This window comes from Mesorhizobium sp. M1365 (assembly GCF_040317865.1).
GTDB lineage: Bacteria > Pseudomonadota > Alphaproteobacteria > Rhizobiales > Rhizobiaceae > Mesorhizobium.
In genome coordinates this window covers 53643-108358 of sequence record NZ_JAMYLG010000014.1, presented here as the reverse complement: position 1 = coordinate 108358, position 54716 = coordinate 53643, and the positions used below count along the sequence as shown (strand labels likewise).

Annotated in this window: 58 protein-coding genes, 2 tRNA genes and 1 pseudogene (2 of these 61 cut by a window edge); 30 read left to right on the top strand and 31 right to left on the bottom strand. The window is 62.9% G+C overall.

The features are described 5' to 3' along the window. Together bluB and NKH04_RS17825 are read right to left on the bottom strand one after the other, a co-directional pair. Positions 1-228: the 5' portion of a 5,6-dimethylbenzimidazole synthase gene (gene bluB, locus NKH04_RS17830; RefSeq protein ID WP_353044683.1), read on the bottom strand. The gene continues 408 nt to the left of window position 1, outside the view; the window shows 228 of its 636 coding nt (coding positions 1-228); the start codon lies at positions 226-228; the stop codon falls past the left edge of the window. Between the two features lie 314 nt (positions 229-542). Further along, a pseudogene (locus tag NKH04_RS17825) lies at positions 543-1252 on the bottom strand (glutathione S-transferase family protein). A gap of 73 nt (positions 1253-1325) precedes the next feature. Here NKH04_RS17825 and NKH04_RS17820 point away from each other — a divergent pair. The 3 genes from NKH04_RS17820 (at position 1326) to NKH04_RS17810 (ending at position 3071) form a co-directional block, all read left to right on the top strand. Further along, on the top strand, positions 1326-1838 hold the full coding sequence (locus NKH04_RS17820) for a DinB family protein (RefSeq protein WP_352472607.1): 513 nt from the start codon (positions 1326-1328) through the stop codon (positions 1836-1838). A gap of 14 nt (positions 1839-1852) precedes the next feature. After that, complete coding sequence (locus NKH04_RS17815; RefSeq protein ID WP_352617699.1) at positions 1853-2152, top strand: hypothetical protein; 300 nt, start codon at positions 1853-1855, stop codon at positions 2150-2152. Positions 2153-2282: 130 nt separating this feature from the next. After that, positions 2283-3071, top strand: a complete 789-nt coding sequence (locus NKH04_RS17810) for a GGDEF domain-containing protein (RefSeq protein ID WP_353044682.1) — start codon at positions 2283-2285, stop codon at positions 3069-3071. 12 nt (positions 3072-3083) lie between these two features. On the opposite strand, the gene NKH04_RS17805 is transcribed toward NKH04_RS17810, so the two are convergent. The 3 genes from NKH04_RS17805 to NKH04_RS17795 all read right to left on the bottom strand — a co-directional run bounded on the left by NKH04_RS17805 (position 3084) and on the right by NKH04_RS17795 (position 5901). Then, positions 3084-3386, bottom strand: a complete 303-nt coding sequence (locus tag NKH04_RS17805) for a DUF982 domain-containing protein (protein ID WP_352452964.1) — start codon at positions 3384-3386, stop codon at positions 3084-3086. A gap of 165 nt (positions 3387-3551) precedes the next feature. Then, on the bottom strand, positions 3552-5633 hold the full coding sequence (locus NKH04_RS17800; RefSeq protein ID WP_353044681.1) for an ATP-dependent helicase: 2082 nt from the start codon (positions 5631-5633) through the stop codon (positions 3552-3554). A 94-nt stretch (positions 5634-5727) separates the two neighbouring features. After that, entirely contained in the window at positions 5728-5901 is a 174-nt protein-coding gene (locus NKH04_RS17795; RefSeq protein WP_023677660.1) for a hypothetical protein, read from the bottom strand. A gap of 122 nt (positions 5902-6023) precedes the next feature. Here NKH04_RS17795 and NKH04_RS17790 point away from each other — a divergent pair, with 122 nt between their 5' ends. The 8 genes from NKH04_RS17790 to NKH04_RS17755 all read left to right on the top strand — a co-directional run bounded on the left by NKH04_RS17790 (position 6024) and on the right by NKH04_RS17755 (position 15223). Continuing rightward, the gene (locus tag NKH04_RS17790; protein ID WP_023677659.1) at positions 6024-6203 is read left to right on the top strand and encodes a hypothetical protein; all 180 of its coding nucleotides are present in this window, start codon (positions 6024-6026) and stop codon (positions 6201-6203) included. Between the two features lie 466 nt (positions 6204-6669). Beyond that, positions 6670-8547 (top strand): ABC-F family ATP-binding cassette domain-containing protein, encoded by a 1878-nt coding sequence (locus tag NKH04_RS17785; protein ID WP_353044680.1) that lies wholly within the window; start codon positions 6670-6672, stop codon positions 8545-8547. Positions 8548-8551: 4 nt separating this feature from the next. Beyond that, positions 8552-8749 carry a hypothetical protein gene (locus tag NKH04_RS17780; protein WP_352541645.1) on the top strand — a complete coding sequence of 66 codons (198 nt, stop codon included), beginning with the start codon at positions 8552-8554 and terminating at the stop codon, positions 8747-8749. A 42-nt stretch (positions 8750-8791) separates the two neighbouring features. Then, on the top strand, positions 8792-10900 hold the full coding sequence (locus tag NKH04_RS17775; protein WP_352541644.1) for a molybdopterin-containing oxidoreductase family protein: 2109 nt from the start codon (positions 8792-8794) through the stop codon (positions 10898-10900). Between the two features lie 56 nt (positions 10901-10956). Then, the gene (locus tag NKH04_RS17770; RefSeq protein WP_352472615.1) at positions 10957-11655 is read left to right on the top strand and encodes a DUF2270 domain-containing protein; all 699 of its coding nucleotides are present in this window, start codon (positions 10957-10959) and stop codon (positions 11653-11655) included. A 190-nt stretch (positions 11656-11845) separates the two neighbouring features. Beyond that, positions 11846-14068 carry a cation:proton antiporter domain-containing protein gene (locus NKH04_RS17765; RefSeq protein WP_502913410.1) on the top strand — a complete coding sequence of 741 codons (2223 nt, stop codon included), beginning with the start codon at positions 11846-11848 and terminating at the stop codon, positions 14066-14068. 373 nt (positions 14069-14441) lie between these two features. Next, a complete protein-coding gene (locus NKH04_RS17760) occupies positions 14442-14675 on the top strand; it encodes a DUF680 domain-containing protein (RefSeq protein WP_353044678.1) in 234 nt (77 codons plus the stop codon). A 275-nt stretch (positions 14676-14950) separates the two neighbouring features. Further along, complete coding sequence (locus tag NKH04_RS17755) at positions 14951-15223, top strand: DUF680 domain-containing protein (protein ID WP_353044677.1); 273 nt, start codon at positions 14951-14953, stop codon at positions 15221-15223. 110 nt (positions 15224-15333) lie between these two features. Here the strand turns inward: NKH04_RS17755 and NKH04_RS17750 are convergent, their stop codons facing one another. The 9 genes from NKH04_RS17750 to NKH04_RS17710 form a co-directional block, all read right to left on the bottom strand. After that, a complete protein-coding gene (locus NKH04_RS17750; protein ID WP_352820239.1) occupies positions 15334-15849 on the bottom strand; it encodes a SixA phosphatase family protein in 516 nt (171 codons plus the stop codon). Between the two features lie 9 nt (positions 15850-15858). Then, on the bottom strand, positions 15859-16191 hold the full coding sequence (locus NKH04_RS17745; RefSeq protein WP_352771139.1) for a hypothetical protein: 333 nt from the start codon (positions 16189-16191) through the stop codon (positions 15859-15861). An 18-nt stretch (positions 16192-16209) separates the two neighbouring features. Continuing rightward, entirely contained in the window at positions 16210-16503 is a 294-nt protein-coding gene (locus NKH04_RS17740; protein ID WP_353044676.1) for a type II toxin-antitoxin system RelE/ParE family toxin, read from the bottom strand. Continuing rightward, positions 16496-16783 (bottom strand): type II toxin-antitoxin system ParD family antitoxin, encoded by a 288-nt coding sequence (locus NKH04_RS17735; protein WP_352457662.1) that lies wholly within the window; start codon positions 16781-16783, stop codon positions 16496-16498. The genes NKH04_RS17740 and NKH04_RS17735 overlap by 8 nt, the downstream gene beginning before the upstream one ends. Before the next feature lie 59 nt (positions 16784-16842). Further along, positions 16843-17547 carry a phosphoribosylglycinamide formyltransferase gene (gene purN / locus NKH04_RS17730; RefSeq protein WP_353044675.1) on the bottom strand — a complete coding sequence of 235 codons (705 nt, stop codon included), beginning with the start codon at positions 17545-17547 and terminating at the stop codon, positions 16843-16845. After that, on the bottom strand, positions 17544-18608 hold the full coding sequence (gene purM / locus NKH04_RS17725) for a phosphoribosylformylglycinamidine cyclo-ligase (RefSeq protein WP_352472623.1): 1065 nt from the start codon (positions 18606-18608) through the stop codon (positions 17544-17546). The genes purN and purM overlap by 4 nt, the downstream gene beginning before the upstream one ends. Positions 18609-18718: 110 nt before the next feature. Further along, positions 18719-19132, bottom strand: coding sequence for a hypothetical protein (locus tag NKH04_RS17720; RefSeq protein ID WP_352771148.1), 414 nt, complete (start codon positions 19130-19132; stop codon positions 18719-18721). Between the two features lie 87 nt (positions 19133-19219). Then, positions 19220-19768, bottom strand: coding sequence for a hypothetical protein (locus NKH04_RS17715; RefSeq protein WP_353044674.1), 549 nt, complete (start codon positions 19766-19768; stop codon positions 19220-19222). Between the two features lie 227 nt (positions 19769-19995). After that, the gene (locus NKH04_RS17710) at positions 19996-20640 is read right to left on the bottom strand and encodes a glutathione S-transferase family protein (protein WP_352786016.1); all 645 of its coding nucleotides are present in this window, start codon (positions 20638-20640) and stop codon (positions 19996-19998) included. A gap of 201 nt (positions 20641-20841) precedes the next feature. Here NKH04_RS17710 and NKH04_RS17705 point away from each other — a divergent pair, with 201 nt between their 5' ends. From NKH04_RS17705 to hdaA, 3 genes are read left to right on the top strand one after another with little or no spacing between them, the layout of a single operon-like run. Next, positions 20842-21399 carry a CDP-alcohol phosphatidyltransferase family protein gene (locus NKH04_RS17705; protein WP_352469229.1) on the top strand — a complete coding sequence of 186 codons (558 nt, stop codon included), beginning with the start codon at positions 20842-20844 and terminating at the stop codon, positions 21397-21399. Continuing rightward, positions 21371-22567 (top strand): AI-2E family transporter, encoded by a 1197-nt coding sequence (locus NKH04_RS17700; protein ID WP_352501884.1) that lies wholly within the window; start codon positions 21371-21373, stop codon positions 22565-22567. The genes NKH04_RS17705 and NKH04_RS17700 overlap by 29 nt, the downstream gene beginning before the upstream one ends. Positions 22568-22572: 5 nt before the next feature. After that, positions 22573-23274: a DnaA regulatory inactivator HdaA gene (gene hdaA, locus NKH04_RS17695; RefSeq protein WP_352472673.1), complete on the top strand. Its 702-nt coding sequence runs from the start codon at positions 22573-22575 to the stop codon at positions 23272-23274. Between the two features lie 200 nt (positions 23275-23474). Here hdaA and NKH04_RS17690 read toward each other — a convergent pair whose 3' ends face one another. Continuing rightward, entirely contained in the window at positions 23475-24476 is a 1002-nt protein-coding gene (locus NKH04_RS17690) for a GlxA family transcriptional regulator (protein WP_352492622.1), read from the bottom strand. 130 nt (positions 24477-24606) lie between these two features. Here NKH04_RS17690 and NKH04_RS17685 point away from each other — a divergent pair, with 130 nt between their 5' ends. Continuing rightward, on the top strand, positions 24607-25434 hold the full coding sequence (locus tag NKH04_RS17685) for an alpha/beta fold hydrolase (protein WP_353044673.1): 828 nt from the start codon (positions 24607-24609) through the stop codon (positions 25432-25434). 124 nt (positions 25435-25558) lie between these two features. Here the strand turns inward: NKH04_RS17685 and NKH04_RS17680 are convergent. After that, positions 25559-25635 (bottom strand) — tRNA-Pro (locus NKH04_RS17680). 160 nt (positions 25636-25795) lie between these two features. Between NKH04_RS17680 and NKH04_RS17675 the strand changes: the two genes are divergently transcribed. The 3 genes from NKH04_RS17675 to NKH04_RS17665 all read left to right on the top strand — a co-directional run bounded on the left by NKH04_RS17675 (position 25796) and on the right by NKH04_RS17665 (position 27514). Further along, complete coding sequence (locus NKH04_RS17675; protein ID WP_023677641.1) at positions 25796-26101, top strand: ETC complex I subunit; 306 nt, start codon at positions 25796-25798, stop codon at positions 26099-26101. A gap of 56 nt (positions 26102-26157) precedes the next feature. After that, positions 26158-26234: transfer RNA gene (locus NKH04_RS17670), tRNA-Arg, on the top strand. Between the two features lie 59 nt (positions 26235-26293). Continuing rightward, complete coding sequence (locus tag NKH04_RS17665) at positions 26294-27514, top strand: anion transporter (protein ID WP_352771778.1); 1221 nt, start codon at positions 26294-26296, stop codon at positions 27512-27514. Between the two features lie 108 nt (positions 27515-27622). Here the strand turns inward: NKH04_RS17665 and NKH04_RS17660 are convergent, their stop codons facing one another. From NKH04_RS17660 to NKH04_RS17645, 4 genes are all read right to left on the bottom strand, one after another. Beyond that, entirely contained in the window at positions 27623-27937 is a 315-nt protein-coding gene (locus NKH04_RS17660; protein ID WP_353044672.1) for a cupredoxin domain-containing protein, read from the bottom strand. A gap of 11 nt (positions 27938-27948) precedes the next feature. Further along, on the bottom strand, positions 27949-28473 hold the full coding sequence (locus NKH04_RS17655) for a DUF4142 domain-containing protein (RefSeq protein ID WP_353044671.1): 525 nt from the start codon (positions 28471-28473) through the stop codon (positions 27949-27951). A gap of 104 nt (positions 28474-28577) precedes the next feature. After that, complete coding sequence (locus tag NKH04_RS17650; protein ID WP_352684963.1) at positions 28578-29249, bottom strand: RNA polymerase sigma factor; 672 nt, start codon at positions 29247-29249, stop codon at positions 28578-28580. Between the two features lie 253 nt (positions 29250-29502). Next, positions 29503-30672, bottom strand: coding sequence for a cystathionine beta-lyase (locus NKH04_RS17645; RefSeq protein WP_352684961.1), 1170 nt, complete (start codon positions 30670-30672; stop codon positions 29503-29505). A gap of 427 nt (positions 30673-31099) precedes the next feature. Here NKH04_RS17645 and NKH04_RS17640 point away from each other — a divergent pair, with 427 nt between their 5' ends. The 5 genes from NKH04_RS17640 to NKH04_RS17620 all read left to right on the top strand — a co-directional run bounded on the left by NKH04_RS17640 (position 31100) and on the right by NKH04_RS17620 (position 37533). Further along, positions 31100-32128 (top strand): amino acid ABC transporter substrate-binding protein, encoded by a 1029-nt coding sequence (locus NKH04_RS17640; RefSeq protein ID WP_254820740.1) that lies wholly within the window; start codon positions 31100-31102, stop codon positions 32126-32128. 63 nt (positions 32129-32191) lie between these two features. Further along, on the top strand, positions 32192-33379 hold the full coding sequence (locus NKH04_RS17635; protein WP_352472636.1) for an amino acid ABC transporter permease: 1188 nt from the start codon (positions 32192-32194) through the stop codon (positions 33377-33379). A 4-nt stretch (positions 33380-33383) separates the two neighbouring features. Beyond that, entirely contained in the window at positions 33384-34541 is a 1158-nt protein-coding gene (locus NKH04_RS17630; protein WP_352541629.1) for an amino acid ABC transporter permease, read from the top strand. A 69-nt stretch (positions 34542-34610) separates the two neighbouring features. Further along, positions 34611-35360, top strand: a complete 750-nt coding sequence (locus NKH04_RS17625) for an amino acid ABC transporter ATP-binding protein (protein WP_031212005.1) — start codon at positions 34611-34613, stop codon at positions 35358-35360. 256 nt (positions 35361-35616) lie between these two features. Continuing rightward, the gene (locus NKH04_RS17620) at positions 35617-37533 is read left to right on the top strand and encodes a multicopper oxidase domain-containing protein (RefSeq protein ID WP_352920980.1); all 1917 of its coding nucleotides are present in this window, start codon (positions 35617-35619) and stop codon (positions 37531-37533) included. Positions 37534-37607: 74 nt separating this feature from the next. Here the strand turns inward: NKH04_RS17620 and NKH04_RS17615 are convergent, their stop codons facing one another. From NKH04_RS17615 to NKH04_RS17605, 3 genes are read right to left on the bottom strand one after another with little or no spacing between them, the layout of a single operon-like run. Next, positions 37608-38321 (bottom strand): nickel/cobalt transporter, encoded by a 714-nt coding sequence (locus NKH04_RS17615; protein ID WP_353044670.1) that lies wholly within the window; start codon positions 38319-38321, stop codon positions 37608-37610. Between the two features lie 30 nt (positions 38322-38351). Further along, positions 38352-39374 carry a cation diffusion facilitator family transporter gene (locus NKH04_RS17610; protein WP_502913408.1) on the bottom strand — a complete coding sequence of 341 codons (1023 nt, stop codon included), beginning with the start codon at positions 39372-39374 and terminating at the stop codon, positions 38352-38354. Next, on the bottom strand, positions 39371-39634 hold the full coding sequence (locus tag NKH04_RS17605) for a metal-sensing transcriptional repressor (RefSeq protein ID WP_023719742.1): 264 nt from the start codon (positions 39632-39634) through the stop codon (positions 39371-39373). The genes NKH04_RS17610 and NKH04_RS17605 overlap by 4 nt, the downstream gene beginning before the upstream one ends. Before the next feature lie 104 nt (positions 39635-39738). Between NKH04_RS17605 and NKH04_RS17600 the strand changes: the two genes are divergently transcribed. After that, positions 39739-40410 carry a TIGR02117 family protein gene (locus NKH04_RS17600; protein ID WP_352771166.1) on the top strand — a complete coding sequence of 224 codons (672 nt, stop codon included), beginning with the start codon at positions 39739-39741 and terminating at the stop codon, positions 40408-40410. Between the two features lie 27 nt (positions 40411-40437). Here NKH04_RS17600 and NKH04_RS17595 read toward each other — a convergent pair whose 3' ends face one another. Further along, positions 40438-41655, bottom strand: coding sequence for an FAD-dependent monooxygenase (locus NKH04_RS17595; RefSeq protein ID WP_353044669.1), 1218 nt, complete (start codon positions 41653-41655; stop codon positions 40438-40440). Between the two features lie 19 nt (positions 41656-41674). Beyond that, complete coding sequence (locus tag NKH04_RS17590; protein ID WP_254820632.1) at positions 41675-41920, bottom strand: zinc-finger domain-containing protein; 246 nt, start codon at positions 41918-41920, stop codon at positions 41675-41677. 149 nt (positions 41921-42069) lie between these two features. Here NKH04_RS17590 and NKH04_RS17585 point away from each other — a divergent pair, with 149 nt between their 5' ends. From NKH04_RS17585 to NKH04_RS17575, 3 genes are all read left to right on the top strand, one after another. After that, entirely contained in the window at positions 42070-44271 is a 2202-nt protein-coding gene (locus NKH04_RS17585) for an RNA degradosome polyphosphate kinase (RefSeq protein ID WP_352980660.1), read from the top strand. Beyond that, a complete protein-coding gene (gene ppx / locus NKH04_RS17580) occupies positions 44271-45803 on the top strand; it encodes an exopolyphosphatase (protein ID WP_353044668.1) in 1533 nt (510 codons plus the stop codon). Before NKH04_RS17585 ends, ppx begins: the two co-directional genes overlap by 1 nt. 63 nt (positions 45804-45866) lie before the next feature. Further along, positions 45867-46493: a hypothetical protein gene (locus NKH04_RS17575; RefSeq protein ID WP_352594426.1), complete on the top strand. Its 627-nt coding sequence runs from the start codon at positions 45867-45869 to the stop codon at positions 46491-46493. 18 nt (positions 46494-46511) lie between these two features. On the opposite strand, the gene NKH04_RS17570 is transcribed toward NKH04_RS17575, so the two are convergent. From NKH04_RS17570 to betI, 5 genes are all read right to left on the bottom strand, one after another. Next, the gene (locus NKH04_RS17570) at positions 46512-46925 is read right to left on the bottom strand and encodes a DoxX family protein (RefSeq protein WP_353044667.1); all 414 of its coding nucleotides are present in this window, start codon (positions 46923-46925) and stop codon (positions 46512-46514) included. Between the two features lie 139 nt (positions 46926-47064). After that, positions 47065-47499 (bottom strand): DoxX family protein, encoded by a 435-nt coding sequence (locus NKH04_RS17565; protein WP_352472646.1) that lies wholly within the window; start codon positions 47497-47499, stop codon positions 47065-47067. A 159-nt stretch (positions 47500-47658) separates the two neighbouring features. After that, entirely contained in the window at positions 47659-49056 is a 1398-nt protein-coding gene (fumC, locus tag NKH04_RS17560; protein WP_353044666.1) for a class II fumarate hydratase, read from the bottom strand. A gap of 263 nt (positions 49057-49319) precedes the next feature. Then, positions 49320-50078 (bottom strand): SDR family NAD(P)-dependent oxidoreductase, encoded by a 759-nt coding sequence (locus NKH04_RS17555; RefSeq protein ID WP_352472648.1) that lies wholly within the window; start codon positions 50076-50078, stop codon positions 49320-49322. Positions 50079-50180: 102 nt separating this feature from the next. Continuing rightward, positions 50181-50783: a choline-binding transcriptional repressor BetI gene (gene betI, locus NKH04_RS17550; protein WP_352472649.1), complete on the bottom strand. Its 603-nt coding sequence runs from the start codon at positions 50781-50783 to the stop codon at positions 50181-50183. 122 nt (positions 50784-50905) lie between these two features. Here betI and choX point away from each other — a divergent pair, with 122 nt between their 5' ends. Genes choX through NKH04_RS17535 form a run of 3 tightly spaced genes read left to right on the top strand, consistent with a single transcriptional unit; the run spans position 50906 to position 54155 of the window. Next, the gene (choX, locus tag NKH04_RS17545) at positions 50906-51841 is read left to right on the top strand and encodes a choline ABC transporter substrate-binding protein (protein ID WP_353044665.1); all 936 of its coding nucleotides are present in this window, start codon (positions 50906-50908) and stop codon (positions 51839-51841) included. Further along, on the top strand, positions 51838-52698 hold the full coding sequence (locus NKH04_RS17540; protein ID WP_352503397.1) for an alpha/beta fold hydrolase: 861 nt from the start codon (positions 51838-51840) through the stop codon (positions 52696-52698). The genes choX and NKH04_RS17540 overlap by 4 nt, the downstream gene beginning before the upstream one ends. An 8-nt stretch (positions 52699-52706) precedes the next feature. Further along, complete coding sequence (locus NKH04_RS17535; protein WP_352980664.1) at positions 52707-54155, top strand: amidase; 1449 nt, start codon at positions 52707-52709, stop codon at positions 54153-54155. A gap of 49 nt (positions 54156-54204) precedes the next feature. Here the strand turns inward: NKH04_RS17535 and NKH04_RS17530 are convergent, their stop codons facing one another. Next, on the bottom strand, positions 54205-54716 hold the 3' portion of the coding sequence (locus tag NKH04_RS17530) for an NIPSNAP family protein (RefSeq protein ID WP_353044664.1). It continues 280 nt past the right edge of the window; the window shows 512 of its 792 coding nt (coding positions 281-792); its start codon lies beyond the right edge, outside the window; the stop codon is at positions 54205-54207.

The window sequence follows — 54716 nt, the reverse complement described above, 5'->3', positions numbered from 1 at the left end:
CTCGAAGCAGGCCCTGACGGCGGCGCGGCATGCTGCGCTCTCGGCGACGACGAAGCGCCAGGGCTGGCTCAGCCCGACGGACGGTGCGGCGCTGGCAAGCTCGAGCAGCCGCTCCAGCGCTCCATCGGGGAGCGGCGTCGGCTTGAACCGCCTGACGTCGCGCCGCCACAGGAAGAGGTTGGCGAGCGCAGCGCGAAAATCGGCCGGGAACTCTGGGTTTGCGGTCATGGCGCGCTGCCTTTGTTGTGATTGCCCGGTTCGCCGGATGTTCGTCTTGTTTGCTTCGATCCAGGCGCTGATGAGGCGCTTCGAGCGACACTTCGTCTACCCGCATTGTCGCATTTCGCCGGCTGGCAACTTTCAGCTAAAGGCCGGACGGCATCGCCGCGATCTACGCCGTTGGACCTCGATCGGCAAAACAAAACCCGCCTCGGCAAGCCGGGCGGGCGTCGGTGCGAATCATCACCATACCCAAATTAGTAGCATAGCTGCCGGCACAAAGCAAGAACAAAATGTGGCGCCGCCGATGAAAACTGCCGATTTCAACTCTCGAGCGGGGAGATCGCTGCGGCCGCAACCGTGCGGCCGAGGCCGCCATGCAGATCGAGGCATCGTTCGAACCATTGCGCCACGACATCGCTGTCGTCGAGCAGCCGGTAGGGCGTGGCGATGCGCGCCCATTGCAGCGCGCCGAAAACGATGTAGTCGGCAAACAGCGGCGACGGGCCGCCGATGAAGGGCTGATAGCCAAGCATCGAGCGGAGCGGCTCCAGCGAGGCGCGGAAGCCGGCGAGCCCAGCGTCGCGGGTGGCGTAAACCGCCTCCAGGCGCTTGCCGAAGCGCTGCTCGCGGTTCTGCCGGAAATAGGCGGCGTTCGCCTCGTCCTGCATAGCGTGCAGGTCCAGTATCGCAGCGGTGGTGACGTAGGGATGGATGGTCAGCTGCGACCAGCGTTCGATGAGCGCGCCGTCGCCTTGCCGCCGTCGCCGGAAAACAACGTCGGCCGCTCGGGATAGGTCTCCTCGAGATAGAGCGCGATGGCGAAGGAATCGGCGACCACCGTCTCGCCGTCGCGGATCACCGGAACGAGCTTCGAGACGCCGCCTTCCACCTTCGGCACTTCGACGAAACGGGTCGGCACGCTGGTGATGTCGAGCCCTTTGTGGGCCAGCGCCATCGCCGCCTTCCAGCAATGTGGGCTGAATGGGCGGGCGGCATCGCGTCCGACAAGGTCATAGAGCAGAATGGTCATTGGCGGCAGCGTCCTTGCAGTCTAACTATGCCCGAAACGGACCCGCGCAGGGGGTCTCGCAGGTCGGGAGAAAATGAAACAGCATTTCAGGATGTTTGCGGCCTACAATCAATGGGCCAACGGCCGCATCTACGATGCCGCCGCCGATCTCGACGAGGAAGAGTTCGACCGCAATGTCGGCGTCTTCTTCGGTTCGATGATGGGAACGCTCAACCACCTCCTGGCAGCCGACCGTATCTGGATGAAACGCTTCACCGGCGAGGGCGACGCGCCGGCAAGGCTCGACACGGTCCTGCACCGCGCCTTGCCAGGCTTGCGGCTGGCGCGCGAGGCCGAGGACAAACGGATCATCGACTGGGTCGACGGCCTGAGCGACAAGGCGCTGTCGGGCCGCTTCTCCTACATGACCGTCTCGGATATGCGCACCGTCTCTCAGCGGCTGGCGCCGGCGCTCGACCACTTCTTCAACCACCAGACCCACCACCGCGGCCAGGCGCATGCGATCCTGACCATTCTGGGCAAGCCAAGCCTCGGACTGGACCTGACGATGTTCCAGCGCAGCGAGGAGGGCAGGGCTTTCGCCTGAATCTGGGGCGGCTGGTGACGCGGACGGTGGATAGAGGACAATCTGCCGAGATTGCAAAACGCGCCGAAACATTTTATGGAGCGGATGGTCGTGAGGGCGGCCGCTTCAGCAGCATTCAGCAGCAACAGCGAGAATTGGCACGCATGCCCAATGAACCCTTGCGCCTCGTGGCGTTCTTCGCCGTGGTCCTGGCGCTTCTCAACTCCGGTTATTATTTCCACCAGGGCGACATTGTCGCGACCATCTATTTCATGATCGGCGCCATTCTTGTGACCGCGGTAACGCGGATGAGCATCAGACGGCAGCTGATTTAGGACCGATCTTCTTATCTGGCCGCCATCTCGACGGCTGGTTCGCTTCGACTGCGATCGAATTGAAAGCAAAGTCTTAGGACTTCGTTTGCGCTGTTGCTTCAAGGTAGCCTGCTGAAGCAGGAGCAAAAGCATGCAGATCGATTTGTCCTCGACGAGCTGGGGCAGGGTCGTGGCCGTTACCGTCGCGGGCACGGCGGTCTGCATTGCAGCCGCATTCCTCGTCGATTCCTTCAATTTCCCATATTTGTCGCCGGAAGCGCTGTGGCGGGCGCAGCTCACAGACCTGCTGCTGCCGCTTGTCCTGGCCAGCTCGTTCTTCTTCTTCCTCATGTGGAAAATGCGCCAGCTGGCGATCGCGCAGAAGGTACTGGCCGTCGTCGCGGCGACCGACAGCCTGACGGCGGTATTCAACCGGGGTGCATTTTCCATGCTCGTCGAGGCCTATCTCGAACAGGCCCGCAGCCATTCCGTCGTAAATGCCGGAGCCTTGCTGATCGTCGATGCCGACCATTTCAAATCCGTCAACGACCGCCTCGGCCACGACTGCGGAGACCAGGCGCTCAAGCTGATCGCCAGGACAATCCAGGGCCAGCTGCGCGGCGCCGACATCGTCGGCCGGATCGGCGGCGAGGAATTTGCGGTTTTCCTTCCCGGCGCAGATCCTTCGCAGTCCTGGCTGGTGGCGGAGACAATTCGCCGGCGCGTCCGTGAGGCGGAGTTCTCGCCTGGCGGCCGGCCCTGTCCTCTCTCGGTCAGCATCGGCGGCGTCGCCTTCAGCGGGCCGACCACCTACGCCGAGATGTTCGTGGTGGCGGACAAGCACCTTTACAAGGCCAAATCGAACGGCCGCGATCAGGTCAGTTTCGAAACCGCGGCAGCGGGCGACCCGCGGGGCGGCGGCCCGATGACGGTCCATTGATGGTCGTTTCTGTCAGGCGGCGTAGCCGCCGAGGCCCCGGGCGACCGGCTTGACCGAGACCGCCGGCTGGGCGGCCGGCCAGAGGATGCCTGCCGTTACGGCAAAGGTGATCAGGGCGTCGCGTGCCGCTTCGGCCGAGATCTCGCCGGCACGTGCCGCCTCGCAGGCCTTCACCGCGGCGCCATAGCTCAGCCGGCGGCGCGAAGGCGGGAACTCGGTCAGGAATTCGTGCATCTCGGAGAACGAAGCGATCGTACGCTTGTAGCCGGCGCCAACAGTTAGGGCGACCGGGGTGGAAAACGTCCTGTCGTGCATTCTGGCCTCTCGAATGGGCGGAGGTCACGGCGGACGCCGTTCTCCGGTCTGGGGGTCGGGCAGAAACGCGGATCACGGCGCGAGGTTCCATGTTGCCGGGATTGTTTTTTTCGCCGGCTCCGGGAGCGGTCGCCGGGCGAGCAGCGCCGACGTCGAGGCAGGTGCCTATTTCCACATGCCGCGCATGCGGGCGCCGAGGTCGACACGTACCTGCGGCTGGCGGCGCGGATCGTCCGGGGCCTGGACGCTGGCCCATGCCACCTGCTCGAAGGCGCCGAGGATCGAGCGCGGGATGAAGCGCGTGCGCGAGGCATAGACATGGCGGTCGCCGCGCGCCGCCTGCCCGTGGACGAAAAAGCGATGCGGCATGACCATGTGCAGGCTGTCCTTGGCCCGCGTCATCGCCACGTAGAGCAGCCGCCGCTCCTCGTCGACGTCCTCCTTGCTGCCGACGCCGAGATCGATCGGGATGCAGCCGTCGACGGTGTTGAGCACGAAGACGTTCTTCCACTCCTGGCCCTTGGCCGAATGGATCGTCGACAGGATCAGATAATCCTCGTCGCGGTGCGGCGGGCCAGCCTCGTCGCTGGTCGCGTCCGGCGGATCGAGTGTCAGCTCGGTGAGGAAGCGCTCGCGCGACGCATAGCCGGAAGCGATCTGCTCGAGCTGCAGGAGATCGGCCCGGCGCGTCGTTGCATCCTCGTGGATACGTTCCAGATGCGGCTCGTACCAGAGCCTGACCTGTTCGATGTCGGCCGGCCATTTTTGCGCGCCGGCGCGCAGGCCGCTATAGAGCGCGACAAAACCCGGCCAGTCGTCGGCGGCACGCTGCGGCGGCCGATAGCGGGCAAGCCCCATCGTCTCGTCGAGCGAATTTGCCATGGTCTCGACGATCGCATTGGCGGCCGAAGGGCCGATGCCCGGCAGAAGTTGCAGCACGCGAAAGCCGGCGACGCGGTCGCGCGGGTTTTCGGCAAAGCGCAGTACGGCCAGCAAGTCCTTGACGTGTGCTGCATCGAGAAATTTCAGCCCGCCGAACTTGACGAAGGGGATGTTGCGGCGCGTCAGCTCGATCTCCAGCGGGCCGCTATGGTGCGAGGCGCGAAACAGCACCGCCTGTGATTTGAGAACAGTGCCGGCCTCGCGTTCGGTGAGTATCGCCTGGCAGACATAGCTCGCCTGCTCGGTCTCGTCGCGCACGCTGACCAGCTTCGGCTTTTCCGCAGATTTGCGCTCGGTCCAGAGATTTTTGGTGAAACGTTCCGACGCTTCGCCGATTACCGCATTGGCGGCCGCCAGGATGGTCTCGGTCGAGCGGTAATTGCGCTCCAACATGACGACTTCCGCCGGCTGCGCGAACTGCTTGGGAAAATCCAGGATATTGCGCACTTCCGCGGCGCGGAACGAATAGATCGACTGCGCGTCGTCGCCGACCACCGTCAGCCCAGATCCGTCGGGCTTGAGCGCCGTCAGGATCGATGCCTGCAGCCGGTTGGTGTCCTGGTATTCATCGACCAGCACATGGTCGAAACGCGCACCCAGATGCGCGGCGATTTCCGGCTCGCCGGCCATCTGCGCCCAGTAGAGCAGCAGGTCGTCGTAATCGAGCACATTCTGCGCCTGCTTGGCCTCGACATATCGTGCGAATAATTGCTTCAGCTGTTCGGCCCAGCCGGCGCACCACGGGAACACCGAACCCAGCACCTCGCCGAGCGCCGCCTGTGCGTTGACGGCGCGCGAATAGATCGCAAGGCAGGTGCCCTTGGTCGGGAAGCGGGCTTCGGTCTTCGAAAACCCAAGCTCGTGGCGGGCGAGGTTCATCAGGTCGGCGGAATCCTCGCGATCGTGGATGGTGAAGGCCGGATCGAGACCGATCTCCAGCGCATAATCGCGCAGCAGCCTGGCGCCGATGCCGTGGAACGTGCCGGCCCAGCTCAGCGCATCGGTAATCACCGAGGCATCGCGCCCCAGCACCTCGCCGGCGATGCGCTCGACCCGCTTGGCCATTTCCGCTGCGGCATGGCGCGAAAATGTCATCAAAAGGATGCGGCGCGGGTCGGCACCCCTGACGATCAGATGCGCGACCCGGTGCGCCAGCGTGTTGGTCTTGCCGGAGCCGGCGCCGGCAATCACCAGCAACGGCCCGGCGATCTTGCCGTCGCCATGTTCGACGGCAAGCCTCTGCTCGGCGTTGAGCTTCGCCAGATAGGCCGGCTGGAAGGACGAATCACGGGCGGCGAGGTTCATCGCCCATCAAGCATCGTTTCTGCTTTGTTCGCAACGGTTTGCGGAGCCGGAATAGGCCCCGTGAGCGAAGAAGCCTTGCGGGCAGGCTTGTCGACTAACGCTCGGGCTCGACGCCCATCCTTGCCGATTGCCGCCGTAGCGCCTCGCGATCGTCCTGTGGCGGTGGCAACAGCAGCGGATCGAAATCGTCGGGCACCTCATCGATCACTTTCTTGGCGACGCGATAGGCAACATAGACGATTGCCCCGGCGATGAGCAGACGGATCATGCCATCCTCCATTGATTGTGGAGCAACCGGAGACGCGGCATTTTGTTCCCAGGCCCCTTGGCGACTGCAGGAACGCGCAACCAAATCGCCGACGCCTCGTTGTCGGGCGAGAGGAGACTGCGATGAAAAAGCGCTCAATCCTGCTGCTTATGGCAGCTCTGACTGTTGCGGGTTGCGACAACAATATCCAGCCGACCAAGGCCCCTGGCGACACGGTCGATCAGAACCCGCAGGTCGACAAGAATCCGGTGCCGAAATCGACGACCGGCGGCGATCAGCCCGGCACGCCGCCGAAACAATGACCGCCTCAAATGGCGTCGATCGGGCAAGCGGCGCCGGTCAAGGAAGGTGGCCGGCGCCGCTTGGGAGGAAGCTGATGGCGCCGGCCAGGCGGAGATCAGGCCCGCCGCACATCCAAGGATAGCCGAGTCTTTCCGCAGCGTCATGGTCGATAGCGTACAGACGGCACACCCCTGTGGACAAACCTGCCGGCCACAGCAGCGTTTGTTCATCACATAGTTCGTTCTTCCCATGGAACAAACCAGGCTGCTGCGTGTTTGGATGTCGATCGGACGCTCCCAAGGCCGCCGTTCACGAAAGAGCCCGCTCTCCTTGTCCCCCCTCAGGATAGCGGGTTCTTTTTGCGTTTTGCGGGAAGTCGCGGCGCGCGGGGTCGACATCACCAGCTTTGTCGGTTTTCGCGGCTTATGCGGCGAACCGGGGCTCAAGCCCTTGCGAAGCATGGTTGTCCCGTGCAAAAGCCCGGCCATGCTGATCATCAACGACCTTTCGCTCCGCATGGCCGGACGCCTGCTTCTCGACCATGCCTCACTGACCTTGCCGGCCGGTAGCAAGGCTGGCCTTGTCGGCCGCAACGGCACCGGCAAGACGACCCTGTTCAAGGCGATCACCGGCGACCTCGCCTCCGAGACCGGCTCGATCAGCCTGCCCAAGAACACGCGCATCGGCCAGGTGGCGCAGGAAGCGCCGGGCACCGAGGAGCCGCTGATCGAGATCGTGCTCAAGGCCGACCTCGAACGGAGTGCGCTGCTCGAAGAGGAAAAGACGGCGGCCGATCCGCACCGCATCGCCGACATCCACATGCGGCTGGCCGATATCGATGCGCACTCGGCCGAGTCACGCGCGGCCACCATTCTCGCCGGCCTCGGCTTCGACGATGCCGCGCAGCGGCGCCCGGCCTCGTCCTTCTCCGGTGGCTGGCGCATGCGCGTCGCGCTGGCCGCCGTGTTGTTTGCCGAGCCCGATCTGCTGCTGCTCGACGAGCCGACCAATTATCTCGACCTCGAAGGCACGCTGTGGCTGGAAAACTACGTGTCGAAATATCCGCATACCGTGCTGCTGATTTCGCACGATCGCGACCTGCTCAACCGCGCCGTTAATTCGATCGTCCATCTCGACCAGAAGAAGCTGACCTTCTGGCGCGGCGGCTACGATCAGTTCGAGCGCCAATACACCGAGCAGCGTGAATTGCAGGAGAAGGGCCGCGTCAAGCAGGAAGCCGCGCGCAAGCACATGGAATCCTTCGTCGAGCGCTTCCGCGCCAAGGCATCGAAGGCGAGGCAGGCGCAGTCCCGCATCAAGGCGCTGGAGAAGATGAAGCCGATCGCCGCGATCGTGAACGACACGGTGCGGCCGTTCTCCTTTCCGGAGCCGATGAAGACGGTGGCCTCGCCGATCATTGCGCTGAACAACGTCAATGTCGGCTATGTCGAGGGTGCGCCGATCCTGAAGAAGATGACGCTGCGCATCGATGCCGACGACCGCATCGCGCTGCTCGGCGCCAACGGCAACGGCAAGTCGACCTTCGCCAAGCTTTTGGCCAGCCGGCTGCAGCCGGAGACCGGCTCCATGACCGTGGCGCCCGGGCTGAAGGTGGCAATCTTCGCCCAGCACCAGCTCGACGACCTCAGGCCCGATGAAAACGCCTATGAACACGTCCGCCGGCTGATGCCGGACGCGCCGGAATCCAAGGTGCGCGGCCGCGTCGCCCAGTTCGGCCTGACCACCGAAAAGATGAATACCGCGGCCAAGGATCTGTCCGGCGGCGAGAAGGCGCGGCTCCTGATGGGCCTGTCGGCCTTCGAGGGGCCGAACCTTTTCATCCTCGACGAGCCGACCAACCATCTTGATATCGACAGCCGTGAATCGCTGATCCATGCGCTGAACGATTTTCCCGGCGCGGTCATCCTGATCTCGCACGACCGCCATCTGCTCGAAGCGACCGCCGACCGGCTGTGGCTGGTCAAGGACGGCGCGGTTAATCCGTATGACGGCGATCTCGAGGATTATAAGACGCTGGTCACCGGCGTCTCCGGCGACCGCCGCGGCAAGCGCGAGGCGGACAAAGCCTCGAAGGCCGACCGCCGCCGCGACGCAGCCGCGCGCCGCGCAGCCTTCGAGCCGCTGGCCAAGGAAATCCGCGCCACCGAAGCGCTGATGGACCGCCTCCGCAAGCGCATCGACCTGATCGAGGACGAACTCGCCAACCCGGCCGTCTACGAAAAGGACCCGTCGACCGCGACAAGGCTGGCCAAGGAGCGCTCACAACTTGCGCAACAGCTGGCCGGCCATGAGGAAAAATGGCTGTCGATGTCGGCGGAGTACGAGGAAGGCACGGCGGAGTAGGACGATGTCGACAAAACTTTGGATCGAAGCTGCCAAGGTTTTGGTTGTCAATTCCGAAGCTGTCGTAAAATGCCCTGAGTGTGGAGACGGCAATCTGCTGGTCATCGACGCCGGAGCCGGATCATCGCATGTCGAGCGCCACATACATTGCCCGAAATGCGGCGCCTACAACGCCTTGCTCAAGCGCATTGATGGCGGGTAACTGGCCCTACACGCCGCCGCCATAAACGGCTAGTTTGCACCCATGAATCAGTATGCCAAGCTCAAAATCGGCCATTCGGCCTGCCCGCATGATTGCCCGTCGACCTGCGCGCTCGAGGTCGAGCTGCTCGACGCCAGGCGCATCGGCCGCGTCCATGGCGCCAAGGCCAACAGCTATACGGCCGGCGTCATCTGCGCCAAGGTCGCCCGTTACGCCGATCGCGTCCATCATCCCGACCGCCTGCTGAAGCCGCTGGTGCGGGCCGGCGCCAAGGGCGACGGCGCCTGGAAGGAAGCGAGCTGGGAGGTGGCGCTCGATCTGGTCGCTGAAAAATTCATCGCGGCGGAGGCAAAATACGGCTCGGAGACGGTCTGGCCCTATTACTATGCCGGCACGATGGGGCTGGTGCAGCGCGACGGCATAGAGCGGCTCAGGCACGCCAAAAAATATTCCGGCTTCTTCGGTTCGATCTGCACCAATCTGGCCTGGACCGGCTGGATGATGGGCGCCGGCGCGCTGCGCGGCCCCGACCCGCGCGAAATGGCAAAGTCCGACTGCGTGGTGATCTGGGGCACCAACGCCGTGGTCACGCAGGTCAACGTCATGACCCACGCCATCAAGGCGCGCAAGGAACGCGGCGCCAAGATCGTCGTCATCGACGTCTACGAAAATGCAACGATGAAGCAGGCCGATCTCGGCCTGGTGCTGAAGCCCGGCACCGACGGCGCGCTGGCCTGCGCGGTGATGCACGTGCTGTTCCGTGACGGCATGGCCGACCGCGCCTATCTGGAAAAATACACCGACGATCCGCACGGTCTGGAAGCGCATCTTAATACGCGGACGCCGCAATGGGCCGCAGACATCACCGGGCTTTCCGTCGACGAAATCGAGGCCTTCGCCCGTCTCGTCGGCACGACGAAGAAGACCTACTTTCGCCTCGGCTACGGTTTTTCGCGGCAGCGCAACGGTTCGGTCAACATGCACGCCGCGGCCGCGATCGCCGCGGTTACCGGCTGCTGGCAATATGAGGGCGGCGGCGCCTTCCATTCCAATTCGGGCATCTTCAAGCTCAACCAGGAACTGCTCGAAGGCACACGGATGCGCGACCCCGCGATCCGTCATCTCGATCATTCGCGCATCGGCCCGGTGCTGACCGGGGCTGAGGATGCGCTCTATGGCGGCCCGCCGGTGACGGCGCTGCTGATCCAGAACACCAATCCGGTGAATGTCGCGCCGGAGCAGCGGCTGGTGAAGCAAGGTTTTCTGCGCGATGATCTGTTTTCCTGCGTGCACGAGCAGTTCATGACCGACACCGCCAAGCTCGCTGATGTGGTGCTGCCGGCGACGATGTTTCTCGAGCATGACGACGTCTACAAGGGTGGCGGCAACCAGCACATCACACTCGGGCCGAAGCTGATCGACCCGCCGGAAGGTCCGCGCACCAACCATTTCGTCATCGAGGAGCTCGGCAAAAGGCTCGGTGTCGCCGATCGTCCTGGCTTCGGCATGACCGAGCAGCAGCATATCGACATCATTCTGGGCAAGCGCGGGCTGGGCAGCTTTTCGAGCCTGAAAGAGCAGAAATGGGTCGATTTGCAGCCGGATTTCGCGGCCGCGCATTTCCTCGACGGCTTCGGCCATGCCGACAAGAAGTTCCATTTTCGCGCCGACTGGACGGGCCAGGCCGCGCCCAACCGGCCACCGAAAAGCATGGGCCTGTTCGGGCCGGTGGCGAGCCTGCCGGAATTCCCCGACCATGTCGACCTGATCGAAGTGGCGGACGAGGCGCACCCGTTCCGGCTGACCACCTCGCCGGCGCGCAATTTCCTCAATTCGACCTTTGCCGAAACGCCGGTATCGCAGGCAAAAGAGCGCCGGCCGGAGCTGCTCTTGCATCCCGATGATGCGGCGGCACTCGGCGTCGCCGACGGCGGCCGTGTCGAAGTCGGCAACCAGCGTGGCGAGGTGGTGCTGCACGCAAAGCTGTTCGACGGCATCAAGCGCGGCGTCGTCGTCGCCGAAGGCATCTGGCCGAACAGCGCCCATGAGCGCGGCGAGGGCATCAACGTGCTGACCGGCGCCGATGCGCCGGCGCCCTATGGCGGCGCCGCCTTCCACGACAACAAGGTCTGGCTGCGCCCGGCGGATTGAGCGTCGGAACGATATCTCCATCCGGCCGTTTTCGCGTGGCGGGTGGAGGCATTGTCATGGCAGAAGTGTTGCCGGCGCCGGATCCCATCGGAAGGACACTGTCGTCCGGCGAACTCGTAACCACGATGTCCCACTTTCATCGCGCCGAGATTGCGCGCATGGCTGGGTGGCGTGACCGCCTGGACCGGACGAGCAACTGGGCGATAACCGTTGTCGCAGCAATGCTGTCCGTTTCGCTTTCGACAGCCAGCGCTCACCATGGCGTGCTGCTGTTTGCCATGCTGCTTGTTCTGCTGCTGCTGTGGATAGAGGCCCGCCGATATCGCTTCTTCGACTTCTACCGGGCTCGCGTGCGCCAGTTCGAACGGCACTATTTCGCGCAGATATTCTCGCCGCAGCCGGACTTCGCGTCCGATTGGCTGTTGATCGTCGGCGAGAGCCTGCGCGCGCCGAAATTCCTGATTTCGCAACGCATGGCTTTGGCGCGCCGCCTGCGTCGCAATTACATCTACATGCTGCTGATCCTGCTGCTGGCCTGGATCCTCAAACTGTCGACCCCCAGTCTTCTGACCGAAGGTGTCCGCATCGGCTTCGTCGGGTCGATGCGTGAGGCGGTCGCCAGTGCTGCCTTGGGTCCAATTCCGGGCGCCGTCATCGTCGTGCTGGTCGCCGTCCTCTATGCGGGCCTGCTGGTGACAGCATTTCTGACAGAGAGCGACGACGGCGAACTCTCCTTCGGTGACGTCCACGTCTAGCAACGCAACACCCTGTCTAGCAACGCAACGCCCTGTCGCGCGTTGTTGGACACGTGCATTGGGCGATGGGGGTCTCATGGCTTGGCAGGCTCCGACACGTTCCAGCCTGGCGCTGCTGGTTTGCGCTTTCGTCCCCGCGGGGGCGGCCTGGGCAGCGCAGACGCTCGTTGCCGGTACCCGGGCCTCCGGCATGGGTGGTTCGGGCGAAGGCGCTTTCGTCGCCGAGATCGTGCTTCTGCTGCTTGTCGGGCGCGGCCTGGGCGAAGTGCTGCAGCGTTATGGCCAGCCGGCAATCATGGGCCAACTGATCGGCGGCATCCTGCTCGGTCCTTCGCTGTTCGGCTGGCTGTGGCCGTCGGCCCAGCACCTGATCTTTCCCAGTGATCCTGCGCAAAAGGGCATGATCGACGCCGTCTCGCAGCTCGGCATCCTGATGCTGCTTTTGCTGACCGGCATGGAGACGGACCTGCGGCTGGTGCGCCGGGTTGGCGCGGCCTGTTTTTCCATTTCGGCTACCGGCGTCGTGGTGCCCTTCATCTTCGGTTTTGCGCTGGCGCAGTTCCTGCCGGACGCATTGCTGGCTGACCCCACGCAGCGCACCGTCGCCGGGCTGTTCCTGGGCACGGCGCTGTCGATCTCGTCGGTCAAGGTCGTCGCCATGGTGGTGCGCGAGATGAACTTCATGCGCCGCAACCTCGGACAGGTGATTATTTCCTCGGCGATCATCGAGGACACGATCGGCTGGCTGGTCATCGCCGTAACCTTCGGCATCGCCACCAATGGCAAGCTACAGTTCGCGCCGCTGGTGACCACCATCGCCGCGGTGGCACTGTTCATGGTGTTCTCCTTCACCATTGGCCGCCGTCTTGTCTTCACCTTGATCCGCTGGACCAACGATCAATTCCGCAGCGAGTTTGCGGTGATCACCATGATCCTCATCATCATGGGAGCGATGGCGCTGATCACAAATCTGATAGGCGTCCATACCGTGCTGGGGGCGTTCGTCGCCGGCATCCTGGTCGGGGAATCGCCCATCCTCTCCAGCCATATCGAAGGTCAGCTGCGCGGCGTCATCACCGCGCTGTTCATGCCGATCTTCTTCGGCATGGCGGGGCTTTCCGCCGATCTCACAGTGCTCGCCGATCCAACCCTTGCCATGCTGACGGGCGCTCTCGTGATCATCGCCAGCATCGGCAAGTTTGGCGGCGCGTTCATCGGCGCCAAGCTCGCCGCCATGTCGCTCAAGGAAGCAATCGCCGTCGGCAGTGCCATGAACGCACGCGGCTCGACCGAGGTGATCGTCGCCAGCATCGGCCTGTCGATGAACATCCTGTCGCACAATCTCTTCACCATGATCGTCACCATGGCCGTGATCACCACCTTGGCCATGCCGCCGATGCTGCGCTGGGCGCTCGGCCGGCTGCCGGTTGGGCACGACGAGCAGCAGCGTGTCGAGCGCGAGGCGTTGGACGAATACGGCTTCATTTCCAGGCTGGAGAGGCTGCTGGTGCTGGTCGACGACAGCAGGATCGGCAAGTTCACCGCATATCTCGCCGGACTGGTCGGCGGAGGCAGCGGCATGCCCACCACCTTGCTTCGCCTGCCCACCACCTTGCTTCAGCCGAAAGACGGCCGAGTTGACAGGCCGACCGACAGCAAGGGACAGGAGCGCGCCCTCCAGGAAATCAAAAAGGGTGCAAAAAAGAGCGCTCAGGCGGTGAAACGGATCGAAGATACGCTTGTCGACAAAGTCCATCTGACAGCCCGCACCGAATTGGATGCCACGGGTGAGACGATTGCCGAAGAGGCCCGCAAGGGATACGGCCTGTTGCTGGTCGGCCTGGACAATGTGCTGACCGCCGATGGCGCCTTCGCGCCGGCCCTCAACGACATTGCCGCAGGATTTGACGGCCCGCTTTGCCTGGTCCTGAACGGCGGCAATGCTGGCGAAAAGATGCCGACGCTGAAAGCCGGCACCAGCATTCTCGTCCCCGTCAACGGTACCCAGGTGGCGCGTCGCGCCGCCGACCTGGCGCTGGCGCTGGCGCGTCCAAACCGGGCGCGGATCAAGGTTCTCTACGTCTCGCAAAAGGCAGCCAAGGGCCGCAGGTCGACATCGGTGTCACATAGCCGCGAAGAGGCCGTGCTGAAAGACATCGCCGATCTGGCGGGCCGCTACGGCCTGCATATCGACACAGCGTTCCATACCCGCGTCACACCCGACAAGGCGATCACCCGGGAGGCGGCCAAAGGAGCGGCGATCGTCGTGATGGGCGTCACCCAACGTCCGGGTGAGGACCTGTTCTTCGGTGAAACCGCCGGCGCTGTTTTAGCCGCCTGCAACTGCCCGGTCGTGCTTCTGGCCAGCGCGCGGCCCAAGCACGACACCGCCGGCGCTGAGCTGGCAGCGTGATTTTCATGGCGCCCGTCGGCAGGAATGTCGATCGAGCCTCTGAAAGCGCTGATCAGCCAAACGTAAAAGAACTCGAACGGAACGGTTCGGTTCTGGTGCCAGAGCATACAGGAAAGGGTGAACGCCGGCTCAAAGAATGTTCGCGCGGCAAATTACCACTGACCGCGTAACTAATTGAAAATAAAACAGAAGATTGTGGCAGAAGGGGACCTTATGCCGGATTTCAAGCGGCCAATTTGGCGCACCGGCACAAAATTTTTGTGATTGGAAACGACAGACTTGCCGACCCATCTCGGGGTGGTCCGAGCGACGCGAATTCCTCCCGAGGCACGCCACTTGACGGACAGACCAGAGAACTACCGGAGTACCCGAAATGACCAAGCTCGCTCTTACCGCCGCCGCCATCCTCGTTGCCACCGGCACTGCTTTTGCCGGCAGCGACCATTATGGCTCGGACAACGTCAACCAGCCGGCCGCTGCTGCTGCCAACGTCGACAACACCTTCACCGGTTCGATCCGCAAGCCAGTTACTTCCGAGCATACCGGTGCCAAGATAACCCCCGAGTCGGTGGCGCCTGAATCCGGCCAAGGCATCTGGGGCCGCTGATTATAACGGCCTGCAACACAAAGAGCGGCGGGCTTGGCCCGCTACTCTTGCTTTCGCGTATCAACGGGCGTGTGCGCCGAATAGCATCCTGCGCCAATCGAATACTTTGATTTGCAGGTTTCATCTGTAGCCACAATCTCGGTTGCTGAAATCGTCCAGCAACGTGCACATCGGAAAAAGCCGGGTGCGTATTCGTCCCGCGGACAGCGCTCTCATCTCGAATGCGTCGAAAGCAACGACAACTCACGAATGACCAGTACACTGGAGTACCTGAAATGACCAAGATTGCTCTTACCGTCGCCACCATCGTCCTCGTCGCCACGGGCAGCGCCTTTGCAGGCAGTGATCACTATGGCTCGGACAGCGTCAACCAGCCGGCCGCGCCTGTTGGCAACGCGCCTGTCGGCAGCATCGACAACGGGTTTACTGGTTCCATCCGCAAGCCGCTGACGGCCGAGCACAACGCCGTCGACACCGAGGCGACGACCCGGTTCGGCGCGGATCAACCCGTAGTGCCCCAATCTGGCCGGGGCAACTGGGGCCGATAGATCCTCAAACCCAGGAGCACGAAGAGGGGCGGGCTTGGCCCGCCGCTTTTGTTTGCGCGAAGCCGGGTTTGGTCGAAAGGTCGGCGATCCCCCGGCCTGTCAGGCAGTCGCTAGCGAAGATCCTTCGGCCAAATGCAGTGCGTCAGTCGGGCGCTGCCGAAGGTGAGACCGGTCCAATCGCCGTCGACGTCGAACCGAGCCAGGCCCGCGGTGGGGTATTTTTCCGCCAGCTTCTTCAGCGCCGCTTGGTCCGATCCAGCCCCGGCAACCCCGCGCGCGAACTCCTCCAGCCCGGGATTGTGACCAAGCACCAGCAGCGTTCCAGTCCCCGCCTTTACTTGCCGCACCTTGGCGAGGATGTCCGCCGCCGCTGCCTCGTAGAGCGCCTGGGAAAATTTGGCCTGCACCTTAGCCGGCAATTCCGCCGAGACCAGCCGCCACGTGTCGCGGGTGCGCAGCGCCGGCGACACCAGCGCCAGCTCCGGCAGCCAGCCGCGCCGGGCCAGTTCGCGCCCGACCAGTGGTGCTGCCTTCAGCCCGCGCGCGGACAGCGGCCGGTCGAAGTCGATGAGGTTGGGATCGTCCCAACTCGACTTGGCGTGACGCAGGAGCAGCAGTTGCTTCATGGATTCAACTCAAGTCCAAGGGATGTCGGGCTGAAAGTCTTTCCCATAGCCGCCGCCATGTTTTGTGCCCATGGCGGTATCAAAACTCGCCCAAAGCGCACCAAAGATGAACAGGCCTACATGCCGTTCATCTTTATCCCATCTGACCAAAATGTCTGCTTCAGTGATGGCCCAATCGCCCGATCGAACGTGAATTGCACCGACGACGGGACCTACTCCTCCGTCCTCGATCCGACAGAGATAAAAATATGCCGTGGCACTTTTCGGATCGTCCGCCGCGTCGTACTCGAAGACGCCGGCCAGATCACGCTTTGTCCGGATCGCGCTGTCGAAAACGTCCATTTGCTTGTCCGCAATCTATCAAAACAGTGCCGAAGCGTCGCGGGCGCCGTGTACGGCGCGGACGATCTCGACGCGCTGTTCGGCCAGGCGATAAAGCACGAGATAGTTGCCGATCGTCAACGCCCGCACCTCGGCAGCGATGTCGGGCCTCTTGGGACCGGATCCCGGGAATGTGCCCAATTGCACGATGCGCACGGCAATAGCATCCAAAAAGCGGTCCGCGGCAAGCGGGTTGTCCCTTGCAATGCCAAACCAAATATCGATCAGGTCGTCTTCTGCCGCCGGGCTGCGGACAATGCGGATGTCAGCCATTCCGCCGGTTTTTGCTGGTGTTGCCCAACCGGCTGCGGGCTTTCTGTTTTATGTCCTCGATGTCGAACGGCGCAAACGGACCGCTCTCCAGCCCTTCCGTCCAGGCTTTCCGCAACCGCTCCGCTTCGGCCTCGCGCAAGGGCTGGCGAAGCCGCCATTCGCGCAGTGCCTCGCGGATCACTTCACTTGCCGAACCGTACTGCCCGCTGGCCACCGCGCCTTTGACCATGTCCAGCAGTTCCGGGGAAAGCGCTACGCTGACTTTTTCGACTGTCGCCATCAAGCCGTCTCCTCACGAAAACGGTAGCAAAATTTGCTACCAAATTCAAGAACTGACCCTCACGGCGTGATCCGCGCCAGGTGCTCGAGATCGGTCTCTTCGCGCAGCGGGTCGGGCGCGATCACCACCGACGTGGCGTTGTCGGCATCGTCGGCGAAGCGCGAAAACACCGTGCGGCCGCCTTCCATCCGCGCCTTGCCTTCGGCGACAAGGCCCAACGCCAGCGGATAAAGTTGGTGCTCGGCCTTGAGCACGCGCGCGGCCAGCGTGTCCTCATTGTCGCCGACCATCACCGGCACGGCGGCCTGGGCGATGATCGGCCCGTCATCCATGTCGAGCGTGACGAAATGCACCGTGCAGCCATGGATGCGCATGCCTGCGCGGAGGGCCCGCGCATGCGTATCCAGCCCCTTGAAGGCAGGCAGCAGGGCAGGGTGGATATTGATCATGCGGCCCTGCCACTTCTCCACGAAGCGCGCGCCGAGGATGCGCATGTAGCCGGCCAGCGCGACGATCTCGGCGCCGAACGACAAGAGGGCCGCATCGATCGCCTCGTCATGCGCTTGCTTGCTGGCATGGTCGGAGCGCGAAATCACTCTGGTGGCGATGCCGCGCGCCGCGACGATGCCAAGGCCGGCGGCATTGGCGCGGTCGGAGATGACGCCGACGATCTCGGCCGGATAGGCCGGGTTGCTCGCCGCCGCAACCAGCGCCGTCATGTTGGAGCCGCGCCCCGAGATCAGTACGACCGTCCGTTTCCTCATAGGCCAATCGAGCCCCGATAGATGACGCCGGCATCGCGGCGCGGCACGATCTGGCCGATCGGCGTCACCGTCTCGCCGGCCTCCTGCAGAACGGCAGCGACCTGCGCCGCCTGGCCGGAGGCGACGACCAGGATCATGCCGATGCCGCAATTGAAGGTCCGCATCATCTCTTCCGGCGCGACGCCGCCGGTCTTGGCCAGCCATGAGAACACCGGCGGCACCTCGATGGCGCCGAGATCGAGCTCGGCCGAAAAATCCTTGGGCAGAACGCGCGGGATGTTTTCGGGAAAGCCGCCGCCGGTGATATGGGCCAGCGCCTTGATGCCGTGGGTGTTGCGGATCGCCTTGAGGATCGACTTGACGTAGATGCGGGTAGGTTCGAGCAGCGCCTCGGCCAGCGTCGCCTCGTCATTGAACGGCGCCGGATCGCCCCAGCCAAGGCCGCTTACGGCGACGATGCGACGGACCAGCGAAAAGCCGTTCGAATGCAGGCCCGACGAGGCAAGGCCGAGCAGCACGTCGCCCTCGACGATGTCGTCGGTCGGCAGCAACTGGCCGCGTTCGGCGGCACCGACGGCAAAGCCGGCAAGGTCATAATCCTTGTCGTGATACATGCCGGGCATCTCCGCCGTCTCGCCGCCGATCAGCGCGCAACCGGCCTGCCGGCAGCCGGCGGCAATGCCGCCGACAATCGAGGCACCCTGGTCGGGATCGAGCTTGCCGGTGGCGAAATAGTCGAGGAAGAACAGCGGCTCGGCGCCTTGCACGACGATGTCGTTGACGCACATGGCGACGAGGTCGATGCCGATCGTATCGTGCTTGCCGGCATCGATGGCGATCTTCAGCTTGGTGCCGACGCCGTCGTTGGCGGCCACCAGCACGGGATCGGTGAAGCCGGCGGCCTTGAGGTCGAACAAACCGCCGAAGCCGCCGATCTCGCCATCGGCGCCCGGCCGGCGGGTGGCGCGCACCAGCGGCTTGATCTTCTCGACCATGAGATTGCCGGCGTCGATGTCGACGCCCGCTTCGGCATAGGTGAGCCCGTTCTTGCGCTTGCTCATTTCCGGCGCCTGCTCATCTGTTGCGCTTGCCTGTCGCTGGTTTCATTCGCGTGCGGGCTCTTCGCATGAACGGTTTTGCCCCGCAAGGCAAGCGCGCGATGAGGGTGTTTTCAGTTGGATGCCGGGGGAACCGGGCGCGATACACTCCAACAATAAAAAGAAATCCCTGCCAGAATTGCGGCGAGGCCTCCGACGGTGGCAAGAGACCTGATCTCACCGTCGAAGGGCAGGGTCCCATACGAGAAGCCGGCGGCGATCAACGCCGCCGCGGCAGCCCACAGACCTGGATTTGCAACGACTGATCTTGAGAAAACGAACGCGACGACAGCGGCGGTCAGCCAGAGGGGCCAAGAGACGACCACGCCCACGGCCAGCTCAAGAGCGAAGGCCCACAGGAGATCTTGCGTCGCCACCTTGCGGTGCGGGGCTCCCAAAAATGCGAAGACCAAAAGACTTTCTGTCAGTCCGGCCAGATAACAAAGCGTTACTCGCCAAGCGATTGTGATTCTCTGCGCCATCGTCATTCAGCAGTGGGGAAATAGGCTGTCGCTTCACGGGCTCTTCGCATGGGCAACAGCGTCTTGCAAGGACGGCAGCGGAATACCGGGCACTTACGTCTCTTCCAGGAAAGGCACCGCCGTTTCGTCCGTCCAGAGGCGACCGCCCTTGGGGAGGGTCTGCTGCTGTCCCATAAATCGTTCATCGTGCCCGCGTCCTCCCGGTGACTGGAAGAAGGCATATTGAACATGTCTTGGGTTCCAACGCGCCCCGGCTGGATGTCCCTCATGAACGTGCCGCCAGATCGAACCCCAACTGGGTTCCCAGATATCAATGAACTTGAGAAATAGGCCGAGCAAAACCTTTGTATTCACCGGTTCGGCTCCAGCTATGTAGCTAAACTCCAGCGAAGCATTGTTCTGGCTGTCTTCCGACAGATATTTGGACCAGGAACTGCAATGGACTGATGTGGACGCCTCTGTATTTGCCTGGCGCTGGTTCCACAGCGACACATTGTATCCCAGTTCAGGAACGGGCTGTCTCCGAGGCATGTCCGTCTTGTTCCGGCCCTTTAACAGCCAGCGATGGAGAACCTCGCACGACGAGGTGTTGACCGGCTTGGAGGCGATTGCTTTTTTGAGCGATCTGCCGCGCGGGCCCACCTCGCGAACCTGTCGTCGGCTTCGTCCAAGGCCCGGAAATGCGCCTGCAGCTGCGGGACCAGCTCTTCGGCGTCCTTTCTCCTCGCCCCCAGTAGACATAGATGTTGATCGACATGGCGTCCCCTCGAATACGGGAGACGTACCAGCTTTCTTGACTGGCGTCGCCAAAGGAGAGCGCGCGCGCTTCGGGCTCGCTTCCATTTGGTTAGTTCAATGCTGGCTAATCTTCACGCCCCCTCTGCGTTGATCGCAAATTGCGCGGCGAAAGCCCGGATATAAGCCGGCCGTGCTTCCCCGCGCGCTACATAGGCAGCCAAGTTTTGATATTCGTCCAAAATGCCTGACATTCTCAGTCGCAGCAGCACTGACACCATCAATAAATCGCCTGCGCTGAACGTATCATCGAGCCAGTCGGCGACGCCCAAGTGGGCCGAGAGTTTGTCCAGCCGAGCGCGAACACGGTCCTTTACCAACGGCAAGCGCTCCTCGCTCCAAGGCTTGTCACGTTCGAATATTCTTGCCGTCGTTAATTCGAGGATCGGTGGTTCGACGGTGTTAAGTGCGGCAAACATCCACGTGATCGCACGCGCGCGGGCATTGCGATCCTTCGGCAGCAATCCCGCATGCTGCTCAGCAAGATGAAAGACGATCGAGCCGGTCTCGAACAGCGAGAGAGAACCTTCCTCATAGGTGGGGATCTGGCCGAAGGGATGGATCGCCAGATGTTCAGGCGCCTTCATCTCTGCGAAGGAAACAAGACGAACCTCATACGGCTGCCCCACTTCTTCGAGCGCCCAGCGAACGCGCGTATCACGCGCCAGTCCCTTGCCGCCATCGGGCGATCGTTCAAATGCTGTGATAGTGATTGTCATCGCGTCCGTTTCCTTGCCTGGGCAAATTTCCTTGGCTTCCTATCGTGAGACGAATGAGCCTCCCCGAAATCGACATCTGTCTTGACCTATTTCATTGCTGGCGCCCTCGTGGGGAGATTGGCAGCTTCTGTGTCGCTTCTCACTTGCCGTAACCCTCCATCTCCATCATGTATCGGCAAACAAGAGCGACGGGATATGCGTTTGACCATCCCCAACATGATCACGATCATGCGCTTCGTGCTGGTGCCGGCGGTGGTGCTGGCCATGCTGCAGGACCGCTGGGACTGGGCCTTTGCGGGCTTCCTCATTGCCGGCATTTCCGACGGCGTCGACGGCTTCATCGCCCGCCATTTCAATCAGTTTTCCAGGCTCGGCGCCTATCTCGATCCGATGGCCGACAAGCTGCTGCTGGTCTCGGTTTTCGTGGTCCTGGGCTTCAGCGGCGAACTGCCGCTGTGGCTGGTCGTTACCATGGTGTCGCGCGACGCACTGATCGTCTGCGCCGTGCTTTTATCCACCGTCATGGCGCATCCGGTCGAGATGAAGCCGCTCCTGGTGTCGAAGGCCAACACCGCGATCCAGATCGTGCTGGCGGCAGTGGTGTTGGGCGAACTCGCCTTCGACATCCGTCTCGATCCGCTGAGGCCGGCCCTCATATTGCTGTCCGGGGTCTTGACCGTGGCTTCGGCCGCGGCCTATCTCGTGGCTTGGCTGAGGCATATGAGCGGCTATGGCGAAGGCTCCACACCCGGCACCTGACGAACGGTCCATCGACGCTGAAGCTGAGGCTGCGGCAGCGGAAGCTGCGGCATCGGCGTCGTTTCGCCGCCAGATCCGCTTCTGGCTGGTCAGCGCCATCATCCTCGCCGTCTTCCTCTATGTCTTCAGCGGCATCCTTCTGCCGTTCGTCGCCGGCATGGTGCTCGCCTATTTCCTCGACCCTGTCGCCGACCGGCTGGAGCGGCTTGGCCTGTCCAGGCTGATGGCGACGGTGGTCATCCTCATCGCCTTTATCGTCGTCCTGGTACTGGCCTTCGTCATCCTGGTTCCGGTGCTCGCCTCGCAGATGGCTGATTTCGCCAGCAAGCTGCCGGACTATCTGACCCGGCTGCAGGGCCTGATCACCAGCTTCGACCCGAAATGGCTGGAAGAGAAATTCGGCGTCGACGCCAACGGCCTGCGCGAAGGCCTGAACTCGCTGCTGACCTCCGGCTTCGGCCTCCTGACCACCGTGTTCACCTCGATCTGGAGCTCCGGCGTGGCGCTGGTCTCGGTGGTCAGCCTGTTCGTCGTGACGCCGGTCGTCGCCTTCTACATGCTGCTCGACTGGGATCGCATGGTGACAATCGTCGACAGCTGGGTGCCGCGCGACTATGTCAAGACCGTCAGGACGATCGCCAGGGACATCAACACGGCGACCGCCGGCTTCGTGCGCGGCCAGGGCACGCTGTGCCTGGTGCTGGGCGCCATGTATGCCACCGGCCTGACACTGACGGGCCTGAATTTCGGCATCCTCATCGGTCTGTTCGCCGGACTGATCTCCTTCATCCCCTATGTCGGCTCGCTGACCGGCCTGGTGCTGGCCGTCGGCGTCGCCTTCGTCCAGTTCTGGCCGGACTGGACCATGATCGCAGCGGTGGCCGGTGTGTTCTTCGTCGGCCAGTTCATCGAGGGCAACATCCTGCAGCCAAGGCTGGTCGGCAAAAGCGTTGGCCTGCATCCGGTATGGCTGATGTTTGCGCTGTTTGCCTTCGGCGCGCTGTTCGGCTTCGTCGGCCTGCTGATCGCCGTTCCGGCTTCCGCCGCCGTTGCCGTTCTGGTGCGCTTCGCCATCGCCCGCTATCTCGAATCGCCGCTCTACAAGGGCCACGCCGACGAGCCGGTGCCGCCGCTGCAGGTGCGCCGCCGCGGGGGCGCGCGCGGTTGAGCCAGATGCCGGACAAGATCGATCCGCCGCGTCAATTGCCGCTCGATCTAGGCCACGGCACCGGCTATTCGCGCGACGAGCTCGTCGTCTCCAGCACCAACAGCCAGGCGGCGGCGCTTGTCGACCGCTGGCCGGACTGGCCGTCGCCGGTCGTTGTGCTGGCCGGGCCGGCCGGCTCGGGGAAAACCCATCTGGCCTCGATCTGGCGGACCCGCGCCGACGCGGTGAAAGTGGAGGCCGGCCGCATCGGCGACTGCATCGAAAATCTCGGCGCGCATCCGGCCCTGATCGACGATGTCGATGCCGGCCCGATCGATGAGCACGGCCTCTTCCACCTGATCAACGCGGTGCGCGGCGCCGGCTCGAGCTTGCTGTTGACGGCGCGGCGCTTCCCGTCCGCCTGGGGCGTCAGGCTGCCCGACCTGGCGTCGCGGCTGAAGGCGGCGGCGACCGTCGAGATCCACGAACCCGACGATCTTCTGCTGGCCGGCGTCATCACAAAGCTGTTCGCCGACCGCCAGGTCGAGGTCGAGCCGCATGTCGTGCAATATCTAGTGCGCCGCATCGAGCGCTCGCTGGCCACTGCCATGCGGGTGGTCGAACGGCTCGACCGCACCGCGCTCGAGCGCAAGACGCCGATCACCCGCGCGCTCGCCGCCGAGACCGTCAGCGCCATGGATGAAGGGCAGGGCGAGTTCGAGATTTGACGATTCCAGTTCCGCCACTGTCCCATTTCGGGAACAAAAGCTGGCATCTGTCTTGCAGCAACGAGCTTGCCGGCTAATCCCGGTCCTGATTGCGTATCAAATCAGGTAGTAGGCTCGCCGGGAGATGGGTGGTTGGGGTTCTCGCCCGGCGAGCTTGCCTTTGGCAGCATCGAATCGATAGCGCCATTGCGCGGCTGGCCTCAGCTCTCTCCGCCTGCAATTACCGCTCGTTCCGTGCCAAAGCGCTTGCGATAGTCGCCGGGCACCAGGCCGGTTATCCTGGCGAATACCTTGCGGAACGAGCCGGGATCGTCATAGCCGACCTCCCAGGCGATCTGGTCGATCGACCGCATCGTGGTTTCCAGCATCTCGCGCGCCTTGCCGACGCGCAGGTGCTGGCAATATTCGGTCGGCTTGAGGCCGGTGGCGCTGCGGAACCTGCGCAGGAAAGTCCGCTCCTCCAGTCCGGCATGCCCGGCCATGGCCCCGAGCGTCACGTCGCGGGCGCCGTTCGCCTGCAGCCAATGCTGCACCTTGAGGATCGCTTCGTCGCCGTGGGTCAGCCGCGGCGCGAACGGGCTGTAAAAGCGTTGCTCGCGGCCCGGCGGGTCGACCAGCATGAAACGCGCCGTGTCCATCATGACGGTCGGCCCGAGCACCCTGTCCACCAGCTTGAGGCCGAGATCGGTCCAGGCCATGTAGCCGCCCGCGGTGATGATGTCGCCATCGTCGATGACCAGCCTGTCGGCATCGAGCAGAATGTCTGGAAAGCGTAGCGCCAGCGCGTCGCGATAAGCCCAATGCGTGGTCGCAGCACGACCCGACAGCAGGCCGGTCTCGGCAAGCACGAAGGCGCCGGCGCAGACCGAGCCGAGGGTCGCGCCTGCCGCATGACGGCCCCTGAGCCAGCCGGCATAGGGCGCGGCTGCTTCCCGAGCGATCGGATCTCCCAAGGTTGGCGGGATGATAGCCATGGCTGGTTCATTGTCGGCGCCGGGGTCGCTGTCGAAAGTGCAGACTACGGTCTGGCCCGCGTCCTCCAATTGCCAATGGCTGACGCGAAGCCTCAAAGCGTCCGGCGACCGATCGGCCGCCAGCCGGTTGGCCAGCAGAAAGAGATCGGTCAGGCCGAGCACGGCCGCTTCCTGCACGCCGGGATACAAGACAAGGCCGATTTCGATCAGATCAAGCGCAGCCGCCATTTGTCAGTTTTGCCACGTTGAATGTCCGTTTTGCCAATGCTCACCCTGGCCGCACTGTTATAATTTGTCCAGCAGAAGGGGGCTAAAAGCTTCCCTGTTACCCCCAACTTTTCCATTAAGGAGTAGGACGATGAGCACATTCACCACCCATGACGGCACCGAGATTTTCTACAAGGATTGGGGCAAGGGCCAGCCGATCGTGTTCCATCACGGCTGGCCGCTGAGCTCAGACGACTGGGACAACCAGATGCTGTTCTTCCTCGAAAAGGGCTACCGCGTCATCGCCCATGACCGCCGCGGCCACGGCCGCTCGTCGCAGACCGCGACCGGCAACGACATGGACACCTACGCTGCCGACGTCGCGGCGCTGGCGGCGCATCTCGATCTCAGGGATGCGATCCACATCGGCCACTCGACCGGCGGCGGCGAGGTGGCGCGTTACGTCGCGCTTTATGGCAGCGGAGGCCGTGTTGCCAAGGCGGTGCTGATCGGCGCGGTGCCGCCGATCATGGTCAAGACCGATAGCAATCCGGGCGGCCTGCCGATCGAGGTCTTCGACGGCTTTCGCGCCGCTCTGGCCGCTAACCGCGCCCAGTTCTACAGGGATGTGCCGGCCGGCCCGTTTTACGGTTTCAACCGCGAGGGCGCCAAGGTTTCGCCAGGGGCTATCGACAATTGGTGGCGCCAAGGCATGATGGGTGGGGCCAAGGCCCATTACGACTGCATCAAGGCCTTTTCCGAGACCGACTTCACCGACGACCTCAAGCAGATCGACGTGCCCGTCCTGATCATGCACGGCGACGACGACCAGATCGTGCCTATCGCCGACTCCGCGCTGCTTGCGGCCAAGCTGGTGAAGCGCGGCACGCTCAAGGTCTACAAGGGCCTGCCGCACGGCATGTGCACCACCCATCCGGAGATCATCAATCCGGATCTGCTGGCCTTCATCCAGGGCTGACGGCTTGCATATCGGACGGGCAGCGCGGGCTCGTGCTGTCCGTCCGTCGCTTAAGCATGACCGGCGACGGCAGACACGCTCGAGCGTGATCCGCTTGCGCTGCCGACGAGATTTGCTTGATGAATGGTCGGAGTGGAGAGATTCGAACTCCCGACCCTCTGGTCCCAAACCAGATGCGCTACCAGGCTGCGCTACACTCCGAACGGTCTGTTGCCTAGTGATTTCAGCCCGCCAAAGCAAGCGTAAAAAGCCCTCGGCCTTGCTGCCGGCGGCATTGCGCAGTAATGACGGGCTAGTGCATGGCCAGAGAACAGTAATGTGGTCTCGGGGTCGTGTGCTTGCAACCAGCAATGAGGTGGTCATGTCAGCCCGCATTTTCAGCCCAGCCAAAACCGCGATGCAGTCCGGCAAGGCCAAGACCGGCTATTGGGTGCTGGAATTCGATCCGGAGCAGCGCAAGAAGATCGATCCGCTGATGGGCTACACCACGTCCGGCGACATGCGAAGCCAGATCAGGCTGACTTTCGACACAAGAGAAGAGGCGGTCGCCTATGCCGAGAAGGAAGGGCTGGCTTTTCGCGTCGAGGAGCCGAAGGAAATCAAGCGCCGCCAGATTTCCTATGCGGAGAATTTCCGCTATGACCGCAGGACGCCCTGGACGCATTGATCCCATGCCGGCCCTGCCGGCGCCCAACAAATCAGCCGGTCATGCGGCCGGCCAGCGGTCCCGTAGCTCAGCTGGATAGAGCACCGGCCTTCTAAGCCGATGGTCACAGGTTCGAATCCTGTCGGGATCGCCAATATCTTCAGGTCCATTCCGGACAGGTTCACTCGTCAGTCGCACAGGATTTTCCAACACATGACAGCGATGGGCGCGGCGGCATTGCTGATCCTGGTCCTGACCTATGCCGGCGTCGCAATCGGCAGGATACCCGGACTGCGCCTCGACCGGGCAGGCATCGCGCTGCTCGGCGGTGCGGCGATGATCGCCATCGGCGCGCTCGACATGGAAGACGCCTACCGCGCCATCAGCTTCGACACCATCACGCTTCTGCTCGGCATGATGATCGTCGTGGCGCATCTGAAAGTGTCGGGCGCCTTTCGCGCGCTCGGTGGGTTCGCCATCGAGCACGCCCATGCGCCATTCATGCTGCTGGTGATGGTGACGCTGTTGACCGGCGTCCTCTCGGCGTTCCTGGTCAACGACGCCATCTGCCTGGTCATGGCGCCGATCGTCGTCCATGTCACCCGCGTCATCAACCGCAATCCGGTTCCCTATTTGATCGCCACCGCCACGGCGTCCAATTGCGGCAGCGTCGCCACCATCACCGGCAATCCGCAGAACATGGTCATCGGCGCGCTGTCGGGGATTTCCTACCCGGCCTTCTCGGCGGCGCTGGCGCCGGTCGCGGCGTTCGGCCTCGTCGCCGTCATCGTCATCATCCGCATCGTCTACCGCGCCGAATTTTCGCGCAAGGCCGAGCTCAGCCCCGAAGTCTATCGCGGCCGCATGCTGCCGGGGCAGGTGGTGAAGGCGGTGGTCGTCTGTGTCGGTTTGGCGATCGCCTTCTTCGCCGGCGTTCCAGTCGCCAAGGCAGCGCTGATCGGCGGCGCCATTCTTCTTTTGACCCGCGCCATCAAACCTGAGCGCATCTATCGCGAGATCGATGGGCCGCTGCTGTTCATGTTCGCCGGGCTGTTCATCGTCGTCGCCGGGGCGGAGAAGACGCTGCTGACGCCCGACATCGTCGCCTCGGCAAAGGACCTCGGGCTGAATGATGTGTGGCGGCTGTCCGGCTTCACCGCGGTGCTGTCCAACATCATGAGCAATGTCCCGGCCGTGCTGGCGCTGAAGCCGTTCGTGCCCGGACTGGAAAACCCCGAGCGGGCCTGGCTGGTCGTCGCCATGAGCTCGACGCTGGCCGGCAATTTCACGCTGCTCGGCTCGGTCGCCAATCTGATCGTTGCCGAGCACGCGCGAATCTCCGGCAAACCGCTGGGCTTCATCGCCTTCTTCAAGGTCGGCCTGCCGTTGACGCTGGTCACGCTGCTTGTAGGGACGGCATGGCTGGCAGCCTAAAAGCGCGTCGCATTCGACCGGCCTCGTGCGGCGCGCTTCAGGCTCTTTTTTTATGCATGTCGTTATCGCAAAACCGCTGCACGCTTTTGCGCGACATGCATCAGCCAGTCAGGGCGATGTCACCGTCAGATGGCCTCTCATGTTGGGATGGAAGCGGCAGAAATAATCGACCGATTCCGCCTTCTTCACCGTCAGGCTCGCCGCCTTCTTCGGCGGGATCATCACTTCCCAGGCGCCGTTGACGGTTGCCGTGTGGGCGAACACGTCCTTGTTCACCCACCTGATCGTGTCGCCGACCTTCGCCTCGATCTTTGCCGGCGAAAACACAAGCTTCTCGATCGTCACCTCGATGGTTTCGGCCTTGGCCGGCGCGGCACCCACGGCCAATGCCAGCGCAACCCACAGATGCCGCCTCGACGCCATTGGCTCGATCCTCACTTCAGCATGCCGGCGACGTGTTCGGCGTGCTGTTCGTGGCCCTGGAATATTTTCAGGCCGGTTTCCAGCAGGCTCTTCAGCTCGGCATTGCTGGCGGACGGGATCAGCAGAGTTTCGAGCGCGCCATTGACCTGCTTGTGGTAGGCCACCTCGTTGGCGACATAGGCCTTGTCGAACGCCGCGCCCTTGAGCTTGGCAAGCTTGGCACGTTCCTCGGCCGCCGCCTTGGTCAGCGCCTTGCTGGTCGGATTGTCCTCAGGCGTGACCTTGAGCTTCTTGACCAGGTCGAGAGCCTGTTTGTTGACCGCCTCGTGATCTCGCACCATGTCCTTGGCGAAATCCACGACCTCCTTGTTCTTCGATTTCTTCAGCGCCTGCTTGGCCGCCTCGACGTCAAGCACGCCTGCTGTGTAGGCGATATGTGCGATCTGCGGATCGGTCGGTTTGTCGGCAGCTTGCGACAAGGGCGCTGCGCTAAGCAGGAACAATGCGGCCAGTGCCGTGGTCGATCGAATAAACATGATGCTCTCCTTCGCCCCGACGCGGAACTGCATCGGGCTTCGTTTTCAGTGATGCTCATTGGATGCAGGTCGCCGCCAAACGTTCCCGCGAAAATCGGCGCGGCCTATCCGGAAAGACCGAGCCGCCGCATCACGGCATTGGTCAGCCGTTCGCAGCGCCGGCCCGCGAAGGGAAAGGCGTCGAGCAGCACCGGGCCGATCTGGTCGTCCAGCGCCTTGCGCACCAGCGCGCGGGCGCGGTGCAGCCGGGTCTTGATGGTTTCTGGTCGCACGCCAAGCAGTTCGGCGGTTTCTTCGATGCTCAATCCCTCGATGACGCGCGCCACGAACACCATCCGGTAGACATCGGGAAGACTGTCGGTTGCCCGTTCGACAAGCTCAAGGATCTGCCGTTGCGCCATCGTCCGCTCCGGATCGTCGCTCGGGTTGAGGGGAAACCGGATGATTTCGGCTTGCGGGTTTTCAGGCATCGCTACCATTCGCCGCCTTTTGCGCAAACGGCCGAGCGCTTCGTTGATGACGATACGCGATAGCCACGTGGCGAGCGAGGCATCGCCGCGAAAGGACTCGAGATGGGCAAAGGCACTGACATAGGCCTCCTGGACGATGTCCTCGGCCTCGCTGTCGTTACGCACGACGCCTCGGGCGATGCGGTAGAGCCTTTGGTTGTGCGTCTTGATGATGGTGCGGAATGCATCGCTATCACGTGCCAGCGCGCGGCCGACAAGCTGCATGTCGCCGGAAGCGGCGGGCGTTGCCGTCAACGCAGCAGGCATGGCCGATCTCCTGATAGGCTTCTCATCGGACATTGGATGAATCGGCCGACAAAAGGTTCCCGACCGATCCGCCGGCCGGCCTCGATCCGTTTCAAGCGCCGGCAGAGGCTATTCTAACGCCTCCACCACACCGGCGTCTCTATTTTGTAGACGCCGTGTCATCGGCTGATCGGTCGCCATGACATCACTCAGGATCGCAATTTTTCCAAGCTGTTACGCCGATTTCCTGACTCAGCCTGGAAAGGTGCTTGGCTCAGGCCTGTGCGGCCGCCGCGAGCCCGCGCGCCAGGTCGGCCTTCAAATCCTCGACATCCTCGAGCCCGATCTGCAAGCGCACCAGCGGCCCGTCATACGGGCCCTTGGCGATTGTGCGGTCGCCAAGGAATACCGGCACGGCAAGGCTCTCATAGCCGCCCCAGGAATAGCCGAGGCCGAAAAACTTCAACGCGTCGAGGAAGGCGTGCTGCTGCTTCTGTCCGCCGCCCGCGAGAACGATCGAGAAGATGCCGCTCGATCCGCAAAAATCGCGCTTCCACATGGCGTGGTCGGGATGACTGGGCAGCCCGGGATGCAGCACCTGCGCTACGCCCGGCTGACCCTCGAGCCAGCCGGCGAGGGCAAGCGCGCTCTTTTGATGATGCTCCAGCCGCACACCCATCGTGCGCAGGCCGCGCAGCACCTGGTAGACGTCGTCAGGCCCGGCGCAGCAGCCCATCGTGTTGAACGTCTCGAAAAGCTGCTTCCAGCAGTCCGCATTGGCCGACACGGTGCCGAGCAGCACGTCGGAATGGCCGGCCGGGTATTTCGTCGCCGCGTGGATCGAGATGTCGACGCCATGGTCGAGCGGGCGAAAGTAGAGCGGCGTCGCCCAGGTGTTGTCCATCATGACGATGGCGCCGGCGGCATGCGCTGCCTTGGCGATGGCCGGTATGTCCTGCACCTCGAAGGTGTTGGAGGCCGGCGATTCGGTGAACACCACCTTGGTGTTGGGCTTGATCAGCGCCGCGATGCCGGCGCCGATGCGCGGTTCGTAATACTCGACCTCGATGCCCAGCCGCTTCAGCATCGTGTCGGCGAAATTGCGGGTCGGATGATAGACGGAATCGACGATCAGCAGATGATCGCCGGCCGACAGGAAGGCGAGCAGCGGCAGCACCACGGCCGCCAGGCCGGACGGCACCGCGACCGTGCCGGCGGAGCCTTCCAGCGCATCGATGGCGCTGGTCAGCGCATCGGTGGTCGGGGTGCCGCGCGTGCCGTAGGTGTATTTCTGGCTGCGCGCCGCCATTGTCGCCGCATTGGGATAGAGCACGGTCGAGGCATGCACCACCGGCGGATTGACGAAGCCGAAATAGTCATGCGGGTTGTTGCCGGAATGGGCGAGCCGTGTGTTGACGCCCATCTCGCTGTCGTCTTTTGCCATTGCTTTTCGTCCCATGGGTTGGTCGTTAGCCATAGTGCGGCGGCATTGGCCGTGCAACCGCACCGCACTCGCCAGGCCAAGGTCTTGAATATGCCAATTCAGCAACGAGCCGTGGACCTGCGGGAAGGCTGCCAAGTGCGCTTGGCAACTCACGGTCGGACTTTGCCGGCTTTATTGGCGCGCTGGCCGATTTGCGAGCGCGTTTGTCTGCAATTTCAGGCATTTCAGGCAGTTGGTTTTCAAAGTCTTTCGGATTTGGTCATTTCCCTTGACCTCACAGGAATAATCGCCTTCGATGTTGTTCGTGAATGGGAGGCAGCGCGTCGGTTACGATGCGGGATTCCGGTAATGGGCCGGGATACATAGCTGCGTTCACACGGGAAAAAGTCAGGTTCGCCTGGAAAAAACAGAAAAGGGTCTGTGGGTCATGAAACACATTGCAATCGGCGTTTTGGGCGCCGCCGCGTTTGGATTCGCGGCTTCGGCGGCTTCGGCGGCCACGCTCGACGATGTCAAAGCGAAGGGCTTCATCCAATGCGGCGTCTCGACCGGTCTGGCCGGCTTCTCGGCGCCGGACGACAAGGGTGAGTGGCAAGGCATCGACGCGGACTTCTGTCGCGCTGTGGCAGCCGCCGTGTTCGGCGATGGCACCAAGGTGAAGTTTACGCCGCTCAGCGCCAAGGAGCGGTTTACCGCTCTGCAGTCGGGCGAGATCGACATCCTGTCGCGCAATACCACCTGGACCATCAATCGCGACACCGCACTCGGCCTGAACTTCATCGGCACGACTTATTACGACGGCCAGGGCTTCATGATCAACGCCAAGAAGCTACCGGGCGTGAACTCGGCGCTGCAGCTTTCGGGCGCGGCGGTCTGCGTGCAGAGCGGCACCACGACCGAGCTCAACCTTGCCGACTATTTCAAGTCGAACAAGATGGAGTACAATCCTGTCGTCTTCGAAAAGCTGGAAGAGGTTAACGCCGCCTATGACGCCGGCCGCTGCGACGTATACACCACCGACCAGTCGGGCCTCTATGGCATCCGCCTGACGCTCGGTGCGCCGGCCGACCACGTCGTGTTGCCCGAGATCATCTCCAAGGAACCGCTTGGGCCGGCCGTACGCCAGGGCGACGACCAATGGTACCACATCGTCAAGTGGACCTATTTCGCGTTGCTCGACGCCGAGGAACTCGGCATCACCAAGGCCAATGTCGACGAGATGAAGAACTCGGACAGTCCAGAGATCAAGCGCGTGCTCGGCCAGGAAGCCGACACCAAGATCGGCACCGATCTCGGCGTCTCTAACGACTGGGTCGTCAACATCGTCAAGGCCGTCGGCAATTACGGCGAGATGTTCGAGCGTAATGTCGGCTCGGGCAGCCCGCTGAAGATCGCGCGCGGCATCAACGCGCTGTGGACCAAGGGTGGCCTGCAGTACGCTCCGCCGATCCGCTGATCGAAAATGGATCCGGAAGGCAGATCGTCTGCCTTCCGGTCTCTCTTTCCAGGGGACTGTCGAATGGCATCGCAGGAAGTTCTTCGCGAGGAGCCAAGCCGCGGTTCCTTCATCAATGATCCTCGTGTCCGCGGAATATTCTTTCAAGCGCTGGTCCTCGTCCTGCTGGTAGCGGGGGTCTGGTGGGTTACCCACAACGTCATCGTCAATCTGACGCGCTTGCACATCGCTTCCGGCTTTGGCTTCCTCAGGGGCCGCGCCGGCTTCGACATCAGCGAAAGCGCGATCGCATATTCGTCGGATTCGACCTATTTCCGAGCCATCCTGGTTGGCTTCATCAACACCGTGATCGTTGCCGTCGTCGGCATCATCACCGCCACCATTATCGGTTTCATCGTCGGCATCGGCCGGCTTTCGCGCAACTGGCTGATCAGGAAGATCTGCACGGTCTATGTCGAGGTCTTCCGCAACATCCCGCCGCTGCTGGTCATCTTCTTCTGGTATTCCGGCGTGCTCGCCGTGCTGCCGCCGCCGCGCGAGAGCATCAATTTGCCGTTCGGCTCCTTTCTCAACCAGCGCGGCTTCTATTTTCCGCGCGCTGTCTGGGGCGAGGGCTCCTGGCTGATCCTGGTCGCCCTGCTCCTCGCCCTTGCCATGGCCTGGTTCGTCGCCCGCAAGGCGCGGCAGCGGCAGATGGCGACGGGCCAGCCGTTCCCGGTGCTGTGGACATCCATAGCGTTGATCGTCGGCCTGCCGCTGCTGGCCTACGCGCTGAGCGGCTTTCCTCTGACCTTCGAATTCCCGAAACAATCGACTTTCAACCTGGTCGGTGGCTTTCAGGTAAGACCGGAGTTCCTGTCACTCTATCTGGCGTTGTCCTGCTATACGGCCGCCTTCATCGCCGAGATCGTGCGCGCCGGCATCAGGGGCGTCAGCACGGGCCAGACCGAGGCGGCCGCGGCACTCGGGCTGCGCTCGGGATCGATCCTCAGGCTTGTCGTCGTGCCGCAGGCGATGCGCATCGTTATTCCGCCGCTGACCAGCCAGTATCTGAACTTGACCAAGAACTCTTCACTCGCCATCGCCATCGGCTATCCGGACCTGACGGCGACTGCCGGCACTGTCTTGAACCAGACCGGGCAGGCGGTTGAAGGCGTGGTGATCATGATGGCTGTCTATCTCGCGCTCAGCCTGATCACGTCGGCGATCATGAACGTCGTCAATGCCAGGATGGCGCTGGTGGAGAGGTAAGGCCATGCAGGAACACGACATGTCCTGGGTGCGGACGGAGATGGCGCTGGCCCAACCGGCGCCGTCGAGCGAGCGTGGCCTCACCGCCTGGATCCGCAAGAACCTGATTGCCACCACGGGCGACACCATTCTCACCATCGTTGGCATCGCGCTGGTCGCTGTGATCCTGCCCCAAATCATCAATTGGGCCTTCATCAACGCCCAGTGGACCGGACCGGACCGCTCGGTCTGCGCCACCGTGGCGCAAGGCGGCATCCAGCCGGATGGCTGGACCGGTGCTTGCTGGGCATTCGTCAACGCCAAGTTCGGCCAGTTCATGTTCGGCACCTATCCTATCGAGGAGCGTTGGCGGCCGATCGTGGTGGCCATCCTGTTCGTGGCACTGCTGGTGCCGTTGCTCATTCCGCGCGTACCGCGCAAGGGGCTGAATGCCATTCTTCTCTTTTTTGTACTGCCGGTCGTCGCCTTCGTTCTGCTGGTCGGCGGCATGTTCGGCCTGCCGCATGTCGAGACGTCGCGTTGGGGTGGACTGCTGGTGACGCTCAGCCTGTCGTTCGTCGGCATTGCCGTGTCGCTGCCGATCGGCATCGTGCTGGCGCTCGGCCGGCGCTCGAACATGCCGATCGTCAAGCTGCTGTGCGTGATCTTCATCGAGACGGTACGCGGCATCCCGCTGATTACGGTGCTGTTCTTTGCCAGCGTGATGCTGCCGCTGTTCCTGCCGGCCGGCGTCAGCTTCGACAAGTTCCTGCGCGCGCTGATCGGCGTGTCGCTGTTTGCCGCCGCCTACATGGCCGAAGTGGTGCGCGGCGGCCTGCAGGCGATCCCCAAAGGCCAGTATGAGGGCGCCGATTCGCTCGGTCTCAGCTACTGGCAGAAGATGGGCCTGGTCGTCATGCCGCAGGCGCTGAAGCTGGTCATTCCCGGCATCGTCAACACCTTCATCGGCATGTTCAAGGACACCAGCCTGGTCATCGTCATCTCCATGTTCGACCTCCTCGGCATCGTCAAGCAGAACTTCTCCGACGCGAATTGGGCGACGCCACAGACGGCCAGATCCGGCCTGGTGTTCGCGGCGTTCATCTTCTGGCTGTTCTGCTTCGGCATGTCGCGCTATTCAATGTACACGGAACGCCGTCTCGACACCGGCCACAAACGCTAAAAAGGGGACCTTGTCATGGCCATAGAAAACGCCGTCAGCGCGGAAGAGATCAAGGTCAATGCCGCCAAGATGCACATTTCCACCACCGATGTCGCCATCGACATCATCGCCATGCACAAATGGTACGGCGAATTCCATGTGCTGAAGGACATCAATCTAAAGGTGATGCGCGGCGAGCGGATCGTCATCTGCGGCCCGTCGGGCTCCGGCAAATCGACGATGATCCGCTGCATCAACCGGCTGGAGGAACACCAGAAGGGCAAGATCATAGTCGACGGCAAGGAACTGACCAACGATCTGAAGAAGATCGACGAGGTGCGTCGCGAGGTCGGCATGGTGTTCCAGCACTTCAACCTGTTCCCGCATCTGACCATTCTGGAAAATTGCACGCTGGCGCCGATCTGGGTGCGCAAGATGCCGCGGAAACAGGCCGAGGAAATCGCCATGCATTTCCTCAAGCGCGTCAAGATCCCGGAACAGGCCAACAAATATCCCGGCCAGCTTTCCGGCGGGCAGCAACAGCGCGTGGCGATCGCCCGCTCGCTGTGCATGAACCCGCGCATCATGCTGTTCGATGAGCCGACCTCGGCTCTCGATCCGGAAATGATCAAGGAAGTGCTGGAGACGATGGTCGGGCTGGCCGAGGAAGGCATGACCATGCTCTGCGTCACCCACGAAATGGGCTTTGCGCGCAAAGTCGCCAATCGGGTGATCTTCATGGATCAGGGTCAGATCGTCGAGCAGAACACGCCGGCCGAGTTCTTCGACCACCCGCGCCATGAGCGCACGAAGCTGTTCCTGTCGCAGATCCTGCACTGATCCTGTACGCCGGTTCGGGACAAGACCGGCGGATCACGCCTCTCTGTCTTGCTGGCTTCGCGCGTATTCGGCGAGCGCTGACCGTGCGCTACGCGAGAAGATAGCAAGCGTGCTTCAGGCCGTTCGAGTGGTCACGTTGCAACCTGGTAACTAGCGCCGGCACGGATCATAAGCGCGCCGGCTGCGTTCATTGCCATTGGGAGTTGTATAACGAGCCGCGTGGGCGCGTGCGGCGGCAGGTCACGGGTTCATCCTGATGCTCATCCAACCGATCGATTATTTCCTCGTCGTCTGGTTCGCGCTGGCGCTGGCTTCGACGCTTTACGTCGGCTTCGACCAATATCGCAACAATCCCGAGCCGGTGGTGATGAAATGGGGCTTCATCCTGGTCACCCTCTATATGGGTCCGCTCGGCTTGCTGCTCTACGTGCTCGCCGACAAGGAGCCCCGGCCGGGCGATCATGAACTCTTCACCCGGCCGCTCTGGAAGCAGGGCGTCGGCTCCACCATCCACTGCGTCGCCGGCGATGCCACCGGCATCATTCTTGCCGCCGCCGTCACGGCGGCGCTCGGCCTGCCGATGTGGATCGACCTGATCGTCGAATATCTCGCCGGCTTTGCCTTCGGCCTGTTCATCTTCCAGTCGCTGTTCATGAAATCGATGATGGGCGGCACCTATTGGGAAAACGTACGCAAGAGCTTCCTGCCCGAGTTCATCTCCATGAACTTCATGATGGCCGGCATGGCGCCGGTCATGAGCTTCCTGATGATGGGCCGCGACATGCGCGCGATGGAACCGACGGAGCTGCTGTTCTGGGGCGTGATGTCGATCGGCGTCATCGCCGGTTTTGCGCTTGCCTATCCGGCCAATGTCTGGCTGGTCGCCCGGGGGCTGAAGCATGGGCTGATGACGCAGCGTGCGCAGGCAGCCGGCATCGATGTCCGGGAGCAGCCTGCCACGAGGCAACATGCGCAGATACAAATGCAGCAGGCCGACGCCAGCGGCCATCGCGGGCAGCACCACGATATGGTTTCCCACAAAGGCAAAGGCGGCGGCCATCACATGGAGACGGATGCCACGACGCCGCAGGTCGCTGCCCTGGGTGCCGTCTCCCTGCTGGCGCTCGCCATCGGCATGGTCGCGCCGGCGAACTGGCTGAACCTGACGCTGTCGGCACGCGACGTCGGCGGGGTGATCATGCCGCAAGGCATGATCATGGATCGCGACACGCCGGCCGATACGATGCGTGACATGGCCGCTACCGATCCACGCCTCGTGGCCGCCTCTTATGGCCTGACGGCAAAGGGCGACCAGGAACTGCCGTTTCGGATGGAGAACGGCATCAAGGTGTTCGAGCTCAGGCCTTCGGTGGTCCGCTGGCAGATCCTGCCGGCCGTTGCGGTCGACGCCTATGCCTATAACGGCCAGATTCCCGGTCCGCGAATTCACATTCGCCAGGGCGATCGGGTCAGGATCAACGTCACCAACGGCCTGCCTGAGGAAACGACGGTGCATTGGCATGGCTTGATCCTGCCGAACCAGATGGATGGGCCGGCCGAGATCACGCAGCCGCCGATCGAGCCCGGGCAATCCTATTCATACGAATTCACCGCGACCCAGCACGGAACCTATTTCTATCACCCCCATGCCAAGCCGGACCGGACCCAGGCGCTCGGCCTCTACGGTGCGCTGATCATCGATCCCGCCAATCCCGCCGACGAGGTCGCGGCCGACCATGATTACGTCATCGAGCTTCAGGAATGGCTGGTGCGGGAAGGGCTGACCTACCCGTCGATGCCGATGGATGGCGGCATGCCGAATTTCTTCACCATCAACGGCAAGGCCTATCCCTCGACCGAGACGATCCCGATGAAGGTCGGCGAGACGCTCAAGGTGCGGTTCATCGGCACCAACAACGGCTTCATCCATCCGATGCATATCCATGGCGGACCGTTCGAGGTCGTTGCCCGCGACGGCGAGACGGTCCCCGCTTCGGGTCGTTTCCTTGCCGATACGATCAACGTCGGGCCGGGTCAGCGCTACGACGTAATCTGGAAGGCGCAGCGTCCGGGCAAATGGCTGATCCATTGCCACATCCCGCATCACACCACGAACAACAATGTCGAGGAAAAGGGCGGCGGCGGGCTGATGGTCGTGATCGATGTGACATGACCGGCGTCGCCTAGGCTCGTTCCAGCCGGTGCACCGGGCCGGACGCCATGCAGTGGCTGGGGCCAAATTTTCTCTCAAGCTGAGGTGATCTGCCAGACAGCGACGCCGGCAAGGGCGAGACCGGCGCCGCCCTCGATGGCCCGGGAGATGGTTTCGAACAGGCGTGGCTGGCGCGCGAAAAACTGTACAAGCCGTTCCCGAAACAGGATCGACAACACGGCGACACAGGACAGCGTCAGCGCCACGCCGACCATCATGGTGACGGCAAACAGGGCGCCCGCCGCCGGAACCCCCCTGGAGATTGCGAAAGTCATCGCGAAAAGCGTCAGCGGGCATGGGATCAGGCCTGCCGTGACGCCGACAGCCTCGCCCTCGTGCCTGTGATGATGGCTGTGGCTCAACGCGCGCCAGATCATCCAGACGCCAATGAGGCCGAGCAGCCCGCGACTGATATGCTCCAGAAGCGGAGCGCGGCCGACGCTGCCCAATGCTATTGAGACCAGTGGCAGCGAGAGAGCCGCAATCAGAACGGCAATCGTCACATGCGTGAACGATAGCGTGATAGATACGAGCAGACCACGCGAGACCTTCGCATCCGAACCGGCAAGATAAGTCGCCAGGACGGCCTTGCTGTGCCCCGGCGTCAGCGCATGGGCAGCCCCGAACACGACGCCCATCGGCAGGAAGGCCATGAACGCCAGCCAATTGCCTCCGGCCGCAAGCAGTTGGATCTGTTCGCCGAGCGTCAGATAGATCGTGCGCTGAAATTCGACGAGCGTCTGGAACATCGGACGAGACTAGCAGAAAATCGGCGAGCGTCAGTGCATGTGGCCGTGGTCGTGCGTGTGCTCGTGAGGATGGTCGTTCTCTCCACGTTCCGTTGAAAACCGCACATTCGCCTCAGCCAGGGCCGGTATATGCTGGGATAGTTCGTCCTTCAGCGCTGCGGCGATCTTGTTGGCCGCCGACAGCGGCAGGGTTTCGTCCGCGGCAATTGCGATGTCGGCGTGCAATCTATGACCGATCCAGCGCGCCTTGGCATCGACAATGCGCGCGCCCGGAACATGCTCGGCGGCATGTCGGATTTCGTCTATCACACCGGGTTCGATTCCATCCAGCATGCGGGTCAGCACCGAGCGGGCCGATTGCCAGACGATACCGAAGATCGCAATCGTGATCAGCAGGCCGACGATCGGATCGGCCAAGGAAAAGCCGAACCAAACGCCGATGGCTCCGATGACCACGGCAAGGCTGGTAAGTCCATCTGTGCGGGCGTGGTAGCCGTCGGCAATCAGTGCCGCGCTGTTGATTTCGCGGCCGACGCGGATACGGAACACGGCAACCGCCTCGTTGCCGAGGAAGCCGACAATGCCCGCCGCCGTTAGCCAGCCGAGGTGTGTCACCACTTGTGGATTGATCAGCCTGTCGATGGCTTGGTAGGCGGCGACTACAGCGCTGAACAGGATGATGAGCACGATGATGATGCCGGCCAGATCCTCGACCCGGCCCAAGCCATACGTGAAGATCCGCGACGGCTTGCGCCGCGCCAGAACGAACGCAATCCAGAGCGGGATCGCCGTGGTCGCGTCGCCGATGTTATGGATCGTGTCGGCCAGCAATGCCACGCTCCCCGACAACGCAACCACGACCATCTGCAATGCCGCGGTGATGGCCAGGATCACGAACGACCATTTGATTGCCCAGATGCCCCGGTCGGTGGTGGCAATTGTCGCGTCGATGACGCCATGGCTGTGACCGTGCGGACCGTGATCGCCGTGATGATGTGCGGCGTGCGAGCCGAACCCGAGCCAGTCCAGAATGCGGGCTACGATGGCATTCATAGATATTTCGCCAGCTGCTTGAGTTCCGCCAGCGAGTTGCCGCCGGTTTCGACGCTGTCGGTCAGGCAATGCTCGATGTGATCGTTGATCAGCTCGCGCTTGGCGCTGCTGATGGCCCTTTCGACGGCATGAAGCTGCTGCGCCAAGTCAACGCAAGGGCGATGCGCCTCGATCATCGCCAGCACCGCCGCAAGGTGGCCTTGCGCGCGCTTCAGGCGCTTTATGATGGAAGGATGCGAGGCGTGGAGGTGATCTGACATGCCTCAGCGTATCCTCCCGGGGAGGATACGCGTCAAGCTCTAAGTCAGCTGTGCAACTTTCGGAGGGGCTTCACCTTGAGCATTGCTTGTTCTATGCCTTTCCCATGAAGAAGCTTGCCCGTTTTCTTGGCCTGCTGGTCGTTGCAGCAGTCCTTGCGGTGGCATTGGGCACACTGCTGCCGCGCCCGCTCTGGCCGGCGGCAGTTGCCGATCCGATCGGCTCAAGCCACCGCATCCTGGTGCTGAAAAATCCGATCCACACCGACATCGCCATCCCGGTCGACGACGATGTGCGCCGGCGCTTCCATTTCCTGGTCGATGCCGGCATTCCAGCAGACGTGGCGGAGGTCCGCTACATCGTCTTCGGCTGGGGCGGCCGCGCCTTCTATCTCGAGACGCCGACCTGGTCGGAACTGAAGGCAGTGCCGGTGATGAAGGCGCTGACCGTCGATGCCTCGGTGATGCATGTCGACATTTCAGGCGAAATCGCCGAGCCGCATCCCGACGTCGCCGGCTTCGACATCGGCGAGGAGCGGTTTACGGCGCTGCTCGATTACATTGCGGGAAGCTTCCGGCAGGGACCGAGCGGGGCCATGCCGATCGAGAATGCGGCGTATTCCCGTTTCGATCGTTTCTTCGAAGGCAATGGCCGTTTCAACGCGCTGGTCGGCTGCAACACCTGGGCGGCGGCGGCACTGCGCACCGCCGGGCTGCGCACCGGCTGGTGGAACCCGCTGCCGGCATCGCTCGGCCTGTCGATGCGGCTTTACAATTGACCGGGCGACTTAGGACCGCCGAACGTCCTACGCCCGCCAGCCGTAGAGCCAGTCGAGATCGGCGGCGAGTTTTTCGGGCGAGCGCATCGCCAGGAACAGGTTGCGGGCCATCGCCACCGGCCCGGCCGCATGCCAGGCGAGGCGATTGACGGCGCCGCGGCGGGCGACCTGGGCGACGCGCGGCCGCCGCGCCTGTTCCCAGGCGGCAAGCGCCCCCTCAAGATCGGCTGTGGAGGCCGCAACGAAGCCGGCAAGCGTCGCCGCGTCCTCGATCGCCATCGCCGCGCCCTGTGCGGCAAACGGCGTCATCGCGTGCGCCGCATCGCCGATCAGCGCGATGCCTTGCGGCGTCGTCCACCGCCGCTGCTCGACAATGTGGATCGGCCATGCCGTCCACTGCGCCGCCTCGTTCGCTAGGCGAACCAGCGCCGGCGCGGTACCGCGCATGGCGCTGGCGAGGCTGGCGGGGTCGGCATACCCCGACCAGCCTTCGGCGATGCGCTCGCCCTTGGTGAAGGCCGCGAGGTTGAAGACAGTGCCACGGCTGACCGGATAGGCGACCATATGGAAGCCTGGATGGAGGAATGCGGTAACGCAATCGGGCGCACCGATCGCCCTGAAGGCTTGTCCGGCAAGGCTGTCCGCGGCCACCGTGGCGCGCCAGGCAAGCTCGCCCGAAAACCGGCTTCTCCGGAAATCGGCTGCGTTGCGGGCAAGCGTTTCTCGCACCGACGACCAGACGCCATCGGCGCCGACCAGCAACGATGCTTCGGTTTCGATGGTCGTGCCGGCAATCTCGACTGTTGCGGTGATGCCATTCGGTCTGGTTGCGACGCCGCAGACGCGGGCACCGGTGACAAGCTCGACCTTGGGCCGCTCGGCTATCCGCTGCATCAGCGCTGACTGCAGATCCGCGCGGTGGGCAACGAGATAGGGCGCTCCCCAGCGCGTGTCGGCCGCCTGGCCAAGCGGTACGCGCGCCAGCTTGCGCAGCGTGGCGGCATCCTTGAGCACGACTGCCTCCGGGCGCACCGCCGTCGCCAGCAGCCGATCGAGTACGCCGAGCTGCCGTAGGATGCGCGTCGCGCTGGGCGAAAGCTGGATACCGGCGCCGGCAGCCTCGAGGTGCTGCGCCTGTTCGAACAGTTTTACCCGATAGCCGCGCTCGGCGAAGGCCAGTGCCGCGGTCAGCCCGGCGACGCCCGCCCCGGCGATGACCACCTGCCGGGACTGCGTTTCCTGCATCAGGCTTGTCGCGGAAGAATCAGGCGGCCTGGTCGATATAGAGGCAGCCCGGCGGCTGCGTTTCCAATGCCTTCAGTTTCGGCGAATAGCGATAGAGCGTCGAGCAATAGGGGCAGACCTTTTCATTGTCGTCGCCCATGTCGAGAAATACATGCGGATGGTCGAAAGGCGGATTGGCGCCGGTGCACATGAATTCCTTGACGCCGATGTCGATTGCCGGGTAGCCCGCATCGTTCTGGAAATGGGGAATGGAACCGCCTGCCATCGTCGTCTCCTGATCTCGTCGATTGCATCTGGATCATAACCCGTCTCTTTGCAAGATCGATGAAATGAAACTGTCGCAAAAGCCTGTCAGAGGATAAGTTAAGCCGGTTAAGGCTGTGCTCGTCGAACGGTGTGGGAAGAGCGGGAACCATGAACGAACTGAAGCCGGTGCAGAACGAATTCATCACCGTCGAGGCGGCGAGCCCCGAAGGCGGCAATCCCGATCGCTTCGTCAATCGCGAGTTTTCCTGGCTGCAATTCAACCGGCGCGTGCTCGAGGAATCGCTGAACGCCAATCACCCGCTGCTCGAGCGCGTTCGCTTCCTGTCGATATCGGCCGCCAACCTCGACGAGTTCTTCATGGTCCGCGTCGCTGGTCTTGCCGGCCAGGTGCGCGAAGGCATCGTGCTGAAGAGCCCGGATGGGCGCACTCCCGAGCAGCAGCTCGAACAATTGCTGCGCGAGGTCGAGCGCCTGCAGGAGGACCAGCAGAACAGCCTTTCGGCGCTGATGCTGCTGCTCGACAAACAAGGCATCGAAAGCATCACCCGCGATGGCCTGACCAAGGACGAGAAGACCTGGCTCGAGGACCATTTCCAGGAGCAGGTATTTCCGGTCCTGACGCCGCTGTCGATCGACCCGGCGCATCCGTTTCCGTTCATTCCCAATCTCGGTTTCTCGATGGCGCTGCAATTGCGCCATCGCAAGAACGGCGAGGAAATGAGCGCGCTTCTGCGCCTGCCGGTGGCACTGAGGCGCTTCATCCGTTTGCCGGATCGCAAGCATCATGTCCGCTTCATTCCGCTCGAAGAGGCGGTCAGTCTCTATATCGGCAAGCTGTTCCCCGGCTATGAGGTCAAGGGCTCCGGCACGTTCCGCATCATCCGCGACAGCGATATCGAGGTCGAGGAAGAATCAGAGGATCTGGTGCGGCTGTTCGAGACGGCGCTGAAGCGCCGACGCCGCGGCTCGGTCATCCGCATCGAGTTCGACAAGCTGATGCCGGCCGAATTGCGCGATTTCGTCGCCGGCGAGCTCGGCGTCTCGGCAAGCCGGATCAGCGTGCTCACCGGTCCGCTGGCGCTCAGCCAGATCTCGGAGATCGTCGCCGTCGCCCGCGACGATCTGAAATTCACCCCCTACAATCCGCGCTTTCCCGAGCGCATCCGCGAGCATGGCGGCGATTGTTTTGCGGCGATCCGCGAGAAGGACATCATCGTCCACCATCCTTACGAATCTTTCGACGTGGTGGTGCAGTTCCTGCGCCAGGCAATGGCCGACCCGGAAGTGGTGGCGATCAAGCAGACGCTCTACCGCACCTCCAACGACAGCCCGATCGTACGCGCTCTGGTCGACGCCGCCGAGGCCGGCAAGTCGGTGACGGCGCTGGTCGAGCTCAAGGCGCGCTTCGACGAGGAGGCCAACATCCGCTGGGCCCGCGACCTCGAGCGCGCCGGCGTCCAGGTCGTCTTCGGCTTTCTCGAACTGAAGACCCATGCGAAGATGTCGCTGGTGGTGCGGCGCGAGGATGGCAGGCTGCGCAATTACGTGCATCTGGGCACCGGCAACTACCACCCGGTCACGGCACGCATCTACACCGACCTGTCCTTCTTCACCACCGATCCGACGATCGCGCGCGATGTCGCCCAATTGTTCAACTTCATCACCGGCTATGCCGAGCCGGCCGAGCAGATGCGGCTGGCCATCTCGCCGTTTACGCTGCGCGACCGCATCCTCCAGCACATTTCGGATGAGATCAGCCACGCGCTGGAGGGCAGGCCGGCCCGCATCTGGATGAAGATGAACGCCTTGGTCGACCCGATCGTCATCGATGCGCTCTACGATGCCAGCCGCGCCGGCGTCGAGATCGATCTCGTCGTGCGCGGCATCTGCTGCCTGAGACCGCAGGTGCCCGGCCTATCGGAGAACATTAGGGTGAAGTCGATCGTCGGCCGTTTCCTCGAGCACAGCCGCATCTATTGCTTCGGCAACGGCCACGGCCTGCCCTCGGACGGGGCGATCGTCTATATCTCCTCGGCCGATCTGATGCCGCGCAATCTCGACCGCCGCGTCGAGACCATGGTGCCGATCACCAATCCAACTGTGCATGAACAGGTGCTCGGCCAGATCATGCTCGGCAACATCATGGACAACCAGCAAAGTTTCGACGTATTGGCTGACGGAACCTCCCGGCGCGTCGTGCTGGAGGAGGGCGAGGAACCGTTCAACGCGCAGGAATATTTCATGACCAATCCGAGCCTGTCCGGACGGGGCGATGCGTTGAAGTCGCATGCGCCCAAGCGCATCGCGCAGTTCAAGCGCCGCAAGAAACAGAACGCAGCGACGGGCTGATGATTTCAGCGTCCCAGGGCCGGCTTCAGGACCGCCGACCGCTGTCCATCATCGATATCGGATCGAACTCGATCCGTCTTGTCATCTATGAGGGGCTGGCGCGTTCGCCGACCTTGCTGTTCAACGAAAAGATGCTGGCCGGCCTCGGCCGCGGCATCGTTTCGACCGGAAAGCTCGATCCCGAGGCGGTGACGCGCTCGATGGAAGAGTTCCGCCGTTTCCGCGCACTCTCCGACCAGGCCGGCGCCGAGCGCATGTATGTGCTGGCGACCGCCGCCGCTCGCGAGGCCGTCAACGGCCCCGACTTCATCCACCGCGCCGAGGATGTGCTCAAGACCGAGATCCAGGTGCTGAGCGGCCGCGAGGAAGCCCATTATTCGGCGCTCGGCGTCATTTCCGGTTTCCATCCGGCCAACGGCATCGCCGGCGATCTTGGCGGCGGCAGCCTCGAGCTGATCGACATCGATGGTGAGACGATCGGTGACGGCATCACGCTGCCGTTGGGCGGCCTGCGCCTGCAGGACATGGCGAAGAACTCGCTGACCCAGGCGGCAAGGATCACGCGCGAGCAACTGGCGCGGGCGAAATTGCTGAAGGGCGGGCAGGGCAGGGCGTTCTACACGGTCGGCGGCACCTGGCGAAATCTCGCCCGGCTACACATGGAAATGACCAACTACCCGCTCGGCGTCATGCACCATTACGAGATCGGCATCGAAAGCGCCGCGAACTTCCTCCGGCAGGTCGCCAAAGCCGAGATCGACAAGATCAAAGGCATCGAGGGCATCTCCAAGAACCGTCGCTCGCTGCTGCCCTATGGCGCCATCGTGCTGCAGGAGATCATGGCGGCGATGCAGCCGTCGAAGATCATCGTGTCGGCGCTGGGCGTGCGCGAGGGCTTTCTCTATTCGCTGCTCGACAAGGCCGAGCAGAAAGCCGATCCGCTGATCTCGGCGGCGGAAGAGCTTGCCCGCCTGCGCTCGCGCTCGGTCGACCACGCGCATGAGCTTGTCGAGTGGACCGGCAAGGCGTTCGCCGCCTTCGGCATCGACGAGACCAGGGATGAGGCGCGCTACCGCCACGCCGCCTGCCTGCTCGCCGATATCGGCTGGCGTGCCCATCCCGAATATCGCGGCAAGCAATCGCTCAACATCATCGCCCACGCCTCCTTCATCGGCGTCGATCATCCCGGCCGCGCCTTCCTGGCGCTTGTCAGCCTGTTTCGCCACGAGGGCGTGTTCAATGAAGCCGCTCCGGAAATCCGCGGACTGGCGACACCGCGCTATCTCGAGCGCGCCCGTGTGCTGGCCGCCCTGCTGCGTGTCGTCTATTTGCTGAGCGCGGCAATGCCCGGCGTCATGCCGCGACTGAAATGGGAACACCGCGGCAATGGCGTGCTGGCGCTGGTGCTGCCGGCAGCGCTGGCCGATCTTTACGGCGAGCGCCCCGCCGGCCGGCTGGCACAACTGGCAAGGGTCACCAATCGCCGGCTGGTGCTGGCGGTCGAGGGCGGGCCTAGTATTTCAGTGAAGTAGTTTCAGGCACGACGCCAATTGGATGTGGCAATTCGCTGCAAGCTCCACGCTTGGGAGAAGATCGTGAAATCCAGTCAAATCCTGCCGCTGCTGCTTTCCGTCCTGTCATTGTTGATTGTCGACGCGGCCAGAGCTCAGACGGTTTCCAAGGTTTCCGTTGCTGCAAAAGGCGCGTTTGAGTTTGAGAAGAGTTATCCAAAAGGCGCAGACGGCAAAACACCATTCAATCTGCTCAAAGGTTTTTTAAAACCTAAAAGTGGGCAAAAGATAAATTACTTTGTATTTAGAATAAGCGACGAAATGATCAAATTTCAAAGATCGATTTCGATGAACACGTTTTTTGCGGACGTTAATCTCTGTCCTGGCGCTGTCGATCGAACTCTGTCCGTTCATCAGCCCCTCGGCAACTTTCTTGACCCTGTCGTGGGCCGAACCGACCTGTTGCCATACCTGAAGAGGGCAAGCCTGATCCAATTGCGTAACTACCTGTATGTCGCGATTGACAGCAATCTTCGGAGCTACTCCCCCAAGGGCGCAGATCAATATGGATATGAATGGCTGCCGATCGCGGTGGAAAGCAGACAGGTTTGCCTGACCATCAGCGTCGGTCAAATGGGGCATGGCGCCTTTCTCTCTCAGCCCATAAACATAACCAGGCTTGCGGAGTTCGTCTTTCTCGACAGCAAATGAGCCGAGCCGGGCGGCAGCTTAGCCAGTCCCTGCAGCCATCCGGCCGTCGGCCGACCATGCACCCGCGCCAGCCATTGCCAGCGCCAGGAAACCGCCTGCTATGGCGATGTCCTTCATCAGCATCTGCGAATGCATGAAGGTCAGCATCGGATCGTCACCACCCTGGCCATAGTGGCCGATGAAGCCCGCCGCGATGCAGAACGCAGCGAGTAGCAGCGCCACGATCGGCGTCTTGAAGCCGACAAGGATGAGCAGCCCGGCGATCAGTTCGAACAGCCCGGTGCCCCAGGCAGCCAGCGTCGGCAGCGGCAGGCCGAGGCCGGCGAAATAGCCTGATGTGCCGGCAATGTCGGTCAGCGCGTGGAAGCCGGACGGCACGAACAGTGCGGCGAACAGCAGTCGGGAAAGCAAAAGCAGCGCATTGCGGGGCATGGTACCTCCGTTGTCGGCCGGGTGGCCAAGAGCCCGATCCTAGCAGAATTCCGGTCAGCGGACCGACAGGCACAAACGACAACGAAAAAGGGGCGCGGAAAATTCCGCGCCCCTTTTGTTCAGGAAATGCTGGACTGCTTCAGCCGCGCTTGGCGTCGATCGAATACGCGCCTGGGCCCGAGGAGGCGAGCACGAGGAAGCCGCCGGCAATGCCGAGGTTCTTCATGAAATTGATCATCTGCATCTGATCGGCCCAGCCGGTGTGGGCGACCAGCGCGGTGGCGACGGTGAAGATCGCCATTACCCAGCCGACGATCCGGGTCTGGAAGCCAACGAGGATGGCCAAGCCGCCAAGCAGTTCGATAAGGCCGACGACAATGGCGGTCACCATCGGCAGCGGCAGGCCAAGGCTGCCGAAATAGCCGGCGGTGCCGGCAATCGCCGTCAGCTTGCCGAAACCCGAAAGCAGGAAGATGACCGAAAGCAGGATGCGGCCGAGCAGGATCGTGCCCGAGGCGCCGGCGGCGGTGCCGGAACCGGCAAACGAAGTATTGGTGGACGTGTTGGTGGACATGCGTAACTCTCCAGAAGGGTTTGGCCAAACGGCTTGGGATACCCGTCTAGTTAGCGCAGGCCGACTGTTCACCAAAGATGCCAGATTGGTTACGGATTGTTCACCAAGGTAACGTTTTCGCGATCAACATGGGTGTTGAGATCCAGGCATATCAACGCCCTAGCCTGGATGCGTCATGTCCTCCGGCCGCACCAGCCGCTCATAATCGGCTTCGCTGACCAACCCGGTGGCCAGCGCTTCCTCGCGCAGCGTTGTGCCGTTCTTGTGCGCCGCCTTGGCGATCTTGGCGGCGTTGTCGTAGCCGATCGTCGGCGCAAGCGCCGTCACCAGCATCAGCGAACGGTCGAGCGCTGCCTTGATGTTGTCTTCGCGGGCCTTGATGCCGACGACGCAATTGTCGGTGAACGACACGGAAGCGTCGGCCAGCAGCTGTACCGATTGCAGGAAACAATAGGCCATCAGCGGATTGTAGACGTTGAGCTCGAAATGGCCTTGGCTGCCGGCGAAGCTGATCGCCGCGTTGTTGCCGAACACCTGCACGCAAACCTGCGTCATCGCCTCGCATTGGGTCGGATTGACCTTGCCCGGCATGATCGAGGAGCCCGGTTCGTTTTCCGGCAGCGACAATTCGCCGAGGCCCGAACGCGGGCCGGAGCCGAGCAGGCGGATGTCGTTGGCGATCTTGAACAGCGCCGCCGCGCAGGCATTGATGGCGCCGTGCGAGAAGACCATGGAATCATGGGCGGCCAGCGCCTCGAACTTGTTCGGCGCGGTGACGAAATCGATGCCGGTGATCGCGGCGATGCGCGCCGCCACCTTTTCGGCAAAACCGACCGGCGCATTGAGGCCGGTGCCGACCGCGGTGCCGCCCTGCGCCAGCTCCTGCAGGCCGGGCAGGGTCATTTCGATGCGCTTGACCGACGAGGCGACCTGCGCCGCGTAGCCGGAGAATTCCTGGCCAAGCGTCAGCGGCGTCGCGTCCTGGGTGTGGGTGCGGCCGATCTTGACGATGTGGGCGAAAGCCCTGGTCTTGGCCTCGAGTGCCGTATGCAAATGTCTTAGCGCCGGTAGCAGGTCGTGAGTGATGCGCTCGGCGCAGGCGATGTGCATGGCCGTCGGATAGGTGTCGTTCGACGACTGGCTCATGTTGACGTGGTCGTTGGGATGCACCGGCTTCTTCGATCCCATGACGCCGCCCAAAAGCTCGATCGCCCGGTTGGAAATCACCTCATTGGCGTTCATGTTGGACTGGGTGCCTGAGCCTGTCTGCCAGACGACCAGCGGGAAATGCTCGTTCAGCTTGCCGTCGATGACCTCCTGCGAGGCCTCGATGATGGCCTTGCCGATCGCCGGATCGAGCCGCTTCAGCTCCATATTGGCCTCCGCTGCCGCCCGCTTGACGATGCCCAGCGCCCGCACGATCGACGCCGGCTGTTTCTCCCAGCCGATCTTGAAATTGGCAAGCGAACGCTGCGCCTGCGCGCCCCAATAGCGGTCGGCGGCGACCTCGATGGGACCGAACGTGTCGGTTTCGGTTCTGGTCTCTGGCGCGCTCACGTGTCTCTCCGGTTTGCAATTTGCAATCGGCGTATCGCGTTGCACAAATGCCTTCAAGCGGAGATTGCGGGTGACGGGAATGCAAATCGGTTGAAGGTGCTGGCAATCTCCCCACTTGAGGGGGAGATGTCGCCGAAGGCGACAGAGGGGGGCGGTAGGTCTTGACGCAACTCCCATAGCGGACGGAACAGGCTGGTGTTCCACGCGAGACGACCCCCTCTGGCCTGCCGGCCATCTCCCCCTCGAGGGGGGAGATCGCAACCTTACCCCGCCGTGTATCCTCCATCCACGGCGAAGATTCCGCCGCTGGTCCATGCCGCTTCGTCGCTGGCGAGATAGACCGCGATGCCGGCAAGGTCGCTGGTCCGGCCGATGCGGCCGAGCGGATAGCTGCGCTCGACATAGGCCTTGAGCTCGGCTTGCGCGGCCTCAGGCAGGTTTTCGATCGACCTGCGCCGCATCGCTGTGTCGACCGTGCCGGGCGCGATCGCGTTGACCCTTATGCCGCGCGGCCCGAGCTCGAAGGCGAGCGACTTGGTCAGCGAATTGAGCGCGCCCTTCGACAGCGAATAAAGGCTGGACGGCCGCTTCGGGATCATCTTGTGCGCGAAATAGGACGAGATGTTGATCACCGAAGCCGCACCCGGCGCGAGATGCGGCAACAGCCGTTGGGTGAGAAAGAATACCGCCGTGACGTTGAGCGCGAATGACTGCTGGAACTGGTCCTCGCTGACGGTCTCGAACGGCACAAGGAACGCTACGCCGGCATTGTTGACGAGGATATCGACAGGTGGGCCGCGCCTGGCATGCTCGACCACGGCATCGATGCCGGCGCTGGCCGACAGGTCGGCCGACAGCGTGTCGACATTATCCCCGAGCTGCTTGCGGGCGGCGTCGAGTTTTTTGCCGTCGCGGCCGACGATCAGCACGTCCGCGCCTTCGCGCAAGAAAGCCTCGGCGATTGCCAGCCCGATCCCGTCCGAGCCGCCGGTGACCAGTGCCCGTTTGCCGCCTAGTCTCATCCAACACTCCCGCGCATTGCCGTCTGGAGAACAGCGCCGTTGCCAATTGTGGTCAAGCCGCCGGCCTATCCTACAATATGAACTTTCGGCTGATGCGCCTAGCTATTCGGCAGCGGCTGCACCGCGCCGAACAGCCAGCCGCGTAGCGACGAAATCCTTGACCTGATGAATGGCCTGTTCACGCGTGACGCTGCCTGGCTGCAGGCCAAGCCGCAACCACAGCCCGTCGATCAGGGCGGTGACGCCGAAAGCGATCTCGTCAGCATCGCGTGCCGGCGCCAGACCGCGCAGGCCAGACAGCAGGTTGGAGCGCATGCGCGCATGGATCACCTTCTGGATGCGGGCAAGCCTTTCGTCGCGCGGCACCTCCGCGCAAAGCGAAAGCCAGGCGTGGCAGAGGGACGGCTGGAAGAGATGCGGCTCGAAATTGCCTTCGATGATGGCCTCTATCCGTTGCATTGGCGTGCGCGCCTGTCTCAGCCGCTCGACCACCGCATGCCGCAGCACCAGGTTCGATTCGCGCATGGCATGCTCGAACAACTCCCGCTTGCTGTTGAAATAGTGCAGCACGATGCCCTTCGACGCGCCGGCCTGTGCCGCCACTTTTTCTATGGTCGCGCCAGCTATGCCTTCGCGCTGAAGCACGGCAAAGGCGGCTTGCCGCAGCTCCTTGCGGCGTATGTCGCTGAGACGCTTGAGTTTCACGGGCCGGGATCCTGCATCGAAAACCGACGTTGACATTTTTGTCCGCCGAGATCAATGATTGACCGTTGGGACAATTTAAAAACCGAACGGTCAACGTCGTTGGTGAAATGAGGAGAACCGAAATGCTTCGTAGCCTTGGAATAGGCGCCTCGCTCTGCGTCCTGCTGGCGATCCGGCCGGCCTTTGCGGCTGAACCTGAGCAATGCAAGGTCGTGCGCATGGCCGAGCCTGGATGGAACGACCTTGCCTTCACCACCGGTGTCACCAGCGTCTTGCTCGATGCGCTCGGCTACAAGCCGGCAAGCTCGCTTCTGGGCATCAACGTCATCTATGAATCCTTGAAGAACAATGATTTGGACGTGTTCCTTGGCTATTGGGATCCGGCGATGATCACCTACTATGAGCCCTATAAGAAGGACGGCTCGGTAGACGATGTGCGCGTCAATCTCGTCGGCGCCAAATACACCTTTGCCGTGCCGACTTACGTGTGGGAGGCCGGCGTCAAGGATTTTGCCGACCTGCAAAAGTTCGCCGACAAATTCGGCAGGAAGATGTACGGCATCGAGCCGGGCTCGAACCAGCTGATGATGGACGCCATCGCCGATAAGTCGCTCGGCCTCGATGGCTGGCAGGTCGTCGAATCGAGTGAAGCCGGCATGCTTTCCGAGGTCGGCTACGAGATCAAGGAAAAGCGCTTCATCGTCTTCCAGGGCTGGGCGCCGCATCCAATGAACACGATGTACGACTTCAAATATCTGAGCGGCGGCGACAAGTTCTACGGCCCGAACTTCGGCGCCGCGACGGTGACGACGCAGGTGCGCAAGGGCTATCTGCAGCAATGCCCGAATGTCGGGCAGTTGCTGAAGAACCTCGCCTTCGATATCGATTTCGAAAATCTCGGCATGGGCTATCTCATCAATGACGGTATGAAGCCGGAGGAAGCCGGCCTGAAGGCCCTCAAAGAGAATCCGGATAGGCTCGGCGCCTGGCTTGCCGGTGTCACCACATTCGATGGCAAGCCCGCGCTCGATGCAGTCAAGCAGCAGCTCGGCCTGTGATATCGGCCGATCAGGCGGGCTGGAGCGGCCGCAAGCGCAAGGTCGGTGCCGGCTGCACTGAAACGGCCTTCGTCGAAATCGCCGGGCAGGAGCCCGCGCTGGTGCTGGTGCACGGCTTCTCCGACACGAGCCGCAGCTTCTCCTTGCTGGCGCCGCATCTCGCCGGGCGCCGGCTTGTCATTCCAGACCTGCGCGGGCATGGCGCCTCGCCGGCCGGGACACGCGGCTTCGCCCCAGCGGATTTCGCGGAAGATGTGGCGAGTTTGATCGAGCGATTGCGGCTCGAGCGGCCGGTTCTGGTCGGGCATTCCCTGGGCAGTATGGTGGCGATCGAGGCAGCCGCACGCTACGCCGAGATGATCGGCGGCCTGGTGCTGATGGCCGGAACGCTACGGCCGCAGATCGGTGAGGATCACCCGATGACCATTGGTGTGCGGGCGCTTCGAGACCCGATATCGCCGGCCGATCCGTTCTATGACTATTGGCATGCCTGCGAGGCCGAGGTTCCAGCGGAATTCCTGACCATGACTGCGGAGGAGGCGTCAGCCATGCCGGCGGCACTCTGGCGCGCAATCCTGGAGCAGGTTCGGCGCATCGATCTGACCGACAAGGCGCGCATGCTGCGCCTGCCGGCGCTTGTCATTGCTGGCGCGCACGACCTGCTCTTCGACGAAACGCACCAACGGCGGCTCCTCGAAGAAATCCCTAGCGCCGCTTTCGTGAGCGCGGTGCGATGCGGACACAACCCGCACTGGGAGGATCCGGCATTGGTCGCGGCAGCCATCGGCCGGTATTTCAAGATCGGTACCAAAGCTGGACCCCAGCCGACAGCCGAAGCGACCGGTAGTCCGGGCTGAGAGCAGTCATGAATCTTTCCGAATACGTGGCGTTGGATGCCGTCGCCCTGGCCGGGCATGTTCGCTCGGGCGAATTGTCGGCCGTCGAGGTCGTCGAGGCGGCTATCGAAGCGATCGAAAGCATCAATCCCGCCCTCAATGCCGTGACGCTGATCGATGCGGACCGGGCGCTTTCCGTTGCGGCAAGCTGCAACCGGCAGGCGGCACTCGCCGGCATTCCTTTTCTGGTCAAGGACACCGGCGTCAATGTACGGGAGTGGCCGACGACGCACTCGTCGCTCTACTTCAAGGATGCCGCGCCGAAGCCCGACAGCGAGATCGTCCGGCGCTGGCGGGCCGCCGGTCTGATCTTGCTGGGCAAGACAAACACGCCTGAATTTGCCAACGACTTCGTCACCGAACCCAGCTTTCGCGGCCCGACCTCGAACCCCTGGGATCCTTCGCTGACGGCGGGCGGCTCAAGCGGCGGAGCTGCTGCCGCGGTGGCGAGCGGCATGGTGCCGGTCGCCCACGGTTCCGATATCGGCGGATCGATCCGGGTGCCGGCTGCCTGTTGCGGCGTGTTCGGCATGAAGCCGTCGCGCGGGCTCACGCCTGTCGGGCCTGGTCGAGGTCAGGTCGGCGCCGGGCTCTACGCCGAGAACGTGCTGTCCCGCACCGTTCGCGACAGCGCCGCCATGCTGGACATGACTGCCGGTCCAGAACAAGGAGCGCCTTACTCCGTGTCCAAATCGGTGCCGTCCTACCTGGACTGGCTGTCTTCGCCCGGTGCGCGTCTGCGCGTCGCGTGCCTGGCGCACCGGCCGGACGGCACGCCCGTCGCGTCCGAGATCGGGGCAAAATTTCAGGAAGCCATGATCCTCCTCGAGGACAGGGGGCACGAGGTCACAGAGGCGCGTTTCCCGCGGGAAGCCAGCGCCGAAGCGGACTGGAGCATCTTCTGGATGTCGGAGGTCGCGCGGCTGGTTGACGATCGCGCCGACGAGATCGGGCGGATGCCGGGGGCCGGCGAAATCGAAAGCCTGACTCGTCACGCGCTCGACTGTTTTCGGCGATCCTCGGCCGCCGATTATTTCAGGGCGCAGGACCATGTGCACAGCGCTTCGCTGGCGATGGCGATGGCGTTCGATGGGTTCGACCTGATCATGACACCGACGACGGCCGAGCTTACGCCCCGGCTTGGCGCCATCCATGGCGATGGTGCTGTCTTTGATTACGAGGCTTGGGCGAGGCGGGCCTACGGCTTTGCGCCTTTCACAGAAATCTTCAACGTCACCGGCCAACCGGCCGCCAGCCTGCCGCTTTTCCAGTCGAAAGACGGCCTGCCGATTGGCATCCAGCTCATTGGCCGCAAGAACGAGGATCACCGGCTGCTGCGCGTTTGCCTTGACCTGGAGCAGGCAACCGCATGGACCACGCGTTACCAGGTGATCCATGCCAGGCATTTTCAGGTGTGAACCAGACAGGGGGGGTTCAGTGCACATAGGTGGCTTTCAACGGCATTGGTCACGCCGGCGTTGGCTGTCCGAGCAGCGACCGCGCCGTGGGCGCCAGGCGCAGAACCTCCACGGGCCTGGCGAATTCCCACTGCGCGGCCTGCTCCAATTCCTGCCATCTCGGGAAGGCAGCCAAGGCTGCCTCGCGGCGGGCATGTGCATCGGCGCTCGCGAAACCGGTGATGCTGATGAAGACGTTTTCGCCGGCCCGCACCGGCAACCGCGGAAAGCTGTTTTCGGCATGCTCGGTAACGAAGGCGGCGAGCGGCGACGCGCCAAATGCGGCGAGCACCAGAAGGGACGCGGTCTGGAAGTCATTGGCGAAACGGGCTTCCAGGCCCGGTTGCAAATGATGAATCCTGATGACAACAATTGCCTGCAAATCGCTGCTTGCGCTCGGTTTTTCGAGGTCCGCCGGGGGTAATCGTTTCGATCCCGAGAGGTCTAGGGTCGCGCCCGGCCAGGCCGGCTTCAGCAGCAGCACGTCGTCGGATGAGATCATCGTGGCGTTGGCGGCGTCGC

Coding starts and splice junctions, on each gene's coding strand:
- NKH04_RS17735 (WP_352457662.1), bottom strand. CDS start 16,783: ATGGCGACAGTCGAAAAAGTCAGCGTAGCGCTTTCCCCGGAACTGCTG.
- purN (WP_353044675.1), bottom strand. CDS start 17,547: ATGAGGAAACGGACGGTCGTACTGATCTCGGGGCGCGGCTCCAACATG.
- NKH04_RS17610 (WP_502913408.1), bottom strand. CDS start 39,374: ATGAATGCCATCGTAGCCCGCATTCTGGACTGGCTCGGGTTCGGCTCG.
- NKH04_RS17620 (WP_352920980.1), top strand. CDS start 35,617: ATGCTCATCCAACCGATCGATTATTTCCTCGTCGTCTGGTTCGCGCTG.
- NKH04_RS17605 (WP_023719742.1), bottom strand. CDS start 39,634: ATGTCAGATCACCTCCACGCCTCGCATCCTTCCATCATAAAGCGCCTG.
- NKH04_RS17690 (WP_352492622.1), bottom strand. CDS start 24,476: ATGGCGGCTGCGCTTGATCTGATCGAAATCGGCCTTGTCTTGTATCCC.
- NKH04_RS17675 (WP_023677641.1), top strand. CDS start 25,796: ATGTCAGCCCGCATTTTCAGCCCAGCCAAAACCGCGATGCAGTCCGGC.
- NKH04_RS17535 (WP_352980664.1), top strand. CDS start 52,707: ATGAATCTTTCCGAATACGTGGCGTTGGATGCCGTCGCCCTGGCCGGG.
- purM (WP_352472623.1), bottom strand. CDS start 18,608: ATGAGCAAGCGCAAGAACGGGCTCACCTATGCCGAAGCGGGCGTCGAC.
- NKH04_RS17630 (WP_352541629.1), top strand. CDS start 33,384: ATGCAGGAACACGACATGTCCTGGGTGCGGACGGAGATGGCGCTGGCC.
- NKH04_RS17820 (WP_352472607.1), top strand. CDS start 1,326: ATGAAACAGCATTTCAGGATGTTTGCGGCCTACAATCAATGGGCCAAC.
- NKH04_RS17615 (WP_353044670.1), bottom strand. CDS start 38,321: ATGTTCCAGACGCTCGTCGAATTTCAGCGCACGATCTATCTGACGCTC.
- NKH04_RS17765 (WP_502913410.1), top strand. CDS start 11,846: ATGGGTGGTTCGGGCGAAGGCGCTTTCGTCGCCGAGATCGTGCTTCTG.
- NKH04_RS17600 (WP_352771166.1), top strand. CDS start 39,739: ATGAAGAAGCTTGCCCGTTTTCTTGGCCTGCTGGTCGTTGCAGCAGTC.
- NKH04_RS17795 (WP_023677660.1), bottom strand. CDS start 5,901: ATGATCCGTCTGCTCATCGCCGGGGCAATCGTCTATGTTGCCTATCGC.
- NKH04_RS17640 (WP_254820740.1), top strand. CDS start 31,100: ATGAAACACATTGCAATCGGCGTTTTGGGCGCCGCCGCGTTTGGATTC.
- NKH04_RS17645 (WP_352684961.1), bottom strand. CDS start 30,672: ATGGCAAAAGACGACAGCGAGATGGGCGTCAACACACGGCTCGCCCAT.
- NKH04_RS17685 (WP_353044673.1), top strand. CDS start 24,607: ATGAGCACATTCACCACCCATGACGGCACCGAGATTTTCTACAAGGAT.
- NKH04_RS17650 (WP_352684963.1), bottom strand. CDS start 29,249: ATGCCTGCTGCGTTGACGGCAACGCCCGCCGCTTCCGGCGACATGCAG.
- NKH04_RS17555 (WP_352472648.1), bottom strand. CDS start 50,078: ATGAGACTAGGCGGCAAACGGGCACTGGTCACCGGCGGCTCGGACGGG.
- NKH04_RS17740 (WP_353044676.1), bottom strand. CDS start 16,503: ATGGCTGACATCCGCATTGTCCGCAGCCCGGCGGCAGAAGACGACCTG.
- NKH04_RS17590 (WP_254820632.1), bottom strand. CDS start 41,920: ATGGCAGGCGGTTCCATTCCCCATTTCCAGAACGATGCGGGCTACCCG.
- NKH04_RS17760 (WP_353044678.1), top strand. CDS start 14,442: ATGACCAAGCTCGCTCTTACCGCCGCCGCCATCCTCGTTGCCACCGGC.
- NKH04_RS17745 (WP_352771139.1), bottom strand. CDS start 16,191: ATGGACGTTTTCGACAGCGCGATCCGGACAAAGCGTGATCTGGCCGGC.
- hdaA (WP_352472673.1), top strand. CDS start 22,573: ATGCCGGACAAGATCGATCCGCCGCGTCAATTGCCGCTCGATCTAGGC.
- choX (WP_353044665.1), top strand. CDS start 50,906: ATGCTTCGTAGCCTTGGAATAGGCGCCTCGCTCTGCGTCCTGCTGGCG.
- NKH04_RS17585 (WP_352980660.1), top strand. CDS start 42,070: ATGAACGAACTGAAGCCGGTGCAGAACGAATTCATCACCGTCGAGGCG.
- NKH04_RS17805 (WP_352452964.1), bottom strand. CDS start 3,386: ATGCACGACAGGACGTTTTCCACCCCGGTCGCCCTAACTGTTGGCGCC.
- NKH04_RS17785 (WP_353044680.1), top strand. CDS start 6,670: ATGCTGATCATCAACGACCTTTCGCTCCGCATGGCCGGACGCCTGCTT.
- NKH04_RS17775 (WP_352541644.1), top strand. CDS start 8,792: ATGAATCAGTATGCCAAGCTCAAAATCGGCCATTCGGCCTGCCCGCAT.
- NKH04_RS17770 (WP_352472615.1), top strand. CDS start 10,957: ATGGCAGAAGTGTTGCCGGCGCCGGATCCCATCGGAAGGACACTGTCG.
- NKH04_RS17660 (WP_353044672.1), bottom strand. CDS start 27,937: ATGGCGTCGAGGCGGCATCTGTGGGTTGCGCTGGCATTGGCCGTGGGT.
- NKH04_RS17720 (WP_352771148.1), bottom strand. CDS start 19,132: ATGACGATGGCGCAGAGAATCACAATCGCTTGGCGAGTAACGCTTTGT.
- NKH04_RS17800 (WP_353044681.1), bottom strand. CDS start 5,633: ATGAACCTCGCCGCCCGTGATTCGTCCTTCCAGCCGGCCTATCTGGCG.
- NKH04_RS17710 (WP_352786016.1), bottom strand. CDS start 20,640: ATGACAATCACTATCACAGCATTTGAACGATCGCCCGATGGCGGCAAG.
- NKH04_RS17750 (WP_352820239.1), bottom strand. CDS start 15,849: ATGAAGCAACTGCTGCTCCTGCGTCACGCCAAGTCGAGTTGGGACGAT.
- NKH04_RS17700 (WP_352501884.1), top strand. CDS start 21,371: ATGGCGAAGGCTCCACACCCGGCACCTGACGAACGGTCCATCGACGCT.
- NKH04_RS17655 (WP_353044671.1), bottom strand. CDS start 28,473: ATGTTTATTCGATCGACCACGGCACTGGCCGCATTGTTCCTGCTTAGC.
- NKH04_RS17810 (WP_353044682.1), top strand. CDS start 2,283: ATGCAGATCGATTTGTCCTCGACGAGCTGGGGCAGGGTCGTGGCCGTT.
- ppx (WP_353044668.1), top strand. CDS start 44,271: ATGATTTCAGCGTCCCAGGGCCGGCTTCAGGACCGCCGACCGCTGTCC.
- NKH04_RS17635 (WP_352472636.1), top strand. CDS start 32,192: ATGGCATCGCAGGAAGTTCTTCGCGAGGAGCCAAGCCGCGGTTCCTTC.
- NKH04_RS17755 (WP_353044677.1), top strand. CDS start 14,951: ATGACCAAGATTGCTCTTACCGTCGCCACCATCGTCCTCGTCGCCACG.
- NKH04_RS17780 (WP_352541645.1), top strand. CDS start 8,552: ATGTCGACAAAACTTTGGATCGAAGCTGCCAAGGTTTTGGTTGTCAAT.
- NKH04_RS17570 (WP_353044667.1), bottom strand. CDS start 46,925: ATGCCCCGCAATGCGCTGCTTTTGCTTTCCCGACTGCTGTTCGCCGCA.
- NKH04_RS17665 (WP_352771778.1), top strand. CDS start 26,294: ATGACAGCGATGGGCGCGGCGGCATTGCTGATCCTGGTCCTGACCTAT.
- NKH04_RS17790 (WP_023677659.1), top strand. CDS start 6,024: ATGAAAAAGCGCTCAATCCTGCTGCTTATGGCAGCTCTGACTGTTGCG.
- NKH04_RS17565 (WP_352472646.1), bottom strand. CDS start 47,499: ATGTCCACCAACACGTCCACCAATACTTCGTTTGCCGGTTCCGGCACC.
- NKH04_RS17595 (WP_353044669.1), bottom strand. CDS start 41,655: ATGCAGGAAACGCAGTCCCGGCAGGTGGTCATCGCCGGGGCGGGCGTC.
- NKH04_RS17625 (WP_031212005.1), top strand. CDS start 34,611: ATGCACATTTCCACCACCGATGTCGCCATCGACATCATCGCCATGCAC.